Here is a 56,956-nt window from a genome sequence, read left to right as displayed (position 1 = left end):
CGCCCCGGCCGGATACGCCGCCGCCCCCGGTGACGCCCTCGCCTACGCCGACGCCCACGACAACGAAGCCCTCTACGACACCCTCGCCTACAAGCTCCCGCCCGGCACCCCGCCCGCCGACCGCGCCCGTATGCAGGTCGTCGCCCTGGCCACCGCGGCCCTCTCCCAGGGGCCGGCCCTCTCCCAGGCGGGTACCGACCTGCTCCGCTCCAAGTCCCTCGACCGCAACTCCTTCAACAGCGGCGACTGGTTCAACGCCATCCACTGGAAGTGCACCGACCGAACCGGCGACGGCACAAGCAACGGCTTCGGCCGCGGCCTCCCCCCGGCCGCCGACAACAAGGACAAGTGGCCCTACGCCAAGCCCCTCCTCGCCGACCCGGCCCTCCGCCCCGGCTGCGCCACCATGACGGCCACCTCCGCCACCTACCGCGACCTCCTGCGCATCCACGCCACCGAACCGGCCTTCGCCCTCCCCACCACCGCCGAGGTCCAGTCGGCCCTGTCCTTCCCCCTCTCGGGCACGCACGAGACTCCGGGCGTCATCACGATGCGCCTCGGCCGCCTCGTCGTGGTCTTCAACGCCACCCCGCACCGCCAGACCCAGCACCTTCCCTCCGCCGCGGGCACGCCGTACACCCTCCACCCCGTCCAGGCCCACGGCGCCGATCCGGTCGTCAAGTCGTCCTCATATCAGGCCACTTCGGGCACCTTCACCGTGCCGGCGCGTACCGTCGCCGTCTTCAGCCGGACGACGGGCCGCTAGAGGTTCTCCCGTAAGGCGTCGTGCCGTTCCTGGCGGTACGGGACGTCCGCTCCAGAGGAAGCAGCGATGACAGGCTGCGTGCGGGTATTCATCGCTATGATGCGGCTCATCTTCCTGGCCTGAGGGGTGTTACGTGTCGACTCGTTTGCTGGCCGCGCTTGCCGTGGGCTCTCTCGTGCTGGTCGCGGGATGTTCGGGTGGCGGCAATGACGCCAAGAGCGACGGGTCCGCCACCGCGGGGTCGTCACCGAGCACTTCGCAGCCCAAGTTCACCAAGTTCGCCGACTTCCCCGGCAAGGACTTCGTGACCACCGAACCGGGGTTGAACCTTGGCGTGCGGGTGAAGCCCGTCGACACCAGGTGGGCACCGGAACTGGTCGGTAAGCCGGCCGACGCCGGGAAGCACTATTTCGCCGTATATGTCGCCGTGACCGGAGAGCTCGCCGACCGCGGGGTGGAGAAGGTCAAGCTCAGCTATCTCCGGCTGAAGTTCAAGTCGACGGCGCAGAAGTGCGGCATCACCGGGCAGAGCGCGGACTGCTCCCTCGAGGCTTACCCCAGCAGTCAGCTCGAGGAGGTCGCGGACGGCGAATGGCGCAACTCCACCTGGACCGAAACCCTCCTCGGGAGCAATGTCGAGCGCGGCGAGAGCAAGATCGGCGTGGTCGGGTTCAGCGTGCCGGACACGGAGAAGGCCACGTCGTTCGAACTGTGCGGTCCCACGAAGGATGCCGAGGTGGACCCCGACGAATTCGCCTGTGTTCCGGTCAAGACCCCGGATCGGACCGCGGGCTGACGAACGCGTACCCGGGCCGAGGTCGCGACCCGGTGCGTTGACAAACGCCGTCGGCGATCACCGGGGCCGGTGACAGGCACGGTCCACTTCCGGCTCGGTGCCATGCCCGGCAGTCGTGGCGACTGCCGGGCGGCCTCTCGTGGACAATCCGCGCTCCCCGGCGGCCGGAATGTGTGAGGGTGCTGTCATGAGCAACGCAATTCGACGCACACTCCGTGAATTTGCGGACACCCTCGTCCGGCTGGGCATAGCGACGGAGGAGCAGGCCGCAGCGGGCCTGGCGGAGGCGGCCCACATCGACATGGACCTCGACGAGGGATTCGAGGACATGGAGGAGCTGACCTTCCTCGTCGGCGAGTGCGGCCTCGGCTTCCAGACGCCCGAAAAGGCGGGCGGCGAACTTGCGGAGGGGTATGAGGAGCTGCTGCGTGAGGCGGCGGCGTGCTCGGGCGGCTCGGTGGTGGTCGAGGACGTCAAGCTGGTGAACGACGAGGACGGATACGAGTACCTGCACTTCCGGCGCAACGGCCGGTCGATACGGCACCTGACGGAACATCTCTCGGACGACACCCGCTACATGGACTGGAACGTCGCCTTCGACGCCATCGGCGACCTCGTACCCGGCGACGGCGATCCGCGGGCCTTCTACCAACTGGACGAGGACTCCTACGACGCCTGGTGGCTCCTTCTGACGCCCGACCAGGCCGATGGCCTGAAGAAGTTCGGTCTGCCGATGCCGGTGGAGATCGGCAACCGGGGCCGCGACGAGAGCCCTGCGGCGGAATCCGACACGCTCACCTGACAGATGGAGGACGAGAGGGGCGGGGCGTTCCTGCGGGCGATGTGGTTCGAGCGGTTCGGTGGCCCGGAAGTGCTGAGAGAGGCCGAGGTGCCGGACCCGGTGGCGGGGCCGGGCGAGACCCTGGTCGTGGTGGAGGCCGCGGGCGTCAATTTCGGTGACATCAAACAGATCGCCGGCGAGCACACCGAAGGTCCGTACGCACCGTAGGGACCGCTGCCGCGGATTCCCGGCCTGGAGGTCGTCGGCCGGACCGCGGATGGCCGGCGGGTGCTCGGCCATGTTCGGCAGGGCGGTTACGCCGCGAAGACGGTTGTCGCCGATCGCGACCTGGTCGCAGTACCGCAGGGGGTGAGCGCGGGCGAGGCGCTGGCGGTGCTGGTGCAGGGGCTGACGGCGTGGCATCTGCTGCGGTCGGTGGCCCGCATCCGGCCCGGCGAGAGTGTGGTGGTCCATGCGGCCGCGGGCGGGACGGGCAGTCTCGCCGTCCAGCTGGCCCGGGAGTTCGGGGCAGGACGCGTCATCGCTACGGCGTCGTCGGACGAGAAGCGCGCCGTTGCCCTCGAACTCGGCGCGGACGCGGCGATCGACGGCGACGCGGACGGCTACAAGGAACGGGTCCTCGACGCCCATCACGGACGCCCGGTCGACATCATCCTGGACGCCATCGGCGGCCCCGTCCTCGACTCCGCCCTGGATGCACTCGGATACCTCGGGCGACTGGTCACGTACGGGGCCTCCTCCCGGCAAACCGCCACGGCCATCGCCCCCAGCCGCCTCGCGGTGGACAGCATCACCGTCGCCGGCTTCTGGCTCATCCCGCTGATCGCCCGGAACGGGGCCGGCGGTGCGGCGCTCGAGGAACTGCTCGACCTCACGGCGCGGCGACGCCTGCGGCCGCTGGTCGGCGCAGAGTACGACCTCGCGCACGCGCGCGACGCACACGAGGACCTCCTCGGCCGCCGCACGAAGGGGAAGCTGATCCTCCGCCCGTGAAGCGCCTCCAGCCCCGGCCGGTGCGACCACGAAGGCCGGCGGGCGGCATCGGACATCCGCTGGGCCCCAGTTGTCAGCCCGCCGCAGGACCGGCCGCGGGCGAGGAACGCCCTAGCTGTCCGACGGGGCCAGCCGCTTCTCCATGAGGGTGACGGCGTACAGGCTGCCGTCCGCGCCCTCCTTGAGCGGCTGCTCCCCGACGACGGTGTAGCCCGCGCCCTCGTAATACGTCCGCAGCCGCGGATTGCTCGACACGCAGTCCAGCCGGCACCACTCCCGCCCGGCTTCGGCGATCCGCCGCTCGGCCTGCCCCAGCATCGCCCGCCCGGTCCCGGCCGGGGCGTACGCACGGTCCACCATCAGCCGGTGCACATACCCCGCCACCGGAGGCTGTTCGCCCCACGCGGGTACGTCCTCCCACCACAGCTCGAACCCGCCGACGATCCGTCCGGCCGCCTCCGTGAGCCACACCTCTCCCTTCTCCCGCTCCGCTATCCGGTGCCGGAAATGCTCCTCGTCCTTCTCACCCGGCTTCCACTGATCGATTCCGTTGTCCTGCATCCAGCGGGCCGCGCCGTCGTACAGGGCGACCAGCGCGGGCAGGTCGCGGGTGTCAACGGCGAGCCGGTAAGTGATCACGTCCATAGCCGGATTGTGCCGCACCGGGCAGTGCCGGCGGCGGGATCCTGCGCCTGGGGCTCAGTCCCACCAGAACGCCCACTGGTGCCGGTCCACCAGCGACCGGGCGTACTCGTCGAAGGTGTGGTGCCAGCCCTGGGTGATGTTGTCCGGGCAGAAGGCGAGGTGCTCGGCGGCGATCGCTCGCGCCTCCTTCGCAGTGCGCGGCGGCGCGGCGACCGAGACCCGCAAGGTGTCGAAGCCGAGCGCCACCACGCGTATGCCGAACCGCTCCTCCCACGAGCGCAGTACGGCCGCGAACGGCGCCATGTCGCTTCCGTGGTTGACCGGGCCGGTCCAGCCGATCGCCGGAAGGACATCCGCCCCGCGCGTCACCGGCACCAAGGCCAGCCGCGGTGTGTCCAGCACTTCGAAGTCGATGAGTCCCTCGGCCGTGGCCGAAGCCGTCTCCACCGGGTCCTCGTCCTTGTCCCACTCGCGACGGGGAGCCAGTCCGGGCCAGGGGGCATCGGCGCACTCGGACCACCAACTCCGCAGCGTTTCCTCGACGTTGAAGGAGTCCGGTGAGGACGAGTTCTCGGGCCACAGGGCCTCGTCCCACAGATGGCCCGGCTCACCCTCCTCGGCGGCCTCCAGGAAGACCGGATACAGCCCCGCCCGCTGCCACTTCGGCTCGGCGAGCACCGACCCGCCGAACGCGTCGTCCACCGCACACCACAACAGCGGTTCCGGCCACGTCCCGTCCATCGTCCCGTCGATGAGCCGCCCCGCCGACAGCTCCAGCCCCAGCGACCGGCCGGCCGGATCGTCCTTCAGCGCGAGCAAGGGATTCGTCATGTCGACCACGCTACGGCGGGGGTCTGACAATCGACCTCCGCCGCACATCCCACCCGGCAAACCTGCAGCTCACACCGGCTGCGGCAGCTCCATCAGCCGCGCCACCAGCTCCGCGAACATCCCGTTCTCCGGCTCGTCCGCCAGCATCCGGCGGACCACCTCCGCCATCCGCTCGTCGTACGCCGCGCTGACCGCCGCCAGCGCCGCGAAGTCGTGCACCAGCTGGCGCTCCAGCTCCGCGCGCGGAATGCGCCGACCGTCCAGCCACAGCAGGGCGGTGGTCTCGGCGAGCGAGATCCACGAGCGGACCACCAGGGTCAGCCGCGGGGGCGGGTCGGGGATGCCGAGATGGGCGAGGATCTGGTCGTGGGCGGCCTGCCGTACGCCGTCGATCAGCGCTCCGGTGCGGCTCTGCGAACCGGTCGCCGGGCCGCCCCGCATCAGCGCGGAGAAGCCGGGGCCGTGCTCGTCCACGAAGTCGAAGAAGCGCTCCATCACGCGCAGCAGACGGGCGCCGAGCGGGCCGTCGTGCGGCTCCACGAACCGGGCCGACAGCTCCTCCGCCGCGCGCCGCAGTGCGGCCTCGTACAGCTGCTGTTTGCCCGGGAAGTAGTGGTAGACCAGCGGCCGCGATATCCCGGCCGCCTCGGCGATCTCGTCGATCGACACGTCCTCGGGAGAACGATGGCTGAAGAGGTCGAGTGCGACGCCGATGAGCTGCTCGCGCCGCTCCTCGACGCCCATCCTGCGGCGCGCCCCGGTCGTCATGCGCACCACCCTAACGACCGGGGGCGCCCCGCGGAATCGAGCAGGCCCGCCGCAGGGAGGGCAGCGCTATCGGCGTGGCCAGGGGTAGGCCGGGTCCTCGGTGATCTTCACCTGCTGGGGCGCGTGCCGGGGAAAGGTCCAGATGCGGCCCGCGGTGCTGGTGGCGGTCACGGCGGTCGCGTCCAGCGTGACCTCGGAGAACGGATTGGCATAACAGGAGACCGCCAGCCACTCCAGGGTGCTCTCGTCGTCGTCCCGGGTCAGGGCGACCCAGCCGATGCTTCCGTGGGCTCCGGATTCGCCGGCCATGGCACGGCTTCCGGCGTAGGCGCACGAGGCGAACATCCCGTCGACGTCCAGCCAGTCGACGGCGGTCCATGCCGTGGCCCGCAGGATCTCCTGCCAGTACCACTCCTCGGCCCGCGGGTCGTGCAACCGGTCGTGCGGGGAGGACCGCATGAGTTCCCTCACCGACAGCGAACCGTCGGCAAACACGATGAAGCCCCCGTACGGAGCCTCCCGGGCACGCCAGCGTTCGTTGACCAGGCCGGCCACCAGGTCGGCGCTGGAGGGTGCGTCGAAGGTTTCCACCCGCACCATGATGGTCGAAGGCATCCACCCGCACCACGATGACAGCGCAGCGCAGCATCTCGCGCCCACTGGTCCTGAGGCGGTGTCCCGGCCGGAGTCAGAGGTCGAGTACGAGCCGCTCGCCCTCCCGCGCCCGCGAGACACAGATCAGGAGGGAGTCGTCGCGCTCCGCGTCCGTCAGCAACTCGTCGCGGTGCGCCACCTCACCGGCCAGCACCCGCTGTTGGCAGGTGCCGCAGAAGCCCTGTTCGCAGCTGTACGGCAGGTCCGGCAGCGCCTGGTCGCGGATCGCGCGCAGCACGCTGGTGTCGGCCGGGACAGTGACCGTACGGCCGGTGCGGCGCAGTTCCACCTCGAACGGGGCGTTCTCGCCGGCGGGAGCGGGGGCGGCGGGCGCGAACCGTTCGGTGTGCAGGGTCAGTCCCTCGGGCAGCAGCGCGGCGACCGCGTCCATCAGAGGGTCGGGGCCGCAGCAGTAGACCGCGGCGTGCGGGGGCGCGTCGGCCAGCACCGCGGCGAGGTCCGGGCGGCCGTCCTCGTCCTCCGCGACCACGGTCACCCGGTCCGTCCCGGCCCCCGCCAGCTTCTCGATCTCCTCCAGGAACGGCATCGAGGCCCGCGACCGCCCGCCGTACAGCAGCCGCCACGGCACCCCTTCCCGTTCGGCCTGCCGCACCATCGGCAGGATCGGGGTGATGCCGATGCCGCCCGCGATGAAGACATAGGCGTGGCACTCGTCGAGGCGGAAGCGGTTGCGCGGGCCGCGGACCTCGACGGCCGTGCCCTCGTGCAGCTGCTCGTGCACCTCGCGCGAGCCGCCCCGGCCGTCCTCGATCAGCCGGGTGGCGATGGTGTACGAGCCGGGCGCGGCGGGCTCACCGCACAGGGAGTACTGGCGGACCGTGCCGGACGGCAGCACCAGGTCGATATGCGCACCGGGCTCCCACCCGGGCAGATCGTCGCCCTCCAGGCGCAGTCGTACGACGCCCTCGGCCTCCTCCGTACGCTCCACGACCAGGAGGTGGCGTGCCGTCCCGGAAGCCTTGCGTCCGCGTCCCGAGACGGGGTTCTCGAGGGCGGGCATCGGCCACAGCGGGGATGCCTTGATGCGCTTGCGCAGCGCCCGGCGGGCCACCAGGGCGGCCGCGGCCACCACAACGGCCGTGCGGATGCGGGGTGTACGGGGCATCAGGCACCTCCGGCCGTACGGGCCTCGGCCGCGGTGGCGGCGGGGGATCCGGCGAGATAAGCGACGGCCTGCGCGGTGCTGCCGTGCTGGGACGGGTGGTAGGTACGGCTGAGGTACTGGGGGATGGAGCGGGCCATGGCGCCGGCGGTCGGCAGCATGCCCTGCCGGCCGGCGCGGAAGAACTCCCGGAAGCCGGCCTTTCCGTCGATCAGGGTGGGGTCGTTCTCCATGAAGAAGCGGGTGCCTCTCTGCCAGAGAAACACCAGCGCGGTGAATGCGGTTGCCCAGGTCCGCACCCGCCGCCGGTAGCCGCCGTCGAGGTGCACGAAGAGATCGAAGGCCACCGAGCGGTGCTCGACCTCCTCCGCGCCGTGCCAGCGCAGCAGATCGAGCATCGTCGGATCGGCGCCCCGGGCGTCCAGAGTGTCGGCATTGAGCACCCAGTCGCCCAGGAAGGCGGTGTAGTGCTCGATCGCGGCAATGGTGGCGACCCGCTCCAGCAACCACCACTTACGGGCCCGCCCCGGCGGCAGCGTCCGGTCGCCCAGCAGCTTCTCGAAGAGCCAGTCGACCTGCGCGGTGTACGGGGTCGGGTCCAGGCCCTGCGCCTTGAGGTGCGGCAGGACGTCGTCGTGCGCCTGGGAGTGCATGGCCTCCTGGCCGATGAACCCGATGACGTCCTCGCGCAACCGGGGATCGCGGATGTAGGGCAGCACCTGCTTGTAGACGTGGACGAACCAGCGCTCGCCGGCCGGCAGCAGCAGGTGCAGGACGTTGATGGTGTGGGTGCTGGCGGGGTCGCCGGGTATCCAGTGCAGCGGGGTGTCCGCCCAGTCGAAGGCGACATTGCGGGCCTTCAGCGGGATGTGCTCGGACGCGACCGGCTGGGGCCGCAGCGAGGCCGTATTAGACATGGCGTCAATGTACTGACGGGTAAGGAAAGCCGGTACCCCTCGGACGGAAGAATTCCGTCCGAGGGGTACCGGCGACCCGTGCCGCAAGCCGCCTCAGCGGAGCGCCGTCACCGTGCCGCCGTCCGCCAGCCGCCCCTCCAGCTGCGCCTGGTCGCCCTCCTGCGCCCGCACCGCCATCAGGTGCCCGGCCGCCCGGTCCTGCACCCCTCCGGTGGCCGTGATGGACGTGACCTTCTCGCTGCCCGCGGCCAGCAGCCACCACTGGCCGCCGGTGGCCTTCCACAGGACCCCGGCCAGCGCCCGCGGCGCCCGGGCCCCGCAGGCCGCACCGTCCTCGGCGCGGGCCGCCACCGCCCCCGGCGCATACGGCCGGCCGCCCGGCGCGGGCGGCTGGAACTGCGCCAGCGTCCGGCTGCCCGCCCCGCGCCACGTCTCCGCCCGCGTGCACACCCAGGCCGCGTTTCCCGCACCGCCGGGCAGCGGCTGCCGCGCGAACTCCCAGGAATTCACGGTCCGTACGCCCTGCCCGCGCACCGCCGCCAGCGCGCAGCCGCCGCGTGCCCATGCCGTCCGGGCCCGCGGCGTGCGGACCTCGCCCGGTTTGCGCGGGGTGCCGTACGTCAGCCGGGCCGGCACCAGCTCGCCCAGGTCGGTCATCAGATGGCTGCCCATGCGGAGCGCGGGCCAGGTGGTGCACTTCTGCTCGGGGCGGGGGATCGGTACGGGGTCGGTCGTGCCGCTCGCGTCGATGCCCAGCTTCTGCGCCGCCGTGTCCGGCGCGAGCAGGTCGACCAACTGGGCGGAGGACACCCAAGGAGCCACCAGATAGCGGACATTGCCGGTCGTACGGCCCACCACCAGGGCGCCCGCTTCGGCCGCCACCGCGCCGTCCGTACGGGCGAAGTCGAGCGCGGCGCCCGTACCGTCCCCCTGGCCCTCGCCGTCCGCCGCCTCGGCGTACCGCACCACCCGCAGGCCGTCGTGGAAGAGCGCGACGACCGAGTGGTCGACGACGCCCGCGAACAGCAGCTGCGGGGGCCCGGCCGCGGGGCCCGTCGGGGTGCCCGGTGTCGCCGAGACCTGCACCCCGGCGCCCGGCCTGGCCCACACCGCCAGCGCCCGGCGCAGCAGCGCCTTGTCGCCGGTCCGGTCGCCGCGGGCGGGCCAGACGGAGAAGTCCTGGCGCGCCGCGTTCTTCCAGGCGGTCGCGGAGGTGACCGTCAACCTCCCGGGATCCAGGGCCGCTTCGGCCGCCGCATTCTGCGCGTACGGGGGAGCGGCGGCGCCGTCCGGGCCCCAGCCGTCCCCCGGCAGCCCCAGCAGCGCCCCGCACACCACCACCGCCGCGCCCGCCGCCAGCGCCGCCCGGCCGTGCTGCCGCCGCCGGATCAGGTCCGTCGGCCGGGCCTGGAGCGCGCACGGGTCGAACTCCACCGACTCCAGCAGCGACCGGTCGCGGCTGCCCGCCGGGACCGGGGCCTCTTCGGCCTCGTCCAGGGCTCCTTCGGGGTCGGCCACCCCGGCGGCGTCCAGGACCCAGCCCGCCTCCCGGTCGCTCAGCCCCTCCAGATCGCGCAGGACGAACGCCGCCCGGCCGGGCCCGGACAGCGCCGACAGCACCTGGTCCAGGGCGAGTTCATCGGCGCCTCCGGAGCGCGGGAACAGGCGCAGCCCCCAGACCTGGGGGAGGAGGGGCGGGGGTGCCGGGAGCCGCCACCGGGGGCGCGCGGTGGCGAGCGCGGCCTTCAGTACCCGTGCGCGCAGGAAGGCGTAACCGGGATCGGTGGCCGCCTCGGCGCCGCCGCGCTGGACGGGCAGACCCAGGCCGCGGAGGGAGGCGCGGCGGCGCGGCAGGCGGCGCTGCACCACCGCATGGGCGGTCAGGACCCGCCGGCCGCGGCCGCTGCCGGGCGGCAGGACGAGATAGGCGAGCCGTACCAGCCGGGGGTAGTGCTCGACCAGCGCCGCCTCGGCCTGCTCGACGTCGATGACCTCACCGACGTCGGCGAAACTGCCGGTAGACGTACGGTCCGGATGCGGGGATGTCGACTGCTGCTGCTCCACGTTCAGTGAAACGAGTGAATCCTGTGATGGTCACCCGGGGGCCGCCCGCTCGTCCCCACGGGTGACCCCGCCACCGGCGCCGTTACTGCAGGTCGAACTCGCCGTCCCGCGCGCCGAGCACAAAGGCCCGCCACTCGGCCTCGGTGTAGCGCAGGACCACATCGGGGTCCGTGGAATTGCGCATCGCCACCGCACCGCGCTCCAGGAATGCGATCTCCACCGCCTCCTCGGCGTCGCCGGGCGGGCGCTGCCAGACGGCGTCGGAGATGTCGAGGCCGTAGAGCCACTCCTTCTCAGCTGCGGAACCCATACGGTTTTCCCCTCGCTCGTGATGCGTTTCGGCCAGCGTACGCCGTGGTCCGGCGACCGCTCCAGTGGATCGCAGGCGGCCGGTCAGGACATCTGCCAGCGGCGGAATTCGGCCGTTCCGCGGTCCCCGGTGGCGGAGTTGGCGGCGCACTGGTGCAGACCGGTGTCCTGTACGGCGGCGGCTCCCGGGGCGGCGACGGTGGCGATCTCGCGCCAGGTGCCGCCGCCGTCGGTCGAGCAGGCACCGGTGTACGTACCGGAGCCGCCGTGGTCCGGGCCGCGGGTCAGGCGGAGCAGGACCGGGGCGGTGATGCCGGTGAGGCGACGGTAGGTGTCCAGGGTGCCGTCGCCGGTGGCGTCGTAGGAGAGGACGACGCCGTTGGCGGGCGTCACGGAGAGGTTGAGGAAGCCGGGGGAGGAGGGGTCGGCGAGGCGGTTGCGGACGATGATGCCCGCGCGGGCCCAGGGGCCGGTGGCGCCGTCCTGGCGGGTCACCTCTGCCGTCACCGATCCGCCCTCCTTGAGCGCGCCCGGCCGGAAAACGGCGCCGAACTCCGCGGTCCCCTTCCACAGATCGGCCCCCGCGCCGTCGATCGCGAAGCGGCCGTCCAACTGGCCGAAAACCGCTTCATTGGTGGTGACGGTCTGGAAGGCGTCGTCCAGCGGACCGGCCACGAAGAGGGTGCCGTGGCGGGCGGTGCGGACGCGGGGTTCGCCCTGGGGGCCGTACTCGGTCGTGAGGCCGTACGGCAGCGGGCGCAGCGGATCCTCCGGCGGACCGGAGGGGGCGCTCACCTGCCAGCGGGCCTCGCCGGTGCCGCCGGGGGCGAGGGGCGGCAGGGAGACGGGGCCGTCGGGGGTGGCCTCGACGCCGGTCAGTGCGAAGTCGATGCGGCCGGTGGCGCGCAGGCCGTTGACGTTGCGCAGGGCGGCGGTCAGCGTGGCGTGGCCGCCCGGCGGCATCGCGCGCGGGGCGGCGGTGACCGTGACGGTGCCCTGGTAGGGGGCCGTGGCGAGGGTGTCGTGGACCCGGCGGGCGGTGCGGTGGGGGTCGGCCGTGGGGCGCAGCGGGTAGGCGTTGCGCCGGTGGGTCCAGGGCTCCTCCATGGCGTACCAGTCGAAGGACTTCGGCGGCCGGTCCGCCGCCAGTGCGTCCTCCAGCTCGTCCAAGTAGGCCTGCCACTGGGGGAGATGGACATCGCCGATCAGGCCGTGCCAGTCGCGGTTGGCGTAGTTGGCGAGCGCGCCGCCGTCGGCGGTGGCGCGGTCCGCCCAGGTGGTGATCAGGGCGCGGGCGCTGTGTTCCAGCCGCGCCGCCTCCACATCGCCGGACGCCATCGCCCGGGCATCGGCCAGCCACGGCCCGAGCAGAAAGTTCCGGTGTGCGCCGGTGACCTCCTCGCTCAGCCGCATCAGGTCCAGCCACAGCCGCGCCAGCGCGCGGAACGTCGGCCGGTCCTTGCGCCGGTAGGCGTCCTGGAGCTGCGGGATCAGCTGCCAGGAGCGGTTGGCGAGGGCCTGCCGGGCGGCGTCGGTCAGGTCGTGGCGGTAGGCGTCGCTGCCGCGCAGCGCCGGGCGGACCTTCAGCAGCGCGCCGAACGCGGCGTCGAAGGCGGCCGGGTCGAAGGCCGGGGTGTGGGTGGCGTAGCGGGTGCCGGAGCGGGCGGCCAGGCTCGGGCGGGCGGCGAACACCGAGTCGTGCGGGCGGCCGTCCGCGCTGTCGATCGCGTATGCGCTGGTGCGCAGCGCGGCGAAGGCGGCACGGGCGTGGTCGTCGCGGGCGCCGTAGCGCAGGTCGGCGTACCGCGCGAACCAGGTGGTGCGGTCCACCGGGCGCTCCCGCCAGGCCAGTTCGCTGAACAGCTCGAAGGCGGCGGGATCGCGTTCGGCGGCCTCCGGCATATAGGCGGTGCCGGCGAGCCGGCTGTCCTCCTTGTCCCGCCACACGGTGAAGCGCTTCACCCACATATGGGTCTTGGCGCCGAGGGTGGTCCGGCCGCCGAAGTTGGGGATGGAGCCGAAGGCGTACGGCACTGAGCCCCAGTCCCGCTCCCGGTCGGTGACCTTGTCCAGGTCGCTCAGGCCGTCCACGATCAGCATCCGGTCGTGGTCGACGGCGTCCAGCAGGTCGCGCCGGGGGTTGTCCTGCCAGCCGAGGATCACCCAGGTGGCGCCGGGGCGGGCGGTGCGCAGCGCCTTCTCCACGGCGCGCGCGGCGTCCGGGACCGGTACGTCGCCCGGATCGCCGCCCTCGTGCAGCAGATCCATCTTGAAGTGGTCGGCGGGGCCGAGGAGGCGGTGCTGGTGGCGGTAGAAGGCGGCGGCAACGTCGGAGAAGACCTCGGTGCGCGGGTCGAGCCAGTCGGGACGCCTGAGGCCCGACCAGGTGCCCTGGGGGACGGTCCTGGCTCCGGGGTTGCGGGCGGCGAAACCGTCCGGGACGGTGCCGAAGTAGCCGGGGAGTACGGGATGCATGCCGAGCGCGCGCAGCCGGCCGGTGATTCTGCGGCCCAACTCGGCGCGCCTGGCTATCAGTTCGGGACTGGTGGGCCCGTCGTATCCGCTCATGTTCTGCAGCAGCCACCACGGCTGGTGCGAGGGCGCCGGGAGCCAGCTGCGCGCCTCGGTGTCGGAGTAGCCGAATTCGGTCAGCAGCCGGTGATAGACGGCCTCGGCGCCGGGCGTGACCAGCACCTCGTTGACGCCGTGCAGCGCGAGGACGTCGATCAGCCGCTCCCAGCGCGCCCAGTTGGCGTACGGGGCGGTGTAGCCGTCGTGGGTGTCGTTGAGGGCGAAGCGGTGCGGCAGAGAGGTGGCGCGCTCGAGCGGCGCGGCGGGGGCGGGCAGCCGGGCGGGCAGGGCCGGCTGGTCGCCGGCCCAGGAGAGGTGGCAGCGGCAGGTGTCCTTCAGATACCAGTGCACGCCGGTCAGGAGGGTGGCGGGGCTGGTGCCCGCGACGGTGATCCGGCCCCTGGTGCCGTCGACCCGGAAGCGGTCGGTGTCCGGGCCGTCCTCCCGCGCGAGGGGCTGGAGGTGGAACTGGTCGGCGTGGCCGGGCAGCAGCCGTTCCAGCGCCGCCCGCGCCGGGGCGGGGTCGTAGGCGGGTGACCGTTCCGGCCGGGGGACGGCGGGCCCGGCGGCCGTGGCGGGGGCCGCGGCACCGAGCGCAGCGCCCGCTCCGATCGCTCCGGCGGTTCCCAGTAATGCGCGTCGTGACGGTTGGCTCACGTGTGCCCCCACTGCTCGGCAGTAACAACGGACCCGTGCGGGGGCACGCTAACGGTCGGTCAGCCGCGGTCCAAGTAGGCCAGGACGGCCAGCACGCGCCGGTTGTCGTCGTCCGACGGGGGCAGCTGGAGCTTCCCGAAGATATTGGAGGTGTGCTTGGCGACCGCCCGCTCCGTGATGACCAGCCGGCTCGCGATGGCCGCATTCGACCGGCCCTCGGCCACCAGCTCCATCACCTCTACCTCGCGCGGCGTCAGCCGCCCCATCGGCCGGTCCCGTGCGCGCCGGGCCAGCAGCTGCGAGATGACCTGCGGATCCATCGCCGTACCGCCGCCCGCCACCCGGTGCACCGCATCGACGAACTGCTCGGCGTCGAAGACCCGGTCCTTGAGCAGATAGCCCACCCCGCCGCTGCCGTCGGCCAGCAGCTCGCGGGCGTACAGCTGCTCCACATGCTGTGAGAGCACCAGCACGGGCAGACCGGGCCGGGTCCGCCGGGCCTCAAGGGCGCACTGCAGACCCTCGTCCGTGAACGACGGCGGCAGCCGCACATCGACCACGGCGACATCGGGCGTGTGCTCCGCCAGCGCCCGCGTCAGCCCGGGCCCGCTCTCCACCGCCGCGGCGATCTCGAAGCCGTACGCCTCCAGCAGCCGGGAAAGCCCATCGCGCAGCAGAAACAAGTCTTCGGCGAGCACTACGCGCACGGAATCTCCAGTGTCACCAGGGTCGGACCGCCGGCCGGGGAACTGACGGTGAGGACGCCGTCGAAGGTACCGAGCCGGCGGGCGACCCCGCGCAGCCCGGAGCCCGCGGAATCGTCCGGAGGCAGCGCGGCGCCGCCCCGCCCGTTGTCCTCGACCGTGATGCGCAGCCGCCCCCCGAAGTGCCCGATACCGACGCGTATGCGGTCCGCACCGGAATGCTTCACGGCATTGGTCACCACTTCACTGACCGCGAAGTACGCCGCCGATTCCAGCGGCGCACCGACCCGCCGCTCCAGCGCCACCGTCACCTCGACCGGCAGCTCCGTGCGCAGCGCCAGCGCCCGTACGGCATCCCCCAGCCCGCGCTCCGCCAGCACCGGCGGATGGATGCCGCGCACCAGGTCCCGCAACTCGGTCAGCGCCTCGGCCGACGACCGGCGGGCCCGGCCCAGCATCTCCCTGGCCCGCGCCGGTTCCTTCTCCATCAGGGCCTCGACGGCGCCCAGACTCATGCCCATCGCCACCAGGCGGGCCTGCGCCCCGTCGTGCAGATCGCGTTCGATCCGGCGGAGCTCGGCCGCCGAGGCGTCCACCGCGTCCTGCCGGGTCGCGGTCAGCCGCGCCACCCGCGCCGCCAGATCGGCCTTGGGCGGCGTCAGGAACAGCGCGGCCAGCCGGAAATGGGCCCGTAGCAGCACCGGACTCCCGTACGCGGCGAGTGCCAGCAGAGCGATGCCGAGCGGCGGCGCCGCGCACAGCAGCAGTGGATGGTCGGTGGTCAGCGGACCGAACCCGAGCGCCTGGGTGCCCAGGCCCGTCACCCACTGGAAGAGGGGCAGCAGGACGAAGGCGATGCCGTACCCGGCCAGCGACGGCGGCAGCAGCGCCAGCGCGAACCCCGCCGTCGCATCCACCGGCAGCCACACCAGTTCGCGCCAGGTGGCCGGGTCCCGCAGCAGCACCGCGCAGCGCTGGGCCTGGCCGACCGGGCTGTGGCTCAGCCCCGGCGGAAAGGGGCGGTACGCCGCGGGTATGCGCAGCCCCGCGACCTCCTGCCCCCACACCCGGCGCCACTGGGCGAACATCCGGGCCAGCGACACCACGACCGGAGTGGTCAGCACCCCCACCCCGATCACCATCAGCGCCATGGACACCACGGTGAGCACGAACAGCACGATCGACCCGACCTCGGCGACCAGGGCGAGCCCCAGCCCCCGGGCCGCGGCGACCAGTGTTCTGCGGACCCTCATCCGTTCGCTCCCTGCGCTTCACGCGCCCGGCCGTCGGGCACGGGGACAGTTTCCCGCGTAGAGAAGGCCAGGTCATTGGGGTAAGCACCACCTTTTGGGTGGTGCGCACACCACCACCCAAGGAGGGCTCCCATGCGCACGGCATCGTCCGCGTCCGCCGCCATCCCCACACCCGCCACCCCCGTCTCTCCCACCCCGAGCCCCACCGCCGCTCCCGTCGCCGACCCGGCCGCCGCACCCGGCTACACCGCCGTGATCGCCGACACCCAGGAGCAGATCCGCGCCGCTCAACGCCTGCGCCACCAGGTCTTCGGCGAGGAGATGGGCGCCACCCTGCACTCCCCGCTGGCCGGTCACGACATCGACGCCGTCGACGACCTCGCCGACCATCTTGTCGTCACCCACACCGCGAGCGGTGAAGTGGTCGGAACCTACCGCCTGCTGCCGCCCGGCCGCAGCCGACGCCTCTACTCCGACGGTGAGTTCGACCTCACCGCCCTGGACGCGCTGCGCCCCTCCCTCATCGAGGCGGGCCGCTCCTGCGTCCACCCCGACCACCGGGGCGGCGCGGTGATCAACCAGATGTGGGCCGCCCTCGCCCGCTACACCCTGCTCTCCGGCCACCGTTACCTCGCCGGCTGCGCCTCCGTCCCGCTCGCCGACGGAGGCACTGCCGCCGCCCACGCCCGGGAACTGGGCCGCACCCGCTACGCCGCCCCGTCCGGTCTCCAGGTCACCCCGCACCACCCCTGGCACCCCACCGTCCCCGCCCCCGACCGCCCCAGCGCCGCCCAGTTGCCGCCGCTGCTCCGTGGCTATCTGCGCATCGGCGCGGTCATCTGCGGCGAGCCCGCCCATGACCCCGAGTTCGATGTCGCCGACTTCTTCGTGGTGCTGGACATGGAGCGCCTCGGCGACCGGTACCGCCGCTTCTTCCTGGGGGAGCGGTGACCGGGGGAGCGGCGAACGGCCCTTGGGACGTGTGGTCCGACTGCACGCCGGGCTGTGCCACCCACGCCCTGCCGCGCGTCCCGGCCACCCGGGGCGCCCGCCGGCTCGCGGCGTTCACACATGCCATGCGCCGCGCGCTGACGGACGGCGAGCGGATGGCCGATCCGGGACGGCTGAGCGCCCATGCCCGGGCGCTGATGGCGGCGCTCGGGATACGGCGGGAGGGCACCGCGGACCGCTTCACGGTGCCCGCCGGCGGCCCCGGCACCCTCATCGTCGTCAACCACATCTCCTGGCTCGACATCCCCGCACTGCTCGCCGTAGAACCGGTCACCCTGCTCGCCAAGCGCGAGGTCGGCGGCTGGCCGGTCGTCGGCGGGCTCGCCCGCCGCGCCGGTACGTACTTCATCGACCGCGGTAGCCCCCGACAACTCCCCCACACCGTCGCCGAATTGACCGGAATTCTCGCCTCCGGTCGTTCGGTCGCCGTCTTCCCACAGGCCACCACCTGGTGCACCGCCGGCCAGGGCACCTTCCGACGGGCCACCTTCCAGGCCGCCCTCGACGCGGGCGCCCCGGTCCGCCCGGTGACGGTCGACTACGCCCAGGGCGGCCACGCCGGCACGGTGGCCGCGTTCTGCGGGGAGGACACGTTCATCGCCTCGCTGCGGCGGATCCTCACGGCCCGCGCGCTGACCGTACGGGTCACGGCGCATCCGGCGCTCGCGGGGGAGGGGCGCGACCGGCGGGAGCTGGCCGCCCTGGCGGAGCGGGCCGTCCTGGGCGGGCGGGTGCCGACCGGACCCTCGCCGACCGGACCCTCGCCGACCGGGCTCCTGCCGGGCGAGCCCGGTGTGCCCGCCCCGCGACCGGCTCCGGAACCGGCGGCCCGGCACCATGTTTGACCAGCTGGACCAGTTCGCCGAGCCGCTCCGGGGCATGCTGGACTCGCCCTGGCTGTGGCTGATCGTCCTGCTGGTGTCCGGCCTCGATGCGCTGCTGCCGTTCATGCCGAGCGAGACCACCGTCGTACTCGTCGCCGTGCTGATCGGCCCGCACCCGCCGCTGCTTGCGCTGCTGGCCGCCGTCGCGGCGGCCGGCGCGCTGGCGGGGGACTGCCTCGGCTACGCCGTCGGCCGCTGTGCCGGTCCCCGCGCCACCGCCTGGCTGCTGCGCCGCATTGGGGTCTCCCCTGCTCAAGCGAAGTCGAGAGCCTGGGGAAGCGGCCGGGCCCGGCGGCGGCCCGGCCCCCACCGGGCCCGCACCACAGTCGAACGGCATGCCGCCACGCTCGTCATCGCCGGACGTTTCCTGCCCGGCGGGCGGGTGGTCGCCGCGCTCTCCACCGGCAGCGTCCGCTTCCCGCTGCGCCGCTTCGTCCTGCTGGACGCGGTGGGCGCGGGCCTGTGGGCGCTGTTCAGTACGGCCCTCGGTGGGCTCGGTGGCGCGGCGCTCACCGACTCCCCGGTGAAAGGGCTCCTGTTGGCGTCGGGGGCCGGGCTGGTGGTGGCGGGGTGTGTGGCGTGTCTGCGGCGCAGGGGCGGTACGGGTGCTCCGGGCGGTGGTACGGGCGCCCCGGTCGGGGGAGCCGTCCCCGTCCGGCCGGGCCCGTGCCGGGGGGTTCAGGACGGGGCCTGAGCCTGCCCCGCACCCCGCCCCGCCCCGTCCCCCGCAACCTCACACGCTGGGCGCGTACTTGTAGCCGACCCGACGTACCGTCACGATCGACGCCCGGTGGTCGGCGCCCAACTTGCGGCGCAGCCGGGCGACATGGACATCGACGGTGCGGCCGTCGCCGACATGGCCGTAGCCCCACACCGTGGTCACCAGCTGGTCGCGGGTGTGCACCCGGTGCGGATGCGCCACCAGATGGGCCAGCAGCTCGAACTCCAGGTACGTCAGGTCCAGCGGCCGGCCCTGGACCTGCGCGGTGCGCCGCTCGGGGTCGATCCGTACGACCGCGTCGCCGGTCGGCGCCGTGGCCGTTGCCGTCGCCGCCGGCTCGGCGGCGGGCGTGGCGGCGTCGGCCTGTTCGGCCGGTACCAGGACGAGGTAGCCGACCATCGGCGGCCGGCCGGGCAGGACGGGCACGCTGTGCTGGGGTGCCGGGAGCCAGGTGGCGCCGGCGTTCAACAGCTCGGCGACCGATTGGATGCCGGGGCGCGAAGCTCCACCGCTCGGGGCGGTGGCGGGCGCCAGGAGGGCTTCGTCGGGCGCTACTGCTCGCAATCGGTGACGGTGCGGGGTGGTCTGGGCGGACAGGGGGGCCGTCGCGGAAGTGGCAGGAAGGGTACGGACGTTCGTCATCGGGATCAGCTCTTTCGCGCAGGGAAGCGTCGGGGACGTCGTGCGCGCGGGCAGGGCTGGGGACGCCGGTCAGCGGCGTCGGAGAGGCGTGTGCGGGCCCGCGCTCAGTGCGCGCGGCAACACAGACGGTCGAAAGCGTGCGCCTGCCGGGACGGCCAGAAAGGCTCGAGGTCGCTGCGACCCGTCGCGGTGTGAGGAAGGCTGGCCATGGCTCTATTGAACCAGACCGTCGAGGGGATGGGGAACGGAGTTGACCGACGTCACGGCGCCGTCCCGGATGGCGGACGGATTGCCGCGCCCAGCACCACGCCGAGCGCGAGCGCCGTCAGATGGCCGACGTCGGTGAACGTCCGCTCCCGGCGCAGTACGGGCCGTATGCCCAGCGCCAGCAGCCCCGCCGTGGCCGCGGCCCGCGCGCCCCGGTGCGGGACGGCGGCGGCGAGGGCGCCGAGCGTGGCGTTCAGGCCGTAGCTCGCGCCGACGTCGATGGCCCGCGCCGTTTCGTCGGGAGGATCGGCCCGTACCCGGCCGCGCAGCCCCGCGTAGACCAGCAGGCTGGCCCCGATGTGCCCGGCCGCGAACACCCCGGCCGCGCGGGCGGTGCCCCAACGCGCCTCGGCCGTACCGAGCGTGGCCAGCAGCGCGGCGCCGTACGGCAGCGGCAGCGGCTCCTCGACGAACGCCGCGCTGGTGAGCAGCGTCCCCCACTGCCCGGCCCGCAGATTGACGACGTTGGTGGAGTGCGCCCGCAGCACCGCCGCGCGCCGCTCCCGGGGCAGCCGCGCCATGCGGTACGCACCGAGCTGGACGGCACCGACGTACAGCGGCGCGGCCCAGGGAAGGGCCGCCCGCCTCCCGAACATCCTCATCTCAGGCCCCCGTCGGCAGTCGCTTGCGCCAGTCCAGCGGGGCGACCTCGATGACCTTGTCCGGATTGCCGTCCCACTGCGCCGGCAGGCCCGCTTCGCTCAGCGCGGCCACCACCGTCCGGCCGACCTCCGCCCGGTCGTGCCCGGAATCCGCGTAGGCGCCGTACCGGACCGAGAGGCCGCCGCCGTCCGCGAGCGATTCGGTGTCCTGGTAGTGGAAGAAGACAAAGCCGTGGTCGGCCTCGGCGCGCTCGCCGCCGATCTCGGCCAGCGCGCAGCCGCTGCAGCAGCTGAAGTTCATCCGCGCCGTCAGCCCCTGCCGCTCCAGCGCGGCGAAGACCCCCGCCACCCGGTCCGCATCGGTCACCTCGGGCCATTCGGCCTGCTCGGCGAGCCGCTCCTCCCACAGGCCCCCGACGATCCGGCGCGCCTCGTCCAGGGAGACCGGTGCGTCCTCGGGGCCGAAGGTGTCGCACACGCCCTGCGCGACCTGGTGGAAGTCCCAGAAGCCGGACCGTATCTGCTGACGGGCCTGCTCCTCGGCCCTTGCACGGGTCTCCGGAGCGAGTCCGGGGGTGGCATACAGATCCGCGGACTGCCACTCCAGCGCTGTACGCCACGTCTCCCCGCGGCGCGCCCAGTCCACGAACACCGCTATGACCTGACCGGCATCGGCGCACTCCGCGCGGAAGTGCCGCTCCGGCCCGCCGTCGCGGTACTCCACGGTGAACGGCCCGTCGCCCTCCCGCCAGGCCTGCACGAACGCGTGCGGCTCGTCGGGGATCCGCTCGACGACCGCGAAGTGGTCGTCGTCGGCGCCTATCCGCCGCAGCAGGCCGGACAGTTCGGCTTCGGCCGGGCGCACAAGGTCCGGCCCGGTCTCGGTCTTGACGTTGATCGCAAGCATGCCCCCAGCGTGCCACCCGCCACTGACAAAGCCCCCGGCAACCGCCGCGACCTGCCGAAACGCCAAGCGGCCGGGCACGCGAAGGGGCCGGACCATCCCGGTCCGGCCCCCACTCACGTGCTTCCGCTGCGCCTTATGCGGCTCAGACCTGCTCGCGCTTCTCCAGCTCCGTGCAGCAGGTGTCCACCATCAGGCGGGTGACCACATACGGGTCGACGTTGGCGTTCGGCCGCCGGTCCTCGATGTAGCCCTTCTTCTCGACCTCGACCTGCCACGGGATGCGGACCGAGGCACCGCGGTCCGAGGCGCCGTAGGAGTACGAGTCCCAGGGGGCGGTCTCGTGGGCGCCGGTCAGGCGGTCCTCGATGCCGGTGCCGTACTGGCGCACGTGCTCCAGCGGCTTGTCGCCCTGGCCCAGCGCCTCGCAGGCGGTGATGATCGGGTCGTAGCCCTCACGCATCGCCCGGGTGGAGAAGTTGCAGTGCGCACCGGCGCCGTTCCAGTCACCCTTGGCCGGCTTGGCGTCGAGCGACGCGGTGACGCCGAACTCCTCCGCCACGCGGTGCAGCAGCCAGCGCGCCACCCACATGTGGTCCGAGACCTCCAGCGGCGCCAGCGCGCCGACCTGGAACTCCCACTGGCCGGGCATGACCTCGGCGTTGATGCCGGAAAGGCCGAGGCCGGCGGCCAGGCACAGGTCGAGGTGCTTCTCGACGATCTCACGGCCGAAGATCTCGCCGGCGCCCACGCCGCAGTAGTAGCCGCCCTGCGGAGCGGGGAAGCCACCGCCCTCGGGGAAGCCGAGCGGGCGGTCGCCCTCGAGGAAGGTGTACTCCTGCTCGATGCCGAAGATCGGCTCCTGCGCGGCGAACTTCTCCGCCACCGGGCGCAGCAGGGCGCGGGTGTTGGAGGCGTGCGGCGTGAGGTCGGTGTGGAGGACCTCACACAGGACGAGGAGGTGGTCGCCGCCGCGGATCGGGTCGGGGCAGCTGAACACCGGCTCCAGGACGAGGTCCGAGGAGTGGCCTTCGGCCTGGTTGGTGCTGGACCCGTCGAACCCCCACCGCGGCAGCTTCGAGCCGTCCGCAAGAATCTTGGTCTTGGAGCGGAGCTTGGCGGTCGGCTCGGTGCCGTCGATCCAGATGTACTCGGCCTTGATGGTCACGGGGTCCTCAATACAGGTAGGTGCGGGTACGCGTGCGGGCGTACCGCTGCACTCTCGCAATCAGCCGTTTCCCGTCCGTTGCTCGTATGTGAACCGCAGGTTACTCAATCGGACATCCTTCGATTTAGCCGCCACTCGCCTGATTTTGCCTGGCTTTCTGCGCCTAAATTCCCCTCTCGACCCAAGAAACCTCAGCCGTGCTCCTTCAGTAGTCCCTCGAATCCCAGATGGTGGACGCGCCGCACCAGCTCCTCGGCGCTGATCCCCATCGCCGCCGCCGTGTCCCCGATGTGCCAGTCGTGCGCCGCGAGCCGGTCCAGCACATGCCCCCGCCGGACCTGCTTGTCGGAGAGCCGGAACGTCTTGAGGTAGGCGACCCGGCCCTTGCTGTCCGTGATCATCTCGCCGATGTGCTGGGTGCGGTGCAGCGCGAACGGCGGCAGGAAACGGGACAGCCGGAACCGCCCCATGCGGTACACCGGGCGCACGGCGTAGGACTCGTCCAGCAGATCGCCCGCCATCAGGTCGTGATGCTGCTCCTCCCACTCCCGCTGCCGCCGCGCCGCCGCCGAGCGCAGATCCGCCACCGAGGCGATGTACTCCGGGTTGATCCGGACGGTGAAGTCCGGTACCGACCTGGGGCCGTACCGGCCGTACTGGTAGATCAGCTCGCCGTACATGTCGTGCACCAGAGAGGAGTGCAGCGCCCGGTAGTCGTCCGGATGCGGCACCACGAACGCGGCCGCCAGGGCGTCGGCGACGTACACCATCACCCCGCACTGGCCCGGATGGATCTCGAAGATCCGCAGCGCATCGGAAAGCCCGCGCACCTGCCCGCCCCGGTACGCCGTCTCCGCGCGCGGCGACAGCCCGTCTCGCACCGCGCGCCGGGTCCACTCCTCCCACACGATGGAAGGGCCGCCGAAATGCAGCGCCAGATAGCCGTCGAGCGCCAGATGGAGCGGCAGGAAGCGCAGCCCCACCGGAGCGTCACCGGCCGCCCGGGACCTGGGCTGCCGCTGGGCCAGCTTGCGCGGCAGATGCAGCGGCGCACAGTCCACCGGGTCGCGCCGGTCGCCGAACTGCGATCCGTAGGAGGCGGCGGGGGTGCCGTCACCGGTCCAGTTCGCCACGAAACCATGCGGAATGTACGAGGTGTACGAGCTGCGCCGGTCGGCCGCCACCGTGGTCACACCCCCCTCGTAGACCTCACGATGCAGCCGCAGGTCATGGATCGGCTCCGCACGCACCAGCGGGACCAGCCGGACACCACCCCACACCTGCGCCGGACGCGCGCTCAGCCCGTCCAGATCCAGCCCGCTCATGCCGCGCCCCCTCTTCCGTCGCCGGTCTCCTCCAGGAACTGCCGCACCCGGTCGTCCATATGGGCCCGCAGTTCCGCCAGGCCCGTACGGCCCTCCGCGAACCGCGCGAGCTGCGCCAGCGCCGGCAGGTCCTCGGCGTCGCGCACCCCCGCCGTGGGCACCGAGGCCGACAGCCGCCGTACCGCGAAGTCCTCCGCGTCATACACCGGGTTCAGATGGACGACGGCGGTACGGCCCTGAGGGTCGAGGCTGGTCCGCCAGGCCCGGAGCACCTCGCCGGCCAGCCCCGGCGGCGCGTTGTCCCACCCGTCCGAGACGATCACCAGCCGCTCCGGCGCGGACTCCAGCGCGTCCAGCAGCCGCATCCCGAGCGGGGTCGCCCCATAGGGATAGGCCAGGAGCGCGTCCTGCCGCCCCGATGTCCAGAGCGGCAGATACGTTCCGGCCAGCGCCTCCAGCAGGAAGTGGCAGGCCAACGCGACCGCCAGCGGGCGCTGCCGCTTCTGCCGCGACCCGGAGGCGGAGAAACTGTCGTCCAGTACGGCCGCCACCCGGCCCCACGTCCCGGCCTGCGCGCCCGCCGTACGCCGCGCCGCGGCCCGCAGTGCATCGGTCAGCTCCGTGCGGCGCGCCACCCGGTCGTCGAGGGACAGCCCCAGGACGTAACTCGCGAGCCGGGTCAGCGGCATACCCGTGAGGTCCGAGCCCACCTCGGCGCGGTGCGTACGGGCCGATTCCTGCAGGCGCAGCCGCTCCAGCCGCGTCATCCTCGGCGCGATGCGCTCCAGAAAGGTGCGGCGGTCGATGCCGCGCCGCGCCGCGAAGCCCTCCGCCACGGTGAACGGCAGCTCGTACAGGGCTCCCTGCTCGTAGTGTGCCCGCTGCCAGGTCTTCAGCAGCGGGGTGACGTAGTGCTTGCGGCGGCCCGGAGCGAAGAGGAAATCACCCAGCTCGCCGCCGCTGTGCCGGGCGTCCCCGAGCCGCAGATGGGCGTGGCGCGCCGCGCACTTGAGGCCGCTGCGGTACTTCACGGCATCCAGGGCGGGGTCGGGGCGCGCGGCGAACCAGTCACGCATGATCGCGCGGGTGCGGCGGTTGTTCACCTTGGCGGCGCGCAGCGCGCGGAACAGCCGGTAGACGCGCGGCGCCGGCAGCCGCGCCAGGCGGGCGGCGATCAGCCGGCCTTCCACCCGCCGCTCCTCGGGGCCCGCCTCGCCCGCCGTCTCCAGCAGCTGCCGGACGATCAGCGCCGCGTTGTGGTCGTTGATGTCCAGGGCGAGCGAAGCGGCATACAGCGGGCGGTAGTTGACCCGTACGTACTCGTGGAGAAAGCCCAGCGACATGTGCTGCGCGGCCTCGCCGGAGTGGAATTCGCGCTGCCCGGTGGAGGTGATCGCGGCATTCACGAACAGCAGCACGTCCTCGGCCGCCACCAGATCCGCATGTGTCGTCGCCGGCTCGGCGCGGGTCGCCATTCCGTCCTCCCCCGTAGCAGAAAGCCGGCCGGGGAATGGGGGCGCGAACAGCGAATCGTTGCTGAGCAGAGCAGGTCCGGAAGTCGCACCGGAGTCCCGCGGCCGGCTACGGAAACGTAACATCCGCGGCGCGGGACGGGCATCGGGATTTACGGGCGTGCGGATCGCGGGCGGGCGGATCGCAAGCCTACGGATCACGGGCGCGCGGATCATGGCAGGGGTATCGCGGGCCGATGCGGCCCGGATCACCTGGCCGAAAGGACGACCACGCGCCCCGCCCACCTCGCGTCCCTCACGCCTCACCGGCCATATCCATATGACGGCTTTGGTCGTGGAAGGCATGATCGAAGCGCCCTGACGTCTGGGGAGACCGCCCGCCCCACCGAGCCGAGGACCCGCACCCGATGACGAACGCCACCGAAACCAGCGCCGCCGACCCGACCGGCGCCACCGGCCCCGCCAGCTACGTGGAATCCGTCCTGGCCGCCCTCGCCGACGACCCCTCCCGCCCCGCGCTGATCTCCGCGGACGGTGCCGAGATCGGTGCCGGCGCCTTACGCGCCACCGTGCACCGCATGGCGGCCGTACTCGCCGCACGAGGCATCGGCCGTGACCGCACCGTCTCCCTCCTCAGCGGCAACCTCCCCGAGGTGCTCGCCGCCCGATACGCCGCCAACCTCCTCGGCGCCCGCGTGGTCTTCCTCTACGTCGGGATGGCCCCCGAGATCCTGGCCCGTATCACGGAGAGCGTGGAGACCGCTCTGCTGCTCGTCGACCCCGAACTGCACGACACGGCACGGGCGTTGCTCGGACACCTCCAGGGTCCCGCCCCCGAGGTCATGACCCTCGGCCCGGTCCCCGCCCCCGTACCGGACGCCCCCGCGGACACCGCCGCCCCCGGCCCCGACCTCCTGGCCGCCTGCGCCGCCCTCCCGGCCACCTTGGAAGTACCCTGCGCCGCCCGCCCCGAGGACGACTGGTGCATCCGCCACACCGGCGGAACGACCGGCATCCCCAAGGGAGTCCGGATGGCGAACGCCCCGTACGCCGCGATGATCGCCCAACAGCCGCCGGACGCCGACGGCGTGCGGCCCCGCTTCCTCGCCTGCACCTCACTCGCCCACCTGGCGGGCGTCCTCGCCGACATCGCGCTCACGGCCGGCGGCACCGTCGTCCTGCACCGCGCCTTCGACCCCACCGCCGTGCTCGCCGCCATCGCCCGCCATCGCCTCACCCACCTCTGGCTGCTGCCGCCGCTCCTCTACCGCCTCCTGGACGACCCCGCCCTCCCGGCCACCGACCTCAGTTCGCTCACCAGCATCACCTACGGCGGCTGCGTGGCCTCCCCGTCGCGGCTGGCGCAGGCGGCCGAGGTTTTCGGCCCGGTGCTGTACGGGGTGTACGGCATGTCCGAGGCGATGTCGATCACTGTGGCCCTCCCGGAGGACCACACCCCGACCGGCCCCGGCGGCCGGATCACCGTCGGCCGCGCGCTGCCCGGCGTGGAACTGGCCATCCGTGACGCGGACGGGCGGGACCTGCCGGCGGGGGAGCAGGGGGAGGTCCATGTGCGCTCCGCCGGCGTGACGACCGGCTACTGGAAGCAGCCCGAGCTGACCGCGCAGGTGCTGCCCGGCGACGGCTGGCTGCGGACCGGTGACGTCGGCGTGCTGGACGATGACGGCCGGCTCTATCTCGTCGACCGGGTCAAGGACCTGATCATCGTCGTGGGCGGCCATGTCCATCCGGCGGAGGTCGAGGACCTGCTGCACACCCACCCGGCGGTCGCCGACTGTGCGGTCTACGGGGTGCGTACGGCCGATGAGGCGGAGGAGGTGCATGTGGCGGTCGTGCCCGCGCCGGACCACGTCGTGGACGCCGACGCGCTCCGTGCTTTCGTCACCGAGCACAAGGGGGCCCTCTACACCCCCGCCGCCGTCCATCCGGTCGACGCGATTCCCCTCACCTCCGCGGGCAAGCCCGACAAAAAGCTCCTCCGGGCGACGGCCGCGAGGACCGCGACGGCCTGATCCCGGCCCGCGCGAGGGGTCGGCCGCGCAGCCCGTCCGCAGGGCCGTCCAGGGGCCTTTCCGGAGCCCTGGCCAGGGTGCCCAAATCCCCCCTGGCCAGGGGCTTTTGTCAGTGGTCGGCGGTAGAATGGGAACCAGTCAGTGAGGGTTCACCCAGCACTCCAGGAGGTTGCCGATGGCCGCTGCCGCACTCATGACGAAGCCTCTCCCGAGCCACCCGCTGTCCAAGAAGCCGCTGCCGGCCGGATGGCCGCGCGAACGGTATGAATCCCACAACCGCCGCCTGAAGGCCATGCGTCTGGCCATAGCCCTGCTCGACACCGGCGTCTACCGCCCCGAGCAGGCCCACAACCGCAGGATCCGCACCACCGCGGCCGCCATAGGCGTGCACGCGCCCTCCGACACGACCTGCCGCCTGGTCCGCGCCCTGATCTACGACAACTGCTGACGGCGCTACCTGACCACGGACACCCGTCCATGACACCCGACCACGACGCCTGCTGACGGCGCCGGCGGGCGGCCCGGGGCTACTCCCCGGGCCGCCCGCCCGCTTCCATGACCTCGACCTCCGCCAGCGCCTCGTCCAGCCACGCCACCCAGAAGGTCTCCAGTCCGATCCCGGCGCGCAGCACAAGCCGTCGCAACCGGTCCTCCGGGTCGGCCGCGGCCCCGAAATCGCGGCTCTCGATCTCCTCGTACTCCGCCAACTGCCGCCGGTGCAGGGTCAGATGACGCCGCAGCTCCTCATCGAGCCCCGCGCGCCCGACCACCGCGGCCGCCCGCAACCGCAGCAACAGCGCATCCCGGATGGGCTTGGACTCCTGCTCGCGGGACGCCCAGCCGGTCAGCTCCGCCCGGCCCGCGGGCAGTACCTCGAACTCCTTCTTCTGCCCACGGGCCGGCCGCTCGGACGGCAATGCGCGAATGAGCCCGGCCTGCTCCAGCTTCCCCAGCTCGCGATAGATCTGCTGGTGCGTCGCCGACCAGAAGTACCCGATCGACCGGTCGAACCTGCGCGTCAGCTCCAGCCCCGAAGAGGGCTTCTCGAGCAGCGCGGTGAGAATCGCATGCGGAAGGGACATGAGGAGATCCTAGGCACGGCGTTCACCCTGGTGACCAGGTCACAGGGCAGCCGCCAGCTCCGTCCCCTGCTGAATGGCCCGCTTGGCATCCAGCTCGGCCGCGACGTCCGCCCCGCCGATCAGATGCACCGCACGCTCCTCGGCCCGCAGCTCCTCGTACAGATCCCGCCGCGGCTCCTGCCCCGTGCACAGCACGACCGTGTCCACGGGGAGCGTGGCGGCCGTACCGTCGACCGTGACATGCAGCCCGTCATCGTCGATCCGCTCGTACGTCGCCCCCGCGAGCATCGTCACCCCGCGGTGCCGGAGCTCCGTACGGTGGATCCAGCCCGTGGTCTTGCCCAGCCCGGCGCCGACCTTCGACGCCTTGCGCTGGAGCAGATGCACCTGGCGCGGGACCTTGGGCCGCTCGGGCGCCCGCAGTCCGCCGCGCTCGCCGTACGCCATGTCCACACCCCAGGCGCGGAAGTACGTCTCGGGGTCCCGGCTCGCCCCGTCCCCGGCATCGGTCAGGAACTCCGCGACATCGAAGCCGATGCCGCCCGCACCGATGATCGCGACCCGGTCGCCCACCTCCGCGCCGTCGCGCAGCACGTCGAGATAGCTGACCACACTCGGATGATCGATCCCCTCGATCTCCGGAATGCGCGGCTCCACCCCCGTGGCGACGACGATCTCGTCGTACGCACCGAGATCGGCGGCCGTCACGGCGGCGCCCAGCCGCACCTCGACCCCGCGCACCGCGAGCTGCGTACGGAAATACCGCAGGGTCTCCTCGAACTCCTCCTTGCCCGGCACCCGCTTGGCGATGTTCAGCTGCCCGCCGATCTCCTCGGCCGCATCGAACAGCGTCACCTCATGCCCCCGTTCGGCGGCCGAGACGGCACACGCCAGCCCGGCCGGCCCGGCGCCCACCACACCGATCCGCTTCCGGTGCCGCGTCGGCGACAGCACCAGCTCGGTCTCATGACAGGCCCGCGGGTTGACCAGACACGACGTGATCTTCCCGCTGAAGGTGTGGTCGAGGCAGGCCTGGTTGCACCCGATGCAGGTGTTGATCTCCTCGGCCCGGCCCTCCTTGGCCTTGTCGACGAAGTCCGGGTCGGCGAGGAACGGCCGGGCCAGCGACACCATGTCCGCGCGCCCGTCGGCGAGCAACTCCTCGGCCACCTCAGGGGTGTTGATCCGGTTGCTGGTCACCAGCGGCACGGAGACCGACCCCATCAGCCGCTTCGTCACCCAGGTGTACGCGCCGCGCGGCACCGACGTCACAATGGTCGGAATCCGGGCCTCGTGCCACCCGATCCCGGTGTTGATGATCGTCGCGCCCGCCGCCTCGATCTCCTTGGCGAGCGCGATGACCTCCTCCAGCGTCGACCCGCCCGGCACCAGGTCCAGCATCGACAGCCGGTAGATCACAATGAAGTCCGCACCGACGCGCTCGCGGGTACGCCGCACGATCTCCAGCGGAAAGCGCACCCGGTTCTCGTACGAGCCGCCCCACCGGTCCGTACGGTGATTGGTCGCCCCGGCGATGAACTCATTGATCAGGTACCCCTCGGAGCCCATGATCTCCACGCCGTCGTACCCGGCAGACCTGGCCAGCTCGGCCGCCCGCACATAGTCCTCGATGGTCTGCTCGACCTCGTCGTCGGTGAGCGCATGCGGCGTGAAGGGGCTGATCGGCGCCTGGATCGCGCTGGGGGCGACCAGGTCGGCGTGGTACGCGTACCGCCCGAAGTGCAGGATCTGCATCGCGATCCGTCCGCCCGCGTCATGCACCGCATCGGTCACGGTCCGGTGCTGCGCCACCTCCGCCTCGGTGGTGAGCTTGGCCCCGCCCTCGTACGGCCGTCCCGCGTCGTTCGGTGCGATGCCGCCGGTCACCATCAGGCCGACGCCGCCCCGCGCCCGGGCGGCGTAGAAGGCGGCCATCCGCGCGAACCCGTTCTCGGCCTCCTCCAGGCCGATGTGCATCGAACCCATCAGCACCCGGTTGGGGAGTGTGGTGAAGCCGAGGTCGAGGGGGCTCATCAGGTGGGGGTACGGGCTCATCGGGCGCCTCCTTGCGCAGCGGTCGTCAGCACGGTTCTAGACCACCCGAGGCCGTTATGCAACAAGTTGCATAACGTCTTCGGGTGGTCGCGACGAAGCTCACACCCCGGGCGGCGGGCGCGGCCGCGGAGGTGTCACGGGCCGGTGCGCAGACAGGGGTCCCCGACCGCCCCCGCCATGGGCAGGTCTCGAGGCGCTTGCGGCTGAGGCGGGTCTGCTCTCCCTGGTGCGACGGATCGGGCGCCCCGGCGAAGATCACTGGTCTTCAGTCCAACGGGTTGGCGACGGCCTGTTTGAGATCACACGGGAGTGCTCATGGAGTGCTCATGGGACTGCCGGGTCTCCATGGCAGTCCCGGGCCCGTCGGTGCTCGGCCCGAGTATGCGGCCGCGTGGGGGTGTGACGTATCACAGACAACGCTGCAGTGCTATGGCAGCTTCAACTGTGCTACCCGGTACGGGAGTTACCGGTGGCCAGTCCGGTACGTGGAGAGGATCGAATGAGCACTCTGGAAGTCCCGACGCTTGATCACGTGGTGGACACGGGTCGGTATCCCCTGGCGGAACTCGACGGCGCCGAGGGGCAGGCCGTCGTCGCCCGCGCTCGGCGGGAACTGTCCACGCTCGGCTGCACCGTCCTCCCGGACTTCATCCGCCCCTCGCTCCGCGATGTCCTGCGGCAGGAGTGCACGGAAATCGCCCCGCGGGCGCACTTCGACGTCGAGACCGTCAACGTCTACAACATCGCGGTGGACGAGTCCCTGCCCCAGGACCACCCGAGCCGCCTCTCCTTCGAACGCGGCAACGCGTTCGTCGCACGGGACCGCATCCCCGCGAACTCCCTCATCAGTCAGCTCTATTCGGCCGAGGCGTTCCAGCGCTTCATCGCCCGCTGCTTCGAACTGCCGCAGCTGCGCGAGCTGGCCGACCCGCTCTCCGGGCTGGTCCTCAACGTCGTCGAGCCGGGCAAGGAGCACCCCTGGCACTTCGACACCAACGAGTTCACCGTGAGCATGCTGACCCAGGAGCCGCAGGCCGGCGGCGTCTTCGAGTACTGCCCCCACATCAGGTCCGCACACGACGAGAGCTTCGCCGACGTCCGGGACGTACTGGCCGGCCGAGGCGAACGGCTGCTCCGGCGACTCCCGCTCCGACCCGGTGACCTGCAGCTGTTCAAGGGCCGCTACTCGCTGCACCGGGTGAGCCCCGTGGGAGGGGAGGTCGCGCGTCATTCGGCGATATTCGCCTACAGCGAGCGTCCGGGCGTCGTCGGGAGCGTGGCCCGGACCCGGCAGCTGTTCGGTCGCGTACTGCCCGAACACCTGGCGGCCGAGGGACGACCCGTACGGGGCGACCAGCTGCTGGACTAGCCGGCCACGACAGCACGCACCTCCCGCAGCTCGCCACAGCACCTCCCGCAGCCGCGACACATCCCCAGAGGTCCCGCAGGGCCCGACAACCCGAAGAGAGAGCCGACTTGAACGACCATCAAGACACCGCCACCACCGCCACCACCCCGACCTTCGCGCACGAGAACACTCTGCCGCGTGTGCCGCTGCCCACGCTGGAGGAGAGCTGCGAGCGGTTCCTCGCCTGGTGTGCGCCGTTGCTGACCGCCGAGGAGCGGGCGGCCACCGAGGCGGAGGTGGCCGCCTTCCTCCGGCCCGACGGCCCCGGCCGGGCGCTGCAGGCGGCGCTGGCGGAGTACGACGCCACCGAAGGGGTGCACAGCTGGCTCGACACCTTCTGGCCGTACCGCTACCTGGGCCGCCGGGACCGGATCGCGCTCAACGCCAACTTCTTCTTCCTCTTCCAGGACTCCGGCCGGCCGCAGGTGGAGCGGGCGGCCGGCCTCATCGCCGGATCGCTCGACTACAAACGGCAGCTCGACCAGGAGCTGATCCCTCCTGTCGTGCAGCGCGGCCGGCCCCAGACCATGGCGCAGAACACGTATCTCTTCTCCACCACCCGGATTCCCGGGGCGGTACAGGACACCGTCCGCGCCCCCTACTCCGAGCAGTGGCCGGGCCCGTCCGACGCCCGGCACGTCGTGGTGTTCTTCCGCGGCGGCATGCACAAACTCGACGTCCTGGGCGCGGACGGCGTCCCGCACAGCCTGGACGACCTGGAGGCGGGCCTGCGCGCCGTCATCAAAGCCGGCACCGAGCCGGCCGGCTCCGAAGCCTCCGTCGGCCCCCTCACCACCATGGCCCGCGCGGAGTGGGCGGCCGCCCGCGAGTCCCTCCGCACCCACCACCCCAGCAACGCCACCACCCTGGACGACATCGAAACCGCCCTGTTCTGCGTCTGTCTGGAGGACTTCGCACCCAAGGACACCCAGGAGGCCTGTGACAACCTCCTCTACGGCGACCGCGGCAACCGCTGGTTCGACAAGGCCGTGTCCTTCGTCGTCTTCGCCGACGGCCGCGCGGGCATCAACGTCGAACACTGCGAACTGGACGGCACCACCGTCCTGAGCTTCGTCGACGCCTTGCTGGGCACCCCGGCGGAGGAACACTCCCGCCGGTCCGGGGCCCGCTCTCAGGGCCTGCCCGCGCTGGAGCCCCTCACCTTCGTCCTGGACGACGCCCTGCGGGCCCACGTATGCTCCGCCGCCGACGCGTTCGCCCGGTACGGCGCCGCCACCGCCACCACCACCCTCTCCTTCGAGGACTTCGGCGCCAACACCGCCAAGGCGCTGGGCGTCTCCCCGGACGCTTTCGTCCAGCTCGCCTACCAACTCGCCCACCAGCGCGCCAAGGGGCACCTGGGCGCGACCTACGAGTCGATCGCCACCCGCCAGTGGCGCCGTGGTCGCACCGAGGCGATGCGCGTCGTCACCCCGGAGATCGTCGATTTCGTGGCCGCGATGGAGGACCCGGCCACCGACGCGGGAACCCGCCGCGCCGCCCTGCGCACCGCCGCCGAGGCGCACATCACCCGCGCCAAGCAGTGCCAGGCCGGCGACGCCCCCGAACAGCACCTCTGGGAACTGGAACTCATCCAGCGCCGCCGGGGCACGGAGCTGGGCGTCACCGAACAACCGGCCCTCTACCGCACCCCGGGCTGGCTGACGATGCGCGACGACTACCTGAGCACCAGCTCCGCCCCGTCCGCCCACATCCAGTACTTCGGCTTCGGCTCCACCAGCAGCCGCTGTATCGGCGTGGCCTACGTTCTGCTCCCCGAACGCTTCAATGTCTACCTGAGCACACCGCTCCCGGTCGCCGCCCAGATGCACACCTTCGCCGACCGCCTCCGCGAGGCGGTGGCCGAGCTCCGCGAACTGCTGGCATAAGCTGCGAGCCCCGTCGACGCCGGATGGTGGTGACGGGGCTACGACTCGCCGGCACCCCGCCGCTGCTGCGCCGCGAGCCCGTCGAGTACCAGCCCCAGCCCCAGCTCGAACCCGCGGTCATCCAGCGCCGCCAGTCCCGCGTCGGCCCCGGCCGCGGCCTCCAGGGAGTCGGCGAGCGCCGGATACAGCGGCCGGTAACCCTCGGGTGAGCGCGCGAAGCCCGCGGTGAACGTCTCCAGGGCGGAGCCGAGGACCAGATAGTCGAGGGTCGCCGCCACCTCGGCCGCCCGCTCCGGTGTGCAGCCGGCCCGGCCCAGGGTGGCGAGCAGGGTGTCGTACCCGCGCAACGCCTTGTCGGCCTCCACCCTGCGCCGCGCAACCAGGGCGATCATGTTCGGGTGACGCAGGTACACCTGACGGTAGCCGCGTGCGTAGGCGGCGATGCCCTGCCGCCAGTCCGGGTCCTCCAGCGGGGTCAGGTCGATCTCTTCGTTGATCAGCTGTGAGGCCGCGTCCAGCGCGTCCTCCTTGGATGCGACGTGGTGGTAGAGCGACGCTCCGCGCACCCCGAGGCGCTCCGCGAGCGTCCGCATCTTGAGCGCCTGCGGGCCCTCCTGGTCGAGCAGGTCGAGGGCGGCGCGAGCGATGATCTCGCGGCTCAGCAGTGCCTGGCTCGGTCGGCCCATGTGGTGTTCCCCCTCGGTCCCGCCGCCAGGTTATCCGCGGCAGGGGGTTCACAGGCGGGCAGGTCCGGGCTATGGTCCCCGCAACCAAATATCTAACAACGTTAGATTTAGGCCCGCGGGGCGCGCCCCTACGTCCCCCCGTCCCCCGAAGGTGCTCATGACTGATCCCACTCCCGCAGCTTCTGCCGGATCCCCGCCGGACAGCGACGCCGCCCGCCTGGAGGACCTGGGCTACCGGCAGGAGCTGCGCCGCAGCCTCGGCGTGCTGGGCAACATCTCCATGGGCTTCGCCGTCGTCTCCCCGGTGGTGGCGCTGTACGCGGTGGCCATGGTCGGCACGACGGTCGCGGGCCCCGCCTGGATCTGGGCGCTGCCGCTCGTCCTGATCGGCCAGTGTCTGGTGGTCAACGTCTACGCCGAGCTCACCTCCCAGTGGCCCGTCGCCGGCGGCCCGTACCAGTGGGGCCGCCGCCTGCTGGGGCCGTCCTTCGGCTGGATGGGCGGCTGGGTGTGGCAGTTCGCCGTGATGTTCGGCAACACCACCGTGGCCTATCTGGCCGCACCCTGGGTCTTCGCCCTGATCGGCGTCACGCCGTCACCGGGGGCGATGGTGGCGATGTCGATGGCCATCCTCATCGGCTGCATGCTGATCAACGCCTACGGCATCAAGGTCCTCAGCCTGGTCGTGTCGATGGGCATCGCCGCCGAGGCGATCGCCTCGGTGCTGGTTGGCCTGACGCTGCTGCTGTTCTTCCGCGAGCACGGATTCGCCCTGTTCACCGGGACCATGGGGGCCGAGGCGCTCTCCGGCGGCTCCGGCGTGATGGCCTTCCTCGCCGCCGTCGCCGTAGCCGGCTGGGCCTTCATCGGCTTCGATGCCTGCGTCTCCACCTCCGAGGAGACCAAGGACGCCGGCCGCCAGGTGCCGCGCGCCATGTGGTGGTCGCTGCTCAGCGTCGGCGCGGTGGTGATCCTCAATGCGATGGCGGTCGCCCTCGCACACCCCCACCCCGAGAAGGTCGTGGCGGGCGAGGACCTCGACCCGGTGACCACCGCTGTGACCACCTCCTTCGGCTCCTGGTCGGACAAGCCCTTCATCGCCGTCGTCCTCGTCGGCTTCCTGGCCTGCGCGATGGCCTCCCAGGGCGGCGCCGCCCGCGGCCTGTACTCCCTCGCCCGGGACGGCGTCTTCCCGTTCTCCGCGCAGGTCAAGAAGGTCAACAAGCGCCAGGCCCCGATCGGCGGCCTGATCGCCTCCACTGTGGTGAGCGGCGCCGCCCTGCTGCTCGGCCTGAACGCCACCGCCATCGGCAGCCTGATCGCCTTCGGGACCGCGGCCACCTTCCTGCCGTTCTTCCTCACCGCGCTGGCCGCGCTGATCGCCCGGCTACGCGGTACCTGGGTCCCGTCCGGTCACATCAGGCAGGGCGCGAAGGGCACCGTCCTCAATGTGCTGGCGGTCCTGTGGACCGGCTTCGAGGTCGTCAACGTCTGCTGGCCGCGGGAGATCCTCGCCGCGCCCGGCGCCCCCTGGTACCAGGTCTGGGCCGGCCTCCTCGGCACCGTCGTGATCATCGTCATCGGTCTCGCCTACCTGGCCGTCAAGCGGCCACAGGACAAGATCCGCGACGCCGCGCGTGCCGCCGGGGGAGCCGTCCAGCGCGACACCGAGCACGATCCCCAGCACAACAACAAGGACAACCTCACCCCCGAGCCCTCCTGACCCCAAAGGCCTCCGCTCCCCTCAGTCCCCCATCCCTCCCATCCCCCCATCTGCCCATCCCCAAGTCCCTCAGCAATTGCCCCCGTTACCCAGGAGCCCTCCGCAATGAACACCCCCACCAGCAGCCCGTCGCCGCAGCTTCGCGCCCCCGCGGAGTGGGAGCCGCACGCCGGCTGTCTGATGGCCTGGCCGTACGACAAGGACGGCTGGGGTGACCGGCTGACCACCGCCCAGGCCGAGATCGCCGCCATCGCCCGAACGATCTCCCGCTGCGAGCCCGTCACCATCGTCGCCGAGCCCGGCACCGCCGAAGAGGCCCGCAGTGCATGCGGCAGCGGCGTCACCGTCATCGAGTACCCGGTCGACGACTGCTGGACCCGCGACACCGCCCCGATCTTCGCCCTCGACGCGACCGGGAGCACGGTGACCGGGCTCGACTTCACCTTCAACGGCTGGGGCGGACAGTTCCCGCACGAAAAGGACAACCTGCTGCCCGTCGGCGCCTGCGCGTACCTGGACGTGCCGCGCGAGCCCGTCGGCATGGTCCTCGAAGGCGGCTCGGTCCTCACCGACGGCGAGGGCACGCTCATCACCACCGAGGAGTGCCTGCTCCACCCCAACCGCAACCCCGGTATGACCCGCAGTCAGATCGAGAGCACCCTGCTCGCCGCGTACGGGGCCACCAAGCTGATCTGGCTTCCGTACGGCCTCGACGGCGACGACGTCACCAACGGCCATGTCGACCTGGTCGCCGCCTACCTCGGCCCGGCCAAGGTCCTCCTCCACACCCAGCCCGACGCGGCCGGCCCCAACCACGCCCGCATGGAGGCCAACAGGGCGGTCCTCGAAGCCACCACCGACGCCCGCGGCCGCCGCTTCGAGATCGTGGAGCTGCACCACCAGCCGCACTTCGAGGTCGACGGGGAACCGGTGCGGACGTTCAGCTACACCAACTACTACGAGACCAGCGGCAACGTCGTCGTCCCCACGGCGGACGCGCCGGAGGACGACCTGGCCCTCGCCCAGTTCCGCGACCTCTTCCCCGAAAAGGACATCGTGGGAACCCCGGCCCGCGTGCTCGCCAGGAACGGCGGCGGCGTCCACTGCGTCACCCAGCACATCCCGCGCGCCCAGTAGCGCGCCCCCGAACCTCGAGAGCCGCTCCGTCGGCCGGTCCCGCCGGGCGGCTCTCGAGTCCTCCCCTCATCCGTGTAGACGCGACCGTCTGCCCTTTGTCCAGGAGTGATGTCATGAACGTGCCACGAATGTCCCGCCGCGGTTTCCTCGGCGCAGCAGCCATGACCGCCGCCGCGGCCACCGCCTTCAGCGGCCGCGCCGTCGCCGCCACGTACAACGGTGAGAACTACACCGCTCCCGCCGAGTGGGAGGCACACTCCGGCTGCGTCATGGCCTGGCCCTGGGACCGCAACGTCGGCTGGGGAGCGCTGCTGAACGACGTCCAGGCCGAGATCGCCGGCATCGCCACGGCCATCGCCCAGTTCGAGCCGGTCACCATGTTCGCCGAACCGGGCCAGGCCGCCGCGGCACGCGCGCAGTGCGGCAGCACGGTCACCGTCACCGAGTACCCGATCAACGACTGCTGGGCCCGCGACACCGGACCGATCTTCGCCCTCAACCAGCCGAAGAACGCGAAGCTCGGTCTCGACTTCGGCTTCAACGGATGGGGCAACAAGTACCCCTTCGACAAGGACGACTTCCTGCCGGTCGGCGTCTGTCAGTACCTGAACGTCCCCCGCCAGGACGTCTCGATGATCCTCGAGGGCGGATCCGTCATCACCGACGGCGACGGCACGCTCATCACCACCGAGGAATGCCTGCTCAACCCCAACCGCAACCCCAGCATGACCAAGGCCCAGATCGAGAGCACCCTGCTCGCGGCCTACGGCGCCACCAAGGTCATCTGGCTGCCCTACGGTCTCGCCTTCGACGACATCACCAACGGGCACGTCGATCTGATCGCCGCCTACCTCGGCCCCGCCAAGCTCCTGCTCCACACCCAGCCCGACACCGGCAACCCGAACCACGACCGGATGGAAGCCAACCGCACCGTTCTCCAGAACAGCACCGACGCCCGCGGCCGCAGCTTCCAGATCGTGGAGATGCACCACCAGCCGCAGTTCACCCACCACGGGCTGCAGGTGAAGACGTTCAGCTACACCAACTACTACGAGACCAGCGGCAACGTGGTCGTCCCCACCGCCGGTGAGCCGACGGACGCCCTCGCCCTCGCCCAGTTCCAAACGCTGTTCCCCGGCAAGCAGGTCGTGGGCAAGCTCGCCCGCACCCTCGCCTGGGGCGGTGGCGGCGTGCACTGCGTGACGCAGCACATCCCGGCAACGCAGTAGCGAAAGACGCGGCGCCGCAGCAGCTGTACGGGGGTCAGCTCTGCGGCGCCGTACGCGCGGACACAGCGGACACAGCGGACACAGCGGCGCCCGGACAGCCGCCGCCTGGGCGTGACTCGCCCCAAAGGGACGTACAACGGGCGGCCCTCGAGGAAGGGAAGCAGGGGAAGTGCGGAATCCCGTACCGGGAACCGCACCGTGGATTACCTTGCCAGCGTGGACCAGTTGATCCCCTCAGACCCGACGCACATAGGCCCGTACCGCCTGATCGCCCGCCTGGGCGCCGGCGGTATGGGCCTGGTCTATCTCGGCCGTTCCGAGGCCGGGCGGACCGTCGCGGTCAAGGTCGTCCAGGACGAGTACGCCCAGCACCCGGAGTTCCGCAGGCGCTTCGCCCGTGAGGTGGCGGCCGCCCGGCGGGTGGGCGGCTCCTGGACGGCGGACGTGCTCGACGCCGACACCGAGGCCGCGGTGCCCTGGGTGGCGACCCAGTACATCCCGGGGCCCGACCTGACCACCGTGGTGGCGAACGACTTCGGGCCGCTGCCCGAGAACTCCGTGACGGTGCTGGCCAACCGCCTCGCCCTCGCCCTGCAGGCGGTGCACGAGGCGGGCCTGATCCACCGGGACCTCAAGCCGTCCAATGTGCTGGTGACGGTGGACGGGCCGCGCGTGATCGACTTCGGTATCGCGCGGGCCATGGACACCCTCGCGGGGGACAGCCTGCACACCCGCACCGGCATGCTGATCGGCTCTCCCGGCTTCATGTCGCCCGAGCAGGTACGCGGCCTCGAACTCACCCCCGCCAGCGACGTGTTCTGCCTGGGCGCCGTCCTCGTCTACGCCGCCACCGGACGCCTGCTCTTCGGCGCCACCGAGACCGGGCTGAACGCCCACCTCTTCCGGGTCGCCGAGGAGGAGGCGGACCTGGCCGGCGTGCCGGAGCCGCTGCTCGATCTCGTACGCGAGTGTCTCGACAAGGACCCGGCCCGGCGGCCCACCCTCCAGCAGGTCGCGGGCCGCACGGAGGCGGACACGGGCGGGGAGTGGCTGCCGGGCGCGGTGCTGGCCCAACTCGGCCGTCATGCGGCAAAGTTGCTGGACTACGCACCTGAGACGGTCGTCGGCACGCCCGGTGCCGCGCCCGCCGAGGCGCCGGTACCCCTTGCCGGCCCGCGCATCCCGTCCGGGCCGCCGCAGCCGCCGCCACCCTCGCCGCCTGCCTACGCGCCCACGGCCCCGGCGCACCTCGACCCCCCACCGGGGTTCGGACCACCTCCGGGCGTGACCCCCCACGCCTGGCCCACACCCCCTTCCCCGCCCCACCTCCAGGACGCTCCGCCCCCGCACCCCAGGCGCTGGTGGGGCCTGGCGGTGGTCGCTCTTGTGCAGCTGTTCGTGCTGATCGACGCGACGTCCCTGCACATGGCGTTGCCGTCCATCATGGTCGATCTGCACATGCCCGCCGACGACTTGAACCTGATGTTCACCGCGTACGAACTGGCCTTTGGCGGGCTGCTGCTGCTCGGCGGCCATCTCGCGGACCTGATGGGCCGCAAACGGATGTTGATCATCGGCCTTGCCGGCTTCGCGGTGGCCGCCGCGGTCGGCGGCTCGGCCCCCACCTCCGGCGCGCTCGTCGTGGCCCGCGCCCTGCAGGGCGTCTTCGCCGCACTGCTGTCGCCGGCCGCACTGGCCCTGGTGTCGGTCAACTTCACCGAACCGAAGGCACGCGGCAGGGCGTTCGGGGTCTACGCTGCGATCGCCGCCGGCGGCTCGACGGTGGGCCTGCTCACCGGCGGATGGCTGCTGGACCACCTGGGCTGGCGCACGTGCCTGTACGTTGACGTCCTCCTTGCCGTGATCGCCGTGATCGGTGCGGCCACCCTGGTGCACGACCGCCCGGTCCGCACCGGCCGCCGCCTCGACGCGGTGGGCCTGCTGCTCGGCTCCGGCGGGATCGCCGCCCTCTTCCACGGCTTGCAGCAGACGGGCCCGCGCGGCTGGACCGACCTCCTGGTACTGGCCCTGTTCGCGGTCGGCGTCGTCCTTCTCCTGGCTTTCGTGGGGTGGCAGACCAGGACAGCCGACCCGCTCCTGCCGCCGTACATCATCAGGGACCGCAACCGCCTCGGCTCCTTGCTCGCCCTGTTCCTGGCCGGCGTGGGCGCGTTCGCCCTCTTCCCGACCCTGATGGCGTACCTGGAGAACATCCGCGGCTACACCCCGCTCGCCACCACCACGGCCATGCTGCCCACGGTCGCCGCGATCGTCATCGGCTCCACCCAGGTCTCCGCCCGCCTGCTGCACCGCGTGGCACCGCGCAACCTGATCGTGCCGGGCCTGCTGCTCACCGCGCTCGGCCTGCTGCTGCTGACCTTCCTCGAGCCCGACAGCGAGTACGTCGCACTGGCCCTGCCCGGCATGCTCCTCGCCGGCTTCGGCCTCGGCACGGCCCTGATGCCGCTCTTCTCCCTCGCGACGGCCGGCATCGCCGCGCCGGACTCCGGCGGCGGCGCGGCAGTGACCGGCACGGCCGACCAGGTGGGCGGGGCGCTCGGCACGGTGCTGTTCGGCAGCGCCCTCGCCTCGGCCGTCGCCGCCGGACTGGAGGATGCCCCCGAGCTGCCACCGGCCTTCGTCGAAGCGGCCCGGAGCGGCCAGATCATCAGCGGGCAAGGGCTTCCGCCGCATCTGGCGCATGTGGTCAACAAAGCAGCGCTGGACGGCTGGACCAACGCCCTGTGGTGGTCGGTCGGTATCACGCTGCTCGCGGGTCTGGTCGCGGCTCTGCTGGTCAGGTCCACCGGCGGCCCGGCGAGCCCCCAGCTCGCCGGGCCGGTCGTCCCGGCCTCTGACCAGCGGGACGCCCGCTGACCCTGCGCGTCCTTGCGGCAGTGCGGCAGCCCGAGCCGCACCACGGAAAAGGCCGTCGGCCGTGCCTTCCGAAGCGGGAAGAGCACGGCCGACGGCCCACAGACGGCCCAGGCGGGCGGAAACCGCTCCGGCCTGCGGCGATCTTAGATGTCGAAGTACAGGTCGGAAACGTGCCTGAGCAGTGCAAACGGCATTGATCGACTGAGGGCGGTGCACAACCGGTGCACATGGCTGCCGAGCGGGGCAGCGCGAGCAACTCCCACAGGGGAGCCAGTCGGTGGTGGTCGCGCCGGTGACGGAGCCAGAGCAGCCAGGCCCGCACGTCCCGTCGGAAGCCCTCGGGCAGCTCGCGGACGCGGCACTCGATCCACTCCCGTGCGGCCGGCGCCCGTTCCGGTACCGGATGGCCGTCGTCAAGGCCGAGCTGGCCCGGCTGAAGGCGCTGCGTGCCCGGCACCTGGAAATGCTCTGCCGTGCCGTGCAATCCCGGGCGTGAGGGCGCCCTGCCGGCGTATACCGGCCATCTGGAGCATATGCGGCTGAACCACTCGGTGCCGGACGCCCTCGCGGGCGAGGCGGAGCGATCCCGGTATCTGGATTCGTGGATCGTAACGCTACTGAGTGGATCGAAACGCGACTGAATCGTGACTGACTTCGGACTCATTCGGCCACGGTCCCCCCTCCCGCCACGGTGTACCTGCCGGTAATGTCGGCCGCCACCGACCGGGTGGTATGGACGGCTCTTCCGAGGGGCCAGTCTTTCGAAACGGTGCGAGGAGGCCTGATGGCGACTGAACCGCAGTCCGTACATTCGGGGCGATCGCATGGCTGCTCGGACGAGCGCTGGCAGCGTATGTGGAGCCATCGCGAGCATCTACTGAGGGTCGCGCGCAGGCGGTCCATGAGCGTCGAGGACGCGGAGGACGCCGTACACGAGGCGATGGTGCGCGCCCTGGAGAATCCGCACGTCGAGGACGAGCGGCTCGGGGCGTGGCTCACGACCGTGACCATGCGTCTGTGTGTCGACCGGTACCGCCAGGTCAAACGTGAAGCCGAGGTCGGCACCCGCTCGACGCTGACCCCGCACCCCATCGCCCCCGTCGACGAAGTGGTGTGCGATCGCGCCGAGGCCAAGTGGCTGGCGAACCGGAGCGGCGAACTGCCCGCACGGCAGGCGGAGGCGCTCTGGCTCAAGTCGGAGGACCTGGACGTCGGCCAGGTCGCCCGGAAGATGGGGCTGAGCTACCGGACGGTCGAGTCGCTGCTCGCCAGGGCCCGTCGTACGTTGCGCAACTCGCTCGCCGCGACGCTCGCCACCGGCTTCTGGATGTGCTGGCGCGGCCGGCCCCGGCTGGGCAGCGGTGCGCAGGTGGCGACGGTGGCGTCCACCGCGGCGACGCTCGCAGCCTTGGGGTTCGCGCTTCCCTCCATACATAGGGAGATGGAGGAGGACGGGGTTCGTCCGCCAGCTTCCTCCCAGACCGTGGCCGACTCGGCCACGGCGGAGGAGGGCCACCACCGGACCGACGTGCCCGGCCTCATGGCCGGATCGGAGTCCCGCGGTCCGGCCGCGTGGGGACCGGCCGGGCCGCTCGCCGGCGACGGTCTGCTGCTGCCCGACGTGTCGCTCCCGCTGCCGCTGCTGACGGAATCGGCCGTTCCGGCCATCCCGTCCGTTCATCGCATGCTGTCCGTACCCGACGTTAAGGATGTTCCGGACGCGCCCGATGTTCCGGAAGCCCCGGCGGTGCCCGCTCCTTCCTCCGCTTCTTCGGCGCCCCTGATTGCTCCGGCCGCTCCGTCCGCTCCGGCCGCTCCGTCCGCTCCGGCCGCTCCGTCCGTCCCGGGAAATTCTGCCGAGGATGCCGAGGACGACGCACCGGTGGCCACCCCGAGCACCGTCGGCGAACTGCCGCGCGCGCCCCGCGCACAGTGATGTTCACCCCTGGTCGACACAGGATTGCGGCCCGGTAAAAAAATCTTGGCGGACGAGCGACGGACGCCCCGCCCTCCCCCGTAGAGCTGATGACAGAGCTACTTCAGGGTTGAAGGGCGGGCCGGATGGGTGTCGAGATCTGCGTGGAAGGGTTGACCAAATCCTTCGGTCACCAGGTTATTTGGCAGGACGTATCGCTGACTCTGCCCGCTGGGGAGATATCGGTCATGCTGGGCCCTTCGGGCACCGGCAAGTCTGTGTTCTTGAAGACGCTCGTCGGCTTGCTGAAGCCGGACAGAGGATCGATCACGATCGCGGGGAAGGACGTCACCCGGCTCCGCGAGCACGACCTGTACGAGGTGCGCAAGTTGTTCGGCGTCCTCTTCCAGGACGGTGCGCTGTTCGGCTCGATGGACCTCTACGACAACATCGCCTTCCCGCTGCGTGAGCACACGCGCAAGTCCGAGAGCGAGATCAAGCGGATCGTCCTGGAAAAAATGGACATGGTCGGCCTGATCGGAGCCGAGGAGAAGCTGCCCGGCGAGATATCGGGCGGTATGCGCAAGCGAGCGGGTCTGGCGCGGGCGCTGGTGCTCGACCCGGAGATCATCCTCTTCGACGAGCCCGACTCCGGGCTCGACCCGGTGCGTGTGGCGTACCTCAACCAGCTGATCGTCGACCTGAACGCGCAGATCGACGCCACCTTCCTGATCGTCACCCACGACATCGCCTCGGCCCGCCAGGTGCCGGACAACATCGGCCTGCTCTTCCGCCGCGAGCTGGTGATGTTCGGCCCCCGCGAAGACCTGCTCACCAGTGGGGAGCCGGTCGTGGGCCAGTTCCTCAACGGACGCATGCAGGGTCCGATCGGCATGGCCGAGGAGAAGGACGCGGCCCAGGTCAAGCAGGAGCTCGCCGAGCTCCATGCCGGAAACCACCGGGGCCCGAAGGGCGGCAAGGGAGCGGGCGGGGGCGCGATCCCGCGCCTGCTGCCCAGCCCCGGCATCACCCGCCCGCCCCGCTGGGAGGAGATCGCCGAGCACGAGGAGAAGATGCAGAGGCTGCGGAAGCTGCGCGTGGCCGTGGGCCCGGACGGCGGGGGGACCGGAGCATGAGCCTCTCGCCCACGGCCGGGCTGAAACATTCGGGCAGCCTCTTCTCGCTGGCTCTCGACGTTCTCCGCACCCTGCCGCGCCGCCCCTTTCAGCTGCGGGAGTTCATCCAGCAGTCCTGGTTCATTGCGAGCGTCACGATCCTGCCGACCGCGCTGGTCTCCATCCCGTTCGGCGCTGTCATCGCACTCCAGATCGGAAGCCTGACCCGGCAGCTGGGCGCACAGTCCTTCTCCGGAGCCGCGTCGGTCCTGGCGGTCCTCCGTGAGGCGTCGCCGATCGTGACCGCCCTCCTCATCGCGGGAGCCGGCGGCTCCGCGATCTGCGCGGACCTCGGCGCACGCAAGATCCGCGAGGAGATCGACGCCATGGAAGTCCTCGGCATCGATCCGATCCACCGGCTGGTCGTCCCTCGTGTGCTGGGCTCGATGGCCGTGGCGATGCTCCTCAACGGACTGGTCTCCGTGGTCGGCGTGGGCGGCGGCTACTTCTTCAACGTCGTGATGCAGCACGGGACGCCGGGCGCGTATCTGGCCTCCTTCACCACCCTCGCGCAGCTGCCCGACCTCTATTGGGCCGAACTGAAAGCGCTGATCTTCGGCGCCATCGCGGCGATCGTCGCCTCGTACAAGGGCCTGAACGCCAAGGGCGGTCCGAAGGGAGTCGGCGACGCGGTGAACCAGTCGGTCGTCATCACCTTCATGCTGCTGTTCGTCACCAACTTCGTGATGACCGCGGTCTACTTCCAGCTCGTTCCGCAGAGGGGTTAGTGATGGCGCTGTCGGAACGATTCCTCTCTGGCCCCCTCCGCTCCCTCGAGGAGCTCGGGACCCAGCTGTCCTTCTACGGGCGCTCCCTCGCCTGGACCGGCCGCACGCTGCGCCGTTACAAGAAGGAGGTCCTGCGCCTGCTGGCCGAAGTGAGCTTCGGCCGCGGAGCGTTGGCGGTCGTCGGCGGCACCGTCGGTGTCATCGCCTTCCTCTCCTTCTTCACCGGCACCGAGGTCGGACTCCAGGGATACACCGCGCTCAACCAGCTCGGCACCTCCAACTTCGTGGCGTTCATCTCCGCCTACTTCAACACCCGTGAGATCGCGCCCCTGGTCGCCGGGCTCGCACTCTCCGCCACGGTCGGCGCCGGTTTCACCGCCCAGCTCGGCGCGATGCGGATCAGCGAGGAGATCGACGCGCTTGAGGTGATGGGCGTCCCCTCGCTGCCGTTCCTGGTCACGACCCGGATGATCGCCGGGTTCATCGCGGTGATCCCGCTCTACGTGGTCGGTCTGCTGTCCTCGTACTTCGCGGCCCGGACGATCACCACCGGCTACTACGGGCAGTCCAGCGGCACGTACGACCACTACTTCCAGCAGTACCTGCCACCTATCGACGTGCTCTGGTCGTTCGGCAAGGTGATCGTCTTCGCCGTCGTGATCATCCTTGTCCACTGCTACTACGGCTACTGCGCCAAGGGCGGCCCCGCGGGGGTCGGCGTGGCGGTCGGCCGCGGTGTACGGACGTCCATCGTCGCCATCAACATCCTTGACTTCTTCCTCAGCCTGGCGATCTGGGGAGCCACCACGACCGTGCGGATCGCGGGGTAGCCGATGTCGACAACCAATCCATCCAGGCTGCGGCTTTACGGCGTCGTCTTCGTCGTCGTCATCGGCCTGCTGCTGTCGCTTACCGTGGCGATCTACCAGAAGGTGTTCACACCGGTCGTAGCGATCACTCTGCAAGCGGACACTGTCGGCAACCAGCTGGAGCCGCCCGCCGACGTGAAGCTGCGCGGCCTCAACGTGGGCGAGGTCCGCGATGTGCGGGCCGACGGCGACAAGGCCACGGTCGACATCGCGCTCTCCCCCGAGCACGCGGCGCTCATCCCGGCCGACGTCCACGCCCTGCTGCTGCCCAAGACGCTGTTCGGCGAGAAGTACATCGACCTGGTGATCCCGGAGAAGTCCGCCGCGCGGCCCATCCGGGCCGGAGACGTGATCACCCAGGACCGTACGAAGGCCGGCATCGAGCTCCAGAAGCTGATGAACGACCTGTTGCCGCTGCTCCGTGCGGTCCAGCCGGCCAAGCTGAACGCCACGCTGTCCGCGGTTGCCACCGCATTCGAGGGCCGCGGTGACGAGATCGGTGCGAACTTCGAGCGCGTCGAGCGCTACCTCCACCGCCTCAACCCGCACATGCCGGCGATGCGCAACGACATCTCGCGGCTGGCCGACGCGGTCGAGCTCTACGGAGACGCCGCCCCCGACCTGCTGAGAATCCTGCACAACAGCATCACCACCAGCCTGACTGTCGTCGAGAAGAAGGACGAGATGGCCTCGACCCTCACCGGGACCACCACTTTCGCGCACACCGCGAAGGACTTCCTCGACGAGAACTCCGCGCGGTTCATCACTCTCGGCCGCGTCTCCCGCCCCACCCTCGCGCTGCTCGATCGCTACTCGCCCGAATTCCCCTGTCTCCTCAGTGGTCTGACGAAGGAGGAACCGCTGGCCGAGCAGATCTTCAAGGGCGGCAAGATGCACATCACCCTGGAGGCCGTCCTGCCCCGGTCGCCCTACCGCCCCGGAGAGGAGCCGCGCTACGCCGACCGCTCCGGTCCCAACTGCCGCGGACTTCCCCACCCCGGCAGGCCCCAGCCGCCGATCAAGCTCGACGACGGCACCAAGGGCTCCGGCGGCTCGGCATCCGGAGGACAGAGCGGCGTGACGGCAACGGCCGCCGAGCAGCGGCTCATCGGCTCGCTCGTGGCCCCGGTCATGGGTGTGCCCGCCGATGAGGTGCCGTCCGTGACGACCTTGCTCTTCGGCCCGATGGCACGTGGAACGGCGGTGAGCGTCGCATGAAAGCCATGGAAACGGCCGCGCCACTGGTCAAGTTCAGCATCTTTGCCGTGGTGACCCTTCTCGCGACAGCCCTGCTCGCGGCCACGATCGTCAACGTCAACTTCACCCCCAAGGACACCTACAAGGCGGTGTTCAGCGACGTCACCAGCCTGGAGGAGGGCGACGACATCCGGGTGGCCGGCCTGCGCGTCGGTGAGGTCGAGGACATAGAAATCAAGCAGGGGGGCCAGATCAAGGACCGGACCCTCGCCGAGGTCACCTTCAGCGTCACCGACGACCGGCCGTTGCTCACCTCGACGGGCGCCGTCATCCGTTTCCGGAACCTCGTCGGGCAGCGGTACATCGCGCTGACCGAGGGTGCCGGGGACGGCACCCGGCTCAAGCCCGGAAGCAGCATCCCGCTCTCCCGTACGCAGCCCGCCCTCGACCTCAACGCGCTGCTGAACGGCTTCAAGCCGCTCTTCGCCGCGCTGAGCCCGAAGGACGTCAACCAGCTCGCGTCGGAGATCATCAAGACCCTGCAGGGCGAGGGCGGCACGGTCAACAGCCTGCTTGCGCACACCGCCTCGCTCACCACGACGCTCGCCGACCGCGACGAGCTGATCGGTTCCGTGATCGACAACCTCAACGAGGTGCTGGGAACGCTGGACAAGCGCAGCACGCGCTTCTCCGGCCTGCTCAAGCAGCTGCAGCGGGTGGTCTCCGGACTGTCCGCCGACCGCGTGGCGATCGGCGACTCGCTCACCGGCATCAGCGACCTCGCGGGCGCCACCTCCGGCCTGCTGCAGGACGGCCGTCCGGCACTGCGGTCCGACATCGCGGGACTGTCGGAGCTCTCCGGGACGCTGAACAAGAACGAGAAGACCGTGGAGGGCGTCCTGAAGCGACTGCCGCACAAGCTCAACAAGCTGACCGCCACCGGCTCGTACGGCTCCTGGTTCAACTTCTACCTGTGCGACTTCGACGGCCGGATCATGCTGCCGCAGACGGCGAAGGCGTACACGCCCGACCTCCACGTCGCCCAGGCGAGGTGCGGCCGATGATTCCCTTCCGCGAGCGCAACCCCGTCACGATCGGAGCGGTGGGCCTCACCACCATCGCGGTGCTGATCGCCGGCGCGTTCAACATCGAGAGCCTTCCGCTGATCGGGAACGGAGAGGAGTACAGCGCCGCCTTCTCCGAGGCGAGCGGTCTGAAGTCGGGTGACGAGGTCCGCATCGCCGGGGTCAAGGTCGGCAAGGTCGGCGACGTCGACCTCGACGGCGACCACGTCAAGGTCACCTTCCGGGTGAAGGACGAGCCGAAGTTCGGGAGCGACACCGGCGCGTCCATCCGGGTCAAGACGATCCTGGGGGCCAAGTACCTCTCACTGGAGCCCAAAGGCACCGGTCAGCTGGAGCCCGGGAGCGAGATCCCGCTGAAGCGGACGGTGTCGGCGTACGACGTGGTGGAGGCGTTCAGCGACCTGACCACGACCAGCGAGAAGGTCGACACCGAGAACCTGGCGAAGGCCATGGACACGATCTCCACGACCTTCAAGGACTCGCCCGCCGAGGTCAAGGCGTCCATCAAGGGGCTGTCCCGGCTCTCCAGGACCGTGGCCTCGCGCGACAAGGAGCTGCGTGAGCTGCTCTCGCACGCCAACGGCGTGACCGGTGTGCTCTCCGACCGGTCGAAGGACTTCATGAAGATGGTGAAGGACGGCAGCGCGCTCTTCGAGGAGATCAACAAGCGGCGCACGGCGATCCACAACCTGCTCGTGAACGCCTCCGAACTCGGCGTGCAGCTCTCCGGCCTCGTCGACGACAACCGCCAGCAGATCGGCCCCGCGCTGAACCGCCTGAACACCTTCGTCGGGATGCTGCAGCGCAACGAGAAGAGCCTCGACCGCAGCATCAAAGGGCTGGCGCCCTTCGTCCGGGTCTTCACCAACACCCTGGGCAACGGCCGCTGGTTCGACACCTACATCCAGAACCTCGTCGCCGCGCCCGCGACCGTGCGGGGCGGCTCGTCCGCGCCCCAGACACCCCCGGGAGGGTCCCGATGAACCGGCCACCGAACCGGCCCCGGCGCGGGTCCCTGCAGCGGCCCCGGTGGACCTTCCTGCCGCAGGGGCGCACCGGCCGCCTCCCCAAGGGGCGCACCGGCCGCACAGACACCCCCGGGCGGGTCCCGATGAACCGGCCACCGAACCGGCCCCGGCGCGGGTCCCTGCAGCGGCCCCGGTGGACCTTCCTGCCGCAGGGGCGCACCCGCCGCCTCCCCCAGGGGCGCACCGGCCGCCTCCCCCAGGGGCGCACCCGCCGCGTCGTCGCGCTCGGCACCGCCCTGTGCCTGCTCGTCGCCGGCCTGACCGTCGCGTTCTGGCCGAAGCCGGACCCCGTCAAGGTCACCGCGTACTTCCCGCGGACCGTCGGCATCTACCCCGGTTCGGACGTCCGCGTCCTCGGCATCCCGATCGGGGAGGTCAAGAGCGTCACCCCCCAGGGCCGCAGGGTGCGGGTCGAGATGGAGTACGAGGCCGATCGCAAGGTGCCCGCGGACGCCAAGGCCGCGATCGTCAACGCCTCGGTGGTCAGCGACCGTTACGTCCAGATGCTGCCGGTGTACCGCGGGGGCCCGGCCATGAAGAGCGGCGCGGTCATCCCCGAGAAGCGGACGGCCGTACCGGTCGAGCTGGACCGGATCTTCGACAGCCTCCACACCACATCGGAGGCGCTCGGTCCGCACGGTGCCAACAAGAACGGAGCGCTGTCCCGGCTCATCGGCGTCAGTGCGGACAACCTCAAGGGGAACGGCGGGAACCTGAACCAGACGATCAAGGACGTCTCGCGGGCCCTCACCACTCTCTCCGACGGACGCAAGGACATGTTCGGGACGGTGAAGAACCTTCAGGTGTTCACGGCCGCGCTGGCGGCGGACGACGACAGCGTCCGTTCGTTCAACGACAGTCTGGCCACGACCGCGAACCAGCTCTCCGGCGAGCGCAAGGACCTGGCTGAGGCGTTCAAGAACCTGTCCGTCGCGCTCAACGACGTGTCCGGATTCGTCCATGGCAACAAGAAGGCGCTGACCCGCAATGTGAAGGGTCTCAGCGAGGTGACCCGCGTGCTGGTCAAGCAGCGCGCCGCACTGGAGGAGCTGATGGACGTCGCGCCCGCCGGTCTCGGCAACCTCGCGAACGCCTACAACCCGGCATCGGGCACGCTGGACACCCGTAACAACGCCGAGCAACCGCAGGATCCGGCCAGCCTGATGTGCTCCCTGCTCAGGACGGCGGGCGAGAAGTCGGACTGCCACGACCTGGGGAAGCTGTTCGGCGACCTCCCTGAGCTGCCGACCGCCAACCCCCTGACCGGCGCGGCCCACCCGGCGTCCGGTGTCGCCACGACCGACAAGACGCTCGGCGGCATCCTGGGAGCCGAGGCATGACCGCCCCGCGCAAAGCGGCCGCGTGGGCGGCCGCCGGGGCGCTGCTGCTGACCGGCTGTGAGTTCAACGGCCTGTACGACGTCCCGCTGCCCGGCGGCGCCGCCGCCGGAGACGCGTACCACGTGACGGTCGAGTTCCGGGACGTTCTCGACCTCGTGCCGCAGTCCGCGGTCAAGGTCAACAACGTCACCGTGGGCGCCGTGGAGAAGGTGGAGCTGCACGGCTGGCAGGCGCGCGTACGGCTGCGCGTCGACGACGCGGTGAAGCTGCCGGCCAACGCCGTCGCGGAGCTGCGCCAGACCAGCATTCTCGGTGAGAAGTACGTCTCGCTCGCCAAGCCCGTGGACGTACAGCCCGTCGGCAGGCTCACCGAGGGCGCGAAGATCCCGCTGTCCCGGAGCAACCGGAACGCGGAGATCGAGGAGGTGCTGTCAGCTCTGTCGGCGCTGCTCAACGGCGGCGGTGTGGCGCAGCTCCACACGATCACCGTGGAGCTGAACCACTCCCTGGCGGGCCGCGAGGACCGGGTGAAGAACCTGCTGACCGAGCTGGACACCTTCCTCGGCGGCCTGGACGACCAGCGCTCGGAGATCATCCGCGCCATGAAGGGCATCGACAGGCTGTCCAAGAGGCTCGCGCAGGAGAAGGCCACGATCGGCCGGGCGGTCGACACCATGTCGCCGGCCCTGAAGGTCCTGGCCGACCAGCGCAAGGACCTGACGCGGATGCTGCGCTCCCTGTCCGACCTCGGCACGGTCGGCACGAAGGTGATCAACGGCTCACGGGACGACACGATCGCCAACCTCAAGCACCTGCAGCCGATCCTCACCCAGCTGAACAGGGCGGGCAACGACCTGCCCAACGCGCTGGAGCTGATGACCACCTATCCGTTCCCGCGCAACTCCGTCGACGCCATCAAGGGCGACTACACCAACCTGCACATCACCGCGGATCTCGACCTCAAGAGCATCTACGGCAATCTCTCCAAGGGCGGCGGCAAGAAGCCCGGCTCGCCGGACAAGCCGAAGCCCAAGCTCCCCGGCAAGCCCGATGTGCCGGTCCCGGACGTGCCGGACCTGCCCGGTGGTCCGGCGACACCGACCTCGGGGCCCTGCCTGCCCGGCAGCGGCTGCGCGGACGGTCAGGGAGGGGACAAGGGATCGTCCGGCGGCGGGCTCTGCCCGCCGGTGTGCACCAGCAACTACGCCGCCTACCAGGGCAGCGGCTTGACCGGTTTCGGCGCCGGCGTGGACCTGGGCCTCGCGGAGCTCCTGACGAAGGGGATGCAGCCATGATCACTCGTACGGTCAAGGTCCAACTGCTCGCCTTCTCCGCGGTCACCGCGATCGGCGTGTCGTACGTCGGCGCCGAGTACGCGGGACTGGGCGACCGCCTGACGGACAGCGGGTACTCCGTGCAGGCCCAGTTCGCCGACTCCGGCGGCATCTACTCGGGCGCCGAGGTCACGTACCGCGGCGCGCCCGTGGGCCGCGTCGGCGATCTGCGCCTGGTCGGCTCGCGCGTTTCGGCGGAGCTGCGTATCAAGGACGGCTCACGCATCCCTGCCGACACGCTCGCGGTCGTGGCGAACCGGTCGGCGGTGGGCGAGCAGTACATCGATCTGCAGCCGCGTGCCGCAGGCGGCCCGTATCTGCACGAGGGCAGCACGATCTCCCCCAAGGACACCCGCACGCCGCTGCCGACCACGGAGATGATCCGCAGCTTCGACCGCCTCGTCGGCTCCGTGGACAAGAAGGACCTGCGGACCACCGTCGACGAGTTGGGCCAGGCGTTCACCGGCACGGCCCCGCACCTGACCCGGATGGTCGACTCGGGCAACCGGCTCGTGGAGTCGGCGAGCGACAGCCTGCCCCAGACGATCTCGCTGATCGACGACTCGCAGACCGTCCTGAAGACGCAGATCGACAAGGGCTCGGCCTTCAAGTCGTTCTCCCGCGACCTGGCGGACCTCACCGGCCAGATCAAGGACAGCGACCGCGACCTCCGCCGGCTGGTGGACGGCGGTTCGACGGCGGCGCACGAGATGGGCTCGCTGCTGAAAGCCAACCGGAAGGCGCTGCCGGTCCTGCTGGGGAACCTGATCAGCGGTGGACAGGTCTCCGTGGCCCGGCTCCCCAACGTGGAGCAGACGCTGGTCACCTTCCCGGTCGTCGTGGCCGGCAGCTTCACCGTGCTGCCGGGTGACGGCACCAGCCACTTCGGCATGGTGGTCAACTCCGATGACCCCCCGTCGTGCCGGCAGGGCTACGGATCGACGCAGCGGCGCGACCCGAAGGACACCCGCGAGGTGCACGCGAACGCGTCCGCGCGCTGCACGCTCCCGCGGGGCAGCAAGAGCTCGGTCCGCGGCGCGCAGAACGTTCCGCGGCCCGGAAGCTCCGAGGTGCGGGGCGGCCGGGGCGATCCGGCGTCGTACATCGCGCCGTACGATCCCGCGACCGGGCAGGCCGCCGGTCCGGGCGGGGGGACCGTCCAGATCGGCTCGACGGGCGGAGAACAGAGTGCGTTCGGAAAGGACTCGTGGCAATGGCTGCTCGTCGGACCTATGGCATGATCCGCCGCCTGGCGGAGCGTACGGCGGCGTCCGCGCCGCGCCCTGCGACCGAGGCCGTGCGCGCGGCGCGGGAGAGCCGGGTGCTCCCCGTGGTGCTCGCCGGCGTCCTCGCCGTGCTGGTGGTGCTCTCCGGCTTCTTCGGGGTGCGGCTGTACCAGCAGCACGGGGAGGAACAACGTAACCAGGACATTCTGGCGGCGGCCCGGCAGTCTGCGGTGAATTTCACCTCGCTCGACTACCGGCACTACGACCGGGACAGCAAGAACGTCCTGAAGGGCGCCACCGGTGACTTCAAGGAGCAGTTCACCGCCCAGACCAAGGAGCTCACCAAGCTGGTCGCGGACAACAAGTCGGTTTCTGAGGGACATGCCCTCGAAGCCGGTATCGCCAAGGCGGGCGACACGTCCGCCCAGGTCCTGGTCGTGGCCGACAGCAGGGTGACCAACGTCGCCGCGCCCCAGGGCCAGGCCCGCAACTACCGGCTGCAACTCGACCTCGTGCTCGAGGGCGGGCGGTGGCTGACCTCGAATGTCGAGTTCGTCGGCTGACCCGTCGGCTGATCCGCACCCCCCCCACAGCCGTCCGGCGAGTAAGGAGAAACACCGTGACCAAGGCGACCGTACGAGGCCGTACCGGCACCGGCACATCGGCCCGGCAGCGATCCGTGGCGGCGGCCGCCCGCGCCGCCTCCAAGCGGGCCGAGAAAGCGCATGAGTCGTCCCTCGACGAGGAGGAGGCGGCGACGGAGAGCGCGGTGGTGGACGAAGCGTCCGGTTCCGGGACCGGGGCGGACACCGAGGCCCGGGAGCGGGCGAAGGGCGCCGTCCGTGGCGAGGCCGGAGCGGAGAAGAGCGCGAAGCCGGCCCGCCGGATCTCCGGTGCGGTGACCGCCGTGCTGGCCGCACTCGTCGTGGCGGGCCTCGTCGCCGCCGCCATGCTGGGCTGGGAGTACCGGGAGGACCAGCGGACGCAGGAGGCGCACACCGAGGCCCTGGCCGTCGCGCGCAAGGCCGCGCCGGAGATCCTCTCCTACGACTACCGCCACCTCGATCGCGATTTCGCGAAGGCCCGCGCCCACCTCACCGGCTCCTTCGCGGGCAAGTACCGCAAGACGACCACGAGGGTGGTGGCGCCCACCGCCGAGAAGTACCAGGGCGTCGTCACGGCCACGGTGGCGAAGCCCCCCGCCGGGGGAGCCTCCGCCGCATCGGTGGTCTCCGCCTCGCCGGAGAAGGTCGTCGTCCTCATCTTCATGAACCAGGTCACCAACAGCACTCAGGTGTCCGGGCCGCGCCTCGACCTCAACCGGGTCCGGATGACGCTCGTGGACACCTCCGGGGGCTGGAAGGTGAGCGCGCTCGACGCCCTGTGACGGTGTGCCGCGCATCGGTGGAACCTGTCATTCCAGACATCACCGCGCATCAGTAACAGCGGAGCTCGTGTGGTCCGATACCGACAAGACGGCTCCGAGCAGTTGGTTGGTTCGCTGTCCGGGCCTGGAGCGTCACTCACGGCGGCCAGGGGAGCGCGGCCGCCTTTGGACATTGCAACACGGGACACGAGTGGCGGGACGGTGGCGTGTGCTCTGACCGGGTTCGAGGCCGCGGGCTGGGTACATAGGCGCTCACGGCGGCCTGGGCCGCTCGGTCCGGCGCCGGCCCGCAACACCGTGTGTGGGCCGAACTTCCGACAAAACAGTGGGTCGCTGCCCCGAGACCAGGGCAGCGACCCTCACTGCAATATCTGACGTCAAGTCAGTCAACTCGCCGGCCGGTGCGCCCCCGGTGCACAAGACGCCGGAAGACCAGGGTCACCAACGAGAAACACTGAGACGTGTTTCCGCAGGTCAAAACCGGCTTCCAAGTCTCCAGCCAGGGTCACCCGACCCCGCCTCTTAGATGTCGAAGTACAGCTCGAACTCGTGCGGGTGCGGCCGCAGCTGGATCGGTGCGATCTCGCTCGTGCGCTTGTAGTCGATCCAGGTCTCGATCAGGTCGGAGGTGAAGACACCGCCCTGCTGGAGGTACTCGTTGTCGTTCTCGAGGGCGTCGAGGACGGCCGGGAGGGAGGTGGGGACCTGGGGGACGCTCGCGTGCTCCTCGGGGGCGAGCTCGTAGAGGTCCTTGTCGATCGGCTCGGCGGGCTCGATCTTGTTCTTGACGCCGTCGAGGCCCGCGAGGAGAAGGGCGGAGAAGGCGAGGTACGGGTTCGAGGACGGGTCCGGGGCGCGGAACTCGACGCGCTTGGCCTTCGGGTTGGAGCCCGTGATCGGGATGCGCATGGCCGCGGAGCGGTTGCGCTGCGAGTAGACCAGGTTGACCGGGGCCTCGAAGCCGGGGACCAGGCGGTGGTAGGAGTTCACCGTCGGGTTGGTGAAGGCGAGCAGCGACGGGGCGTGCTTGAGGATGCCGCCGATGTAGTAGCGGGCGGTGTCCGAGAGGCCCGCGTAGCCCTGCTCGTCGTAGAAGAGCGGGGAGCCGCCCTGCCACAGCGACTGGTGGACGTGCATGCCGGAGCCGTTGTCACCGAAGATCGGCTTGGGCATGAAGGTGGCGGTCTTGCCGTTGCGCCAGGCGACGTTCTTGACGATGTACTTGAACAGCATCAGGTCGTCGGCGGCGGCGAGCAGGGTGTTGAACTTGTAGTTGATCTCCGCCTGGCCGGCGGTGCCGACCTCGTGGTGCTGGCGCTCGACCTGCAGGCCGGCCGCGTCCAGCTCGAGGGAGATCTCGGCGCGCAGGTCGGCGAAGTGGTCGACCGGCGGGGCCGGGAAGTAGCCGCCCTTGTACCGCACCTTGTAGCCGCGGTTGTTCTCCTCCGAACCGGTGTTCCAGGCGCCGGCCTCGGAGTCGATGTGGTAGAAGGACTGGTTCGCGCTGGTCTCGAAGCGGACGCTGTCGAAGACGTAGAACTCGGCCTCGGGACCGAAGTACGCGGTGTCCGCGATGCCGGTGGAGGCGAGGTAGGCCTCGGCCTTCTTGGCGATGTTGCGCGGGTCGCGGCTGTACTGCTCGCCCGTGATCGGGTCGTGGATGAAGAAGTTGACGTTGACCGTCTTGTCGCGCCGGAAGGGGTCCACGCGGGCGGTGGAGAGGTCGGCGCGCAGGGCCATGTCCGACTCGTGGATGGCCTGGAAGCCGCGGATCGAGGAGCCGTCGAAGGCGAGCTCCTCGGCCGGGTCGAAGACCGCTGCCGGGATCGTGAAGTGCTGCATCACACCGGGCAGGTCGCAGAACCGTACGTCGATGAACTTGACGTCCTCGTCCGCGATGAACTTCTTGGCCTCGTCGGCGTTCTGGAACATCCAACTCCTCCTAGCCCGGTCACCGGTCGGCGGACACGGGGTTGCCGGGGTTGCTACTCGGAGCGCGCCCATGTGCGGTGGCGCGCTCGCCCGACCTTAGGCAGGCGGGATTTCCCAAGCATGACCCATTTGTTTCGCCGAGGTTAACCGCCTCGCGGTCGCCTTTGTCCCCCAGTGTGCGCCAAAGGGGCGCATTGCGGGCCCTCCGCGAGGGAGCGTGAGCGGCCGCAGTACCGTTGACGGGTGGACAACAGGCAAGCAATCGGATCGTGGATCTCCGGGCCCCGCGCGACGGCCGAGGACATGGGCGTCGACTTCGGATACCGCGGCGAACGGCTCAGGCTGCCGGAGCAGGGGCCTGGCTCGATCGCGCGGTTCGGGCGCCGTCTCGCCGCGCTCTGCATCGACTGGGCGCTGTGCATGCTCATCGCCTACGGGCTGCTCAGCGGCGGCAGGGCGCAGTCGGCGAGCAACTGGGCGCTGGTGGTCTTCGCGGTGCTCAGCCTGCTGACGGTCGGCACGGTCGGCTTCACGCCGGGCAAGCGGATGGTGGGCCTGCGGGTGATCGCCGAGGGCGGCGGGCGGATCTCGCTGCCGCGGGTGGCGCTGCGGACCCTGCTGCTGGTGATCGTCATCCCGGCGGTGATCTGGGACCGCGACGGGCGCGGGCTGCACGACCGGCTTGCCCGGTCGGTGGAGGTGCGGATCTGACCGGTCCGTGGAGGTGGGTGACGCCCCGCCCCTGCTAGGCCCCGGCCTCGCACGCGGAGCA

At 71.2% G+C, this 56,956-nt stretch carries 51 protein-coding genes (1 of these 51 cut by a window edge); 30 read left to right on the top strand and 21 right to left on the bottom strand.

All coding sequences use genetic code 11. From position 1 onward, the window contains the following. The 5 genes from pulA to AB0D04_RS01570 all read left to right on the top strand — a co-directional run. Positions 1-766, top strand: the final stretch of a protein-coding gene (pulA, locus tag AB0D04_RS01590) for a pullulanase-type alpha-1,6-glucosidase (protein WP_362697990.1). Its footprint begins 1,925 nt before the window's first position; the window shows 766 of its 2,691 coding nt (coding positions 1,926-2,691); the start codon falls outside the window, past its left edge; the stop codon is at positions 764-766. A 133-nt stretch (positions 767-899) separates the two neighbouring features. Then, complete coding sequence (locus tag AB0D04_RS01585; RefSeq protein ID WP_362697987.1) at positions 900-1,562, top strand: hypothetical protein; 663 nt, start codon at positions 900-902, stop codon at positions 1,560-1,562. A 187-nt stretch (positions 1,563-1,749) separates the two neighbouring features. Continuing rightward, positions 1,750-2,364, top strand: coding sequence for a hypothetical protein (locus tag AB0D04_RS01580; protein WP_362697984.1), 615 nt, complete (start codon positions 1,750-1,752; stop codon positions 2,362-2,364). Between the two features lie 3 nt (positions 2,365-2,367). Next, the gene (locus tag AB0D04_RS01575; protein ID WP_362697981.1) at positions 2,368-2,571 is read left to right on the top strand and encodes a hypothetical protein; all 204 of its coding nucleotides are present in this window, start codon (positions 2,368-2,370) and stop codon (positions 2,569-2,571) included. 60 nt (positions 2,572-2,631) lie between these two features. Next, positions 2,632-3,357, top strand: coding sequence for a zinc-binding dehydrogenase (locus AB0D04_RS01570; RefSeq protein ID WP_362697978.1), 726 nt, complete (start codon positions 2,632-2,634; stop codon positions 3,355-3,357). Positions 3,358-3,468: 111 nt separating this feature from the next. On the opposite strand, the gene AB0D04_RS01565 is transcribed toward AB0D04_RS01570, so the two are convergent. From AB0D04_RS01565 to AB0D04_RS01515, 11 genes are all read right to left on the bottom strand, one after another. After that, complete coding sequence (locus AB0D04_RS01565; RefSeq protein ID WP_362697975.1) at positions 3,469-4,002, bottom strand: GNAT family N-acetyltransferase; 534 nt, start codon at positions 4,000-4,002, stop codon at positions 3,469-3,471. A 54-nt stretch (positions 4,003-4,056) separates the two neighbouring features. Continuing rightward, a complete protein-coding gene (locus AB0D04_RS01560) occupies positions 4,057-4,833 on the bottom strand; it encodes a DUF4253 domain-containing protein (protein WP_362697972.1) in 777 nt (258 codons plus the stop codon). Between the two features lie 69 nt (positions 4,834-4,902). Then, complete coding sequence (locus tag AB0D04_RS01555) at positions 4,903-5,601, bottom strand: TetR/AcrR family transcriptional regulator (protein ID WP_362697969.1); 699 nt, start codon at positions 5,599-5,601, stop codon at positions 4,903-4,905. 66 nt (positions 5,602-5,667) lie between these two features. Continuing rightward, positions 5,668-6,216 carry a hypothetical protein gene (locus tag AB0D04_RS01550; RefSeq protein ID WP_362697966.1) on the bottom strand — a complete coding sequence of 183 codons (549 nt, stop codon included), beginning with the start codon at positions 6,214-6,216 and terminating at the stop codon, positions 5,668-5,670. Positions 6,217-6,289: 73 nt separating this feature from the next. Then, positions 6,290-7,381: a PDR/VanB family oxidoreductase gene (locus tag AB0D04_RS01545; protein ID WP_362697964.1), complete on the bottom strand. Its 1,092-nt coding sequence runs from the start codon at positions 7,379-7,381 to the stop codon at positions 6,290-6,292. Further along, entirely contained in the window at positions 7,381-8,295 is a 915-nt protein-coding gene (locus tag AB0D04_RS01540) for a metal-dependent hydrolase (protein WP_362697961.1), read from the bottom strand. Before AB0D04_RS01540 ends, AB0D04_RS01545 begins: the two co-directional genes overlap by 1 nt. Before the next feature lie 93 nt (positions 8,296-8,388). Then, positions 8,389-10,359, bottom strand: a complete 1,971-nt coding sequence (locus AB0D04_RS01535; RefSeq protein ID WP_362697958.1) for a hypothetical protein — start codon at positions 10,357-10,359, stop codon at positions 8,389-8,391. Between the two features lie 82 nt (positions 10,360-10,441). Further along, a complete protein-coding gene (locus AB0D04_RS01530; protein WP_362697955.1) occupies positions 10,442-10,669 on the bottom strand; it encodes a DUF397 domain-containing protein in 228 nt (75 codons plus the stop codon). Between the two features lie 83 nt (positions 10,670-10,752). Next, positions 10,753-13,896, bottom strand: coding sequence for an alpha-N-acetylglucosaminidase (locus AB0D04_RS01525; protein WP_362697952.1), 3,144 nt, complete (start codon positions 13,894-13,896; stop codon positions 10,753-10,755). Positions 13,897-13,955: 59 nt separating this feature from the next. After that, entirely contained in the window at positions 13,956-14,603 is a 648-nt protein-coding gene (locus AB0D04_RS01520) for a response regulator transcription factor (protein WP_362697949.1), read from the bottom strand. After that, positions 14,594-15,853 (bottom strand): histidine kinase, encoded by a 1,260-nt coding sequence (locus tag AB0D04_RS01515; RefSeq protein WP_362697946.1) that lies wholly within the window; start codon positions 15,851-15,853, stop codon positions 14,594-14,596. The genes AB0D04_RS01520 and AB0D04_RS01515 overlap by 10 nt, the downstream gene beginning before the upstream one ends. A gap of 132 nt (positions 15,854-15,985) precedes the next feature. Here AB0D04_RS01515 and AB0D04_RS01510 point away from each other — a divergent pair, with 132 nt between their 5' ends. From AB0D04_RS01510 to AB0D04_RS01500, 3 genes are read left to right on the top strand one after another with little or no spacing between them, the layout of a single operon-like run. Then, complete coding sequence (locus AB0D04_RS01510) at positions 15,986-16,804, top strand: GNAT family N-acyltransferase (protein WP_362697943.1); 819 nt, start codon at positions 15,986-15,988, stop codon at positions 16,802-16,804. Between the two features lie 29 nt (positions 16,805-16,833). Then, positions 16,834-17,709, top strand: coding sequence for a lysophospholipid acyltransferase family protein (locus AB0D04_RS01505; RefSeq protein ID WP_362697941.1), 876 nt, complete (start codon positions 16,834-16,836; stop codon positions 17,707-17,709). Further along, positions 17,702-18,442: a VTT domain-containing protein gene (locus AB0D04_RS01500; RefSeq protein ID WP_362697938.1), complete on the top strand. Its 741-nt coding sequence runs from the start codon at positions 17,702-17,704 to the stop codon at positions 18,440-18,442. The genes AB0D04_RS01505 and AB0D04_RS01500 overlap by 8 nt, the downstream gene beginning before the upstream one ends. Before the next feature lie 39 nt (positions 18,443-18,481). Here the strand turns inward: AB0D04_RS01500 and AB0D04_RS01495 are convergent, their stop codons facing one another. The 6 genes from AB0D04_RS01495 to AB0D04_RS01470 all read right to left on the bottom strand — a co-directional run bounded on the left by AB0D04_RS01495 (position 18,482) and on the right by AB0D04_RS01470 (position 24,852). Beyond that, complete coding sequence (locus AB0D04_RS01495; protein WP_362697935.1) at positions 18,482-19,111, bottom strand: winged helix-turn-helix domain-containing protein; 630 nt, start codon at positions 19,109-19,111, stop codon at positions 18,482-18,484. Between the two features lie 260 nt (positions 19,112-19,371). Next, a complete protein-coding gene (locus tag AB0D04_RS01490) occupies positions 19,372-19,980 on the bottom strand; it encodes a rhomboid family intramembrane serine protease (protein WP_362697932.1) in 609 nt (202 codons plus the stop codon). A 1-nt stretch (position 19,981) separates the two neighbouring features. Further along, on the bottom strand, positions 19,982-20,887 hold the full coding sequence (locus tag AB0D04_RS01485; RefSeq protein ID WP_362697929.1) for a hypothetical protein: 906 nt from the start codon (positions 20,885-20,887) through the stop codon (positions 19,982-19,984). Between the two features lie 142 nt (positions 20,888-21,029). Beyond that, complete coding sequence (gene glnII / locus AB0D04_RS01480; RefSeq protein WP_362697927.1) at positions 21,030-22,052, bottom strand: glutamine synthetase; 1,023 nt, start codon at positions 22,050-22,052, stop codon at positions 21,030-21,032. A 191-nt stretch (positions 22,053-22,243) separates the two neighbouring features. Next, the gene (locus AB0D04_RS01475) at positions 22,244-23,377 is read right to left on the bottom strand and encodes a hypothetical protein (RefSeq protein ID WP_362697924.1); all 1,134 of its coding nucleotides are present in this window, start codon (positions 23,375-23,377) and stop codon (positions 22,244-22,246) included. Continuing rightward, a complete protein-coding gene (locus tag AB0D04_RS01470) occupies positions 23,374-24,852 on the bottom strand; it encodes a hypothetical protein (RefSeq protein WP_362697921.1) in 1,479 nt (492 codons plus the stop codon). The genes AB0D04_RS01475 and AB0D04_RS01470 overlap by 4 nt, the downstream gene beginning before the upstream one ends. Before the next feature lie 404 nt (positions 24,853-25,256). Between AB0D04_RS01470 and AB0D04_RS01465 the strand changes: the two genes are divergently transcribed. Together AB0D04_RS01465 and AB0D04_RS01460 are read left to right on the top strand one after the other, a co-directional pair. Further along, complete coding sequence (locus AB0D04_RS01465; protein ID WP_362697918.1) at positions 25,257-26,882, top strand: AMP-binding protein; 1,626 nt, start codon at positions 25,257-25,259, stop codon at positions 26,880-26,882. 175 nt (positions 26,883-27,057) lie between these two features. Then, the gene (locus tag AB0D04_RS01460; RefSeq protein ID WP_362697915.1) at positions 27,058-27,330 is read left to right on the top strand and encodes a hypothetical protein; all 273 of its coding nucleotides are present in this window, start codon (positions 27,058-27,060) and stop codon (positions 27,328-27,330) included. A gap of 79 nt (positions 27,331-27,409) precedes the next feature. On the opposite strand, the gene AB0D04_RS01455 is transcribed toward AB0D04_RS01460, so the two are convergent. Both AB0D04_RS01455 and AB0D04_RS01450 read right to left on the bottom strand, forming a co-directional pair. Further along, positions 27,410-27,964 (bottom strand): PadR family transcriptional regulator, encoded by a 555-nt coding sequence (locus tag AB0D04_RS01455; protein WP_362697912.1) that lies wholly within the window; start codon positions 27,962-27,964, stop codon positions 27,410-27,412. A 39-nt stretch (positions 27,965-28,003) separates the two neighbouring features. Then, a complete protein-coding gene (locus AB0D04_RS01450) occupies positions 28,004-30,019 on the bottom strand; it encodes an NADPH-dependent 2,4-dienoyl-CoA reductase (RefSeq protein WP_362697909.1) in 2,016 nt (671 codons plus the stop codon). 499 nt (positions 30,020-30,518) lie between these two features. Here AB0D04_RS01450 and AB0D04_RS01445 point away from each other — a divergent pair, with 499 nt between their 5' ends. Next, the gene (locus tag AB0D04_RS01445) at positions 30,519-31,388 is read left to right on the top strand and encodes an arpA protein (protein WP_362697907.1); all 870 of its coding nucleotides are present in this window, start codon (positions 30,519-30,521) and stop codon (positions 31,386-31,388) included. A 107-nt stretch (positions 31,389-31,495) separates the two neighbouring features. Further along, positions 31,496-33,316, top strand: a complete 1,821-nt coding sequence (locus AB0D04_RS01440) for a choline/carnitine O-acyltransferase (protein ID WP_362697904.1) — start codon at positions 31,496-31,498, stop codon at positions 33,314-33,316. A 38-nt stretch (positions 33,317-33,354) separates the two neighbouring features. Here the strand turns inward: AB0D04_RS01440 and AB0D04_RS01435 are convergent, their stop codons facing one another. Then, the gene (locus AB0D04_RS01435; RefSeq protein ID WP_362697901.1) at positions 33,355-34,002 is read right to left on the bottom strand and encodes a TetR/AcrR family transcriptional regulator C-terminal domain-containing protein; all 648 of its coding nucleotides are present in this window, start codon (positions 34,000-34,002) and stop codon (positions 33,355-33,357) included. A gap of 157 nt (positions 34,003-34,159) precedes the next feature. Between AB0D04_RS01435 and AB0D04_RS01430 the strand changes: the two genes are divergently transcribed. The 17 genes from AB0D04_RS01430 to AB0D04_RS01350 all read left to right on the top strand — a co-directional run bounded on the left by AB0D04_RS01430 (position 34,160) and on the right by AB0D04_RS01350 (position 54,252). After that, complete coding sequence (locus AB0D04_RS01430) at positions 34,160-35,725, top strand: APC family permease (protein WP_362697898.1); 1,566 nt, start codon at positions 34,160-34,162, stop codon at positions 35,723-35,725. 105 nt (positions 35,726-35,830) lie between these two features. Beyond that, entirely contained in the window at positions 35,831-36,862 is a 1,032-nt protein-coding gene (locus AB0D04_RS01425; protein ID WP_362697895.1) for an agmatine deiminase family protein, read from the top strand. Between the two features lie 113 nt (positions 36,863-36,975). Then, positions 36,976-38,091: an agmatine deiminase family protein gene (locus tag AB0D04_RS01420; RefSeq protein WP_362697892.1), complete on the top strand. Its 1,116-nt coding sequence runs from the start codon at positions 36,976-36,978 to the stop codon at positions 38,089-38,091. A 216-nt stretch (positions 38,092-38,307) separates the two neighbouring features. Next, positions 38,308-40,968, top strand: a complete 2,661-nt coding sequence (locus AB0D04_RS01415; protein ID WP_362697889.1) for an MFS transporter — start codon at positions 38,308-38,310, stop codon at positions 40,966-40,968. A 292-nt stretch (positions 40,969-41,260) separates the two neighbouring features. Then, positions 41,261-41,464, top strand: coding sequence for a hypothetical protein (locus AB0D04_RS01410; RefSeq protein ID WP_362697886.1), 204 nt, complete (start codon positions 41,261-41,263; stop codon positions 41,462-41,464). A 288-nt stretch (positions 41,465-41,752) separates the two neighbouring features. Beyond that, positions 41,753-42,904, top strand: coding sequence for a sigma-70 family RNA polymerase sigma factor (locus AB0D04_RS01405; protein WP_362697883.1), 1,152 nt, complete (start codon positions 41,753-41,755; stop codon positions 42,902-42,904). A 125-nt stretch (positions 42,905-43,029) separates the two neighbouring features. Further along, the gene (locus AB0D04_RS01400; RefSeq protein WP_362697880.1) at positions 43,030-44,019 is read left to right on the top strand and encodes an ABC transporter ATP-binding protein; all 990 of its coding nucleotides are present in this window, start codon (positions 43,030-43,032) and stop codon (positions 44,017-44,019) included. Further along, on the top strand, positions 44,016-44,786 hold the full coding sequence (locus AB0D04_RS01395; protein WP_362697877.1) for an ABC transporter permease: 771 nt from the start codon (positions 44,016-44,018) through the stop codon (positions 44,784-44,786). Before AB0D04_RS01400 ends, AB0D04_RS01395 begins: the two co-directional genes overlap by 4 nt. A gap of 2 nt (positions 44,787-44,788) precedes the next feature. Further along, complete coding sequence (locus tag AB0D04_RS01390) at positions 44,789-45,616, top strand: ABC transporter permease (RefSeq protein WP_362697875.1); 828 nt, start codon at positions 44,789-44,791, stop codon at positions 45,614-45,616. 3 nt (positions 45,617-45,619) lie between these two features. Then, entirely contained in the window at positions 45,620-46,873 is a 1,254-nt protein-coding gene (locus tag AB0D04_RS01385) for an MCE family protein (protein ID WP_362697873.1), read from the top strand. Next, the gene (locus tag AB0D04_RS01380; protein ID WP_362697870.1) at positions 46,870-47,916 is read left to right on the top strand and encodes an MlaD family protein; all 1,047 of its coding nucleotides are present in this window, start codon (positions 46,870-46,872) and stop codon (positions 47,914-47,916) included. The genes AB0D04_RS01385 and AB0D04_RS01380 overlap by 4 nt, the downstream gene beginning before the upstream one ends. After that, on the top strand, positions 47,913-48,920 hold the full coding sequence (locus AB0D04_RS01375; protein WP_362697867.1) for an MCE family protein: 1,008 nt from the start codon (positions 47,913-47,915) through the stop codon (positions 48,918-48,920). Before AB0D04_RS01380 ends, AB0D04_RS01375 begins: the two co-directional genes overlap by 4 nt. Continuing rightward, positions 48,917-50,305 (top strand): MCE family protein, encoded by a 1,389-nt coding sequence (locus AB0D04_RS01370; RefSeq protein ID WP_362697864.1) that lies wholly within the window; start codon positions 48,917-48,919, stop codon positions 50,303-50,305. The genes AB0D04_RS01375 and AB0D04_RS01370 overlap by 4 nt, the downstream gene beginning before the upstream one ends. Continuing rightward, positions 50,302-51,600, top strand: a complete 1,299-nt coding sequence (locus AB0D04_RS01365; RefSeq protein ID WP_362697862.1) for an MCE family protein — start codon at positions 50,302-50,304, stop codon at positions 51,598-51,600. The genes AB0D04_RS01370 and AB0D04_RS01365 overlap by 4 nt, the downstream gene beginning before the upstream one ends. Next, the gene (locus AB0D04_RS01360; protein WP_362697859.1) at positions 51,597-52,880 is read left to right on the top strand and encodes an MlaD family protein; all 1,284 of its coding nucleotides are present in this window, start codon (positions 51,597-51,599) and stop codon (positions 52,878-52,880) included. Before AB0D04_RS01365 ends, AB0D04_RS01360 begins: the two co-directional genes overlap by 4 nt. Then, a complete protein-coding gene (locus AB0D04_RS01355) occupies positions 52,853-53,428 on the top strand; it encodes a hypothetical protein (protein ID WP_362697856.1) in 576 nt (191 codons plus the stop codon). The genes AB0D04_RS01360 and AB0D04_RS01355 overlap by 28 nt, the downstream gene beginning before the upstream one ends. Before the next feature lie 56 nt (positions 53,429-53,484). Continuing rightward, the gene (locus AB0D04_RS01350) at positions 53,485-54,252 is read left to right on the top strand and encodes a hypothetical protein (protein ID WP_362697853.1); all 768 of its coding nucleotides are present in this window, start codon (positions 53,485-53,487) and stop codon (positions 54,250-54,252) included. 522 nt (positions 54,253-54,774) lie between these two features. On the opposite strand, the gene glnA is transcribed toward AB0D04_RS01350, so the two are convergent. After that, a complete protein-coding gene (gene glnA, locus AB0D04_RS01345; RefSeq protein WP_362697850.1) occupies positions 54,775-56,184 on the bottom strand; it encodes a type I glutamate--ammonia ligase in 1,410 nt (469 codons plus the stop codon). Positions 56,185-56,427: 243 nt separating this feature from the next. Here glnA and AB0D04_RS01340 point away from each other — a divergent pair, with 243 nt between their 5' ends. Then, the gene (locus AB0D04_RS01340; RefSeq protein ID WP_362697847.1) at positions 56,428-56,895 is read left to right on the top strand and encodes an RDD family protein; all 468 of its coding nucleotides are present in this window, start codon (positions 56,428-56,430) and stop codon (positions 56,893-56,895) included. Positions 56,896-56,956: the final 61 nt, after the last annotated feature.

It is taken from the genome of Streptomyces sp. NPDC048483 (assembly GCF_040651455.1).
In the GTDB taxonomy this organism is placed as follows: Bacteria; Actinomycetota; Actinomycetes; order Streptomycetales; family Streptomycetaceae; genus Streptomyces.
The sequence above is the reverse complement of the archived record's forward strand: the minus strand, read 5'-3'. Positions and strand labels throughout refer to the sequence as shown.

What these genes read in the sequence shown, in the direction of transcription:
- AB0D04_RS01550 (WP_362697966.1), bottom strand. Translation starts at nt 6,216, where the DNA reads ATGCCTTCGACCATCATGGTGCGGGTGGAAACCTTCGACGCACCCTCC.
- AB0D04_RS01510 (WP_362697943.1), top strand. Translation starts at nt 15,986, where the DNA reads ATGCGCACGGCATCGTCCGCGTCCGCCGCCATCCCCACACCCGCCACC.
- AB0D04_RS01450 (WP_362697909.1), bottom strand. Translation starts at nt 30,019, where the DNA reads ATGAGCCCGTACCCCCACCTGATGAGCCCCCTCGACCTCGGCTTCACC.
- AB0D04_RS01470 (WP_362697921.1), bottom strand. Translation starts at nt 24,852, where the DNA reads ATGGCGACCCGCGCCGAGCCGGCGACGACACATGCGGATCTGGTGGCG.
- AB0D04_RS01490 (WP_362697932.1), bottom strand. Translation starts at nt 19,980, where the DNA reads ATGAGGATGTTCGGGAGGCGGGCGGCCCTTCCCTGGGCCGCGCCGCTG.
- AB0D04_RS01540 (WP_362697961.1), bottom strand. Translation starts at nt 8,295, where the DNA reads ATGTCTAATACGGCCTCGCTGCGGCCCCAGCCGGTCGCGTCCGAGCAC.
- AB0D04_RS01575 (WP_362697981.1), top strand. Translation starts at nt 2,368, where the DNA reads ATGGAGGACGAGAGGGGCGGGGCGTTCCTGCGGGCGATGTGGTTCGAG.
- AB0D04_RS01455 (WP_362697912.1), bottom strand. Translation starts at nt 27,964, where the DNA reads ATGTCCCTTCCGCATGCGATTCTCACCGCGCTGCTCGAGAAGCCCTCT.
- AB0D04_RS01380 (WP_362697870.1), top strand. Translation starts at nt 46,870, where the DNA reads ATGAAAGCCATGGAAACGGCCGCGCCACTGGTCAAGTTCAGCATCTTT.
- AB0D04_RS01465 (WP_362697918.1), top strand. Translation starts at nt 25,257, where the DNA reads ATGACGAACGCCACCGAAACCAGCGCCGCCGACCCGACCGGCGCCACC.
- AB0D04_RS01360 (WP_362697859.1), top strand. Translation starts at nt 51,597, where the DNA reads ATGATCACTCGTACGGTCAAGGTCCAACTGCTCGCCTTCTCCGCGGTC.
- AB0D04_RS01460 (WP_362697915.1), top strand. Translation starts at nt 27,058, where the DNA reads ATGGCCGCTGCCGCACTCATGACGAAGCCTCTCCCGAGCCACCCGCTG.
- AB0D04_RS01430 (WP_362697898.1), top strand. Translation starts at nt 34,160, where the DNA reads ATGACTGATCCCACTCCCGCAGCTTCTGCCGGATCCCCGCCGGACAGC.
- AB0D04_RS01425 (WP_362697895.1), top strand. Translation starts at nt 35,831, where the DNA reads ATGAACACCCCCACCAGCAGCCCGTCGCCGCAGCTTCGCGCCCCCGCG.
- AB0D04_RS01530 (WP_362697955.1), bottom strand. Translation starts at nt 10,669, where the DNA reads ATGGGTTCCGCAGCTGAGAAGGAGTGGCTCTACGGCCTCGACATCTCC.
- AB0D04_RS01495 (WP_362697935.1), bottom strand. Translation starts at nt 19,111, where the DNA reads ATGACGAACGTCCGTACCCTTCCTGCCACTTCCGCGACGGCCCCCCTG.
- AB0D04_RS01405 (WP_362697883.1), top strand. Translation starts at nt 41,753, where the DNA reads ATGGCGACTGAACCGCAGTCCGTACATTCGGGGCGATCGCATGGCTGC.
- AB0D04_RS01560 (WP_362697972.1), bottom strand. Translation starts at nt 4,833, where the DNA reads ATGACGAATCCCTTGCTCGCGCTGAAGGACGATCCGGCCGGCCGGTCG.
- AB0D04_RS01400 (WP_362697880.1), top strand. Translation starts at nt 43,030, where the DNA reads ATGGGTGTCGAGATCTGCGTGGAAGGGTTGACCAAATCCTTCGGTCAC.
- AB0D04_RS01370 (WP_362697864.1), top strand. Translation starts at nt 48,917, where the DNA reads ATGAACCGGCCACCGAACCGGCCCCGGCGCGGGTCCCTGCAGCGGCCC.
- AB0D04_RS01545 (WP_362697964.1), bottom strand. Translation starts at nt 7,381, where the DNA reads ATGCCCCGTACACCCCGCATCCGCACGGCCGTTGTGGTGGCCGCGGCC.
- AB0D04_RS01385 (WP_362697873.1), top strand. Translation starts at nt 45,620, where the DNA reads ATGTCGACAACCAATCCATCCAGGCTGCGGCTTTACGGCGTCGTCTTC.
- AB0D04_RS01445 (WP_362697907.1), top strand. Translation starts at nt 30,519, where the DNA reads ATGAGCACTCTGGAAGTCCCGACGCTTGATCACGTGGTGGACACGGGT.
- AB0D04_RS01375 (WP_362697867.1), top strand. Translation starts at nt 47,913, where the DNA reads ATGATTCCCTTCCGCGAGCGCAACCCCGTCACGATCGGAGCGGTGGGC.
- glnA (WP_362697850.1), bottom strand. Translation starts at nt 56,184, where the DNA reads ATGTTCCAGAACGCCGACGAGGCCAAGAAGTTCATCGCGGACGAGGAC.
- AB0D04_RS01390 (WP_362697875.1), top strand. Translation starts at nt 44,789, where the DNA reads ATGGCGCTGTCGGAACGATTCCTCTCTGGCCCCCTCCGCTCCCTCGAG.
- AB0D04_RS01500 (WP_362697938.1), top strand. Translation starts at nt 17,702, where the DNA reads ATGTTTGACCAGCTGGACCAGTTCGCCGAGCCGCTCCGGGGCATGCTG.
- AB0D04_RS01515 (WP_362697946.1), bottom strand. Translation starts at nt 15,853, where the DNA reads ATGAGGGTCCGCAGAACACTGGTCGCCGCGGCCCGGGGGCTGGGGCTC.
- AB0D04_RS01365 (WP_362697862.1), top strand. Translation starts at nt 50,302, where the DNA reads ATGACCGCCCCGCGCAAAGCGGCCGCGTGGGCGGCCGCCGGGGCGCTG.
- AB0D04_RS01555 (WP_362697969.1), bottom strand. Translation starts at nt 5,601, where the DNA reads ATGACGACCGGGGCGCGCCGCAGGATGGGCGTCGAGGAGCGGCGCGAG.
- AB0D04_RS01475 (WP_362697924.1), bottom strand. Translation starts at nt 23,377, where the DNA reads ATGAGCGGGCTGGATCTGGACGGGCTGAGCGCGCGTCCGGCGCAGGTG.
- AB0D04_RS01420 (WP_362697892.1), top strand. Translation starts at nt 36,976, where the DNA reads ATGAACGTGCCACGAATGTCCCGCCGCGGTTTCCTCGGCGCAGCAGCC.
- AB0D04_RS01395 (WP_362697877.1), top strand. Translation starts at nt 44,016, where the DNA reads ATGAGCCTCTCGCCCACGGCCGGGCTGAAACATTCGGGCAGCCTCTTC.
- AB0D04_RS01485 (WP_362697929.1), bottom strand. Translation starts at nt 20,887, where the DNA reads ATGCTTGCGATCAACGTCAAGACCGAGACCGGGCCGGACCTTGTGCGC.
- AB0D04_RS01565 (WP_362697975.1), bottom strand. Translation starts at nt 4,002, where the DNA reads ATGGACGTGATCACTTACCGGCTCGCCGTTGACACCCGCGACCTGCCC.
- AB0D04_RS01580 (WP_362697984.1), top strand. Translation starts at nt 1,750, where the DNA reads ATGAGCAACGCAATTCGACGCACACTCCGTGAATTTGCGGACACCCTC.
- AB0D04_RS01435 (WP_362697901.1), bottom strand. Translation starts at nt 34,002, where the DNA reads ATGGGCCGACCGAGCCAGGCACTGCTGAGCCGCGAGATCATCGCTCGC.
- AB0D04_RS01355 (WP_362697856.1), top strand. Translation starts at nt 52,853, where the DNA reads ATGGCTGCTCGTCGGACCTATGGCATGATCCGCCGCCTGGCGGAGCGT.